Genomic DNA, 56,699 nt, shown 5'->3' with positions numbered 1-56,699 from the left:
GCTCGCCACCTGGGGCATCAGCCTGATGCTGATCCAACTGGTGCGCCTGGTGTTCGGCGCGCAGAACGTCGAGGTCTCCAACCCTGCGTGGTTGTCCGGCGGGATCCAGGTGCTGCCCAACCTGGTGCTGCCGTACAACCGCATCGTGATCATCGCCTTCGCACTGTTTGTGGTGGTGCTGACGTGGCTGCTGCTGAACAAGACCCGCCTGGGCCTCAACGTGCGCGCCGTCACCCAGAACCGCAACATGGCCGCCTGCTGCGGCGTGCCCACCGGGCGTGTGGACATGCTCGCCTTTGGCCTGGGCTCCGGCATCGCCGGGCTTGGCGGGGTGGCGCTGAGCCAGATCGGCAACGTCGGTCCGGACCTGGGCCAGAGCTATATCATCGACTCGTTCCTGGTGGTGGTGCTCGGCGGTGTGGGCCAGTTGGCCGGTAGCGTCATGGCGGCGTTTGGCTTGGGTATCGCCAACAAGATCCTGGAACCACAGATCGGTGCCGTGCTCGGCAAGATCCTGATCCTCGCGCTGATCATTCTGTTTATCCAGAAACGCCCGCAGGGACTCTTCGCACTGAAAGGACGGGTGATCGACTGATGAACCAGCCATTGATGCTTACGGCCACGCAAAAGGCCGGCACCCAGGTGACGATTGCAGTCGGCGCGGTGGTGCTGTTGCTGCTGCTGGCCCTGCCGTTGTGTTCGCTGCTGTCGCCGGAAAACCCGCTGCATGTATCGGCCTACACCCTGACACTGGTGGGCAAGATCCTCTGCTACGCCATTGTCGCCCTGGCCCTGGACCTGGTGTGGGGCTACGCGGGGATGTTGTCCCTGGGTCACGGCCTGTTCTTTGCCCTCGGTGGCTATGCCATGGGCATGTACCTGATGCGCCAGGCTTCCGGCGATGAGCTGCCGGCGTTCATGACGTTTTTGTCGTGGACCGAATTGCCCTGGTATTGGGTCGGCACCGAGCACTTCCTCTGGGCCCTGTGCCTGGTGGTGTTGGCGCCGGGCGTGCTGGCGCTGGTGTTCGGTTTTTTTGCCTTTCGCTCGCGGATCAAGGGCGTGTATTTCTCGATCATGACCCAGGCGCTGACCTTTGCCGGGATGCTGTTGTTCTTTCGCAACGAGACCGGGTTCGGCGGCAATAACGGCTTCACCAACTTCCGCAGCATCCTCGGTTTCGGCATCACCGAACCGGGCACGCGGGCGGTGCTGTTCGTGGCCACGGTGGTGCTGCTGGTGGCGAGCCTGTACATCGGCTGGCGCCTGGCCCGGAGCAAGTTCGGCCGGGTGCTGACCGCCCTGCGCGATGCCGAGAACCGCCTGATGTTCTGCGGCTACGACCCGCGCGGCTTCAAGCTGTTCGTGTGGGTGCTGAGCGCGGTGCTGTGCGGCCTGGCAGGCGCCTTGTACGTGCCGCAGGTGGGCATCATCAACCCGAGTGAAATGTCGCCGACCAACTCCATCGAAGCCGCCGTGTGGGTGGCCCTGGGCGGGCGTGGCACGCTGATCGGGCCGTTGCTTGGCGCCGGCGTGGTCAACGGCATGAAGAGCTGGTTCACCGTGGCCTTCCCGGAGTACTGGCTGTTCTTCCTCGGGGCGCTGTTCATCATCGTCACCCTGTACCTGCCCAAGGGCGTTATCGGGCTGTTGAAGAAATGAGGAACGTCATGCTCGAACCTATTTTCGATGCGGGCAGCGGCCGCGATGCCATCGGCATCGGCCAGGCCGCAGGCACCGGCCTGAACACCCGCCACGGCACCATCCTGACCCTGGAAGATATCAGCGTCAGCTTCGATGGGTTCAAGGCGCTCAACGACTTGAACCTGTACATCGGCGTCGGTGAATTGCGCTGCATCATCGGCCCCAACGGCGCGGGCAAGACCACCCTGATGGACGTGATCACCGGCAAGACCCGGCCCAGCCACGGCAAGGCCTGGTTTGGCGAAACCCTCGACTTGACCAGCATGAGCGAAGTGCAGATCGCCCAGGCCGGCATCGGCCGCAAGTTCCAGAAACCCACGGTGTTCGAAGCCCTGAGCGTGTTCGAAAACCTGGAGCTGGCGCAGAAGACCGACAAGTCGGTGTGGGCCAGCCTGCGTGCGCGCCTGAGCGGCGAGCAAAAGGATGGAATCGACGAAGTGCTCGACACCATCCGCCTCACCGCCTCCGTGCATCGGCCCGCCGGCTTGCTCTCCCACGGCCAGAAGCAGTTCCTGGAAATCGGCATGCTGCTGATGCAAGACCCGCAACTGCTGCTGCTGGACGAACCGGTGGCGGGCATGACCGACGCCGAGACCGAATTCACCGCCGAACTGTTCAAGCGCCTGGCGGGCAAGCATTCGTTGATGGTGGTGGAACACGACATGGGCTTTGTCGGCTCGATTGCCGACCACGTGACCGTGTTGCACCAGGGCAGCGTGCTGGCCGAAGGGTCGCTGGAACAGGTGCAGGAAAATGAGCGGGTGATCGAGGTGTACCTCGGTCGCTAAGGAGAACTGAACATGCTGCAAGTCGACAAGCTGCACCAATACTACGGCGGTAGCCACATCCTGCGCGGTCTGTCCTTTGACGTGAAGATCGGCGAAGTCACCTGCCTGCTCGGCCGTAACGGCGTGGGCAAGACCACCCTGCTCAAATGTCTGATGGGTTTGCTGCCGGCCAAGGAAGGCGCGGTGAACTGGGAGGGCAAGGCCATCACCGGCTTCAAGCCGCACCAGCGGGTGCACGCAGGGATCGCCTATGTGCCCCAGGGCCGGGAGATTTTCGGGCGGCTGACGGTGGAGGAAAACCTGTTGATGGGGCTGTCGCGTTTCCCCGGTGCCGAAGCCAAGGAAGTGCCGGCGTTTATCTATGAACTGTTCCCGGTTTTGCTGCAAATGAAGCACCGGCGCGGCGGCGACCTGTCCGGCGGTCAGCAGCAACAGTTGGCCATCGGCCGCGCCCTGGCCAGCCGCCCGCGCCTGTTGATCCTCGATGAGCCCACCGAAGGCATCCAGCCCTCGGTGATCAAGGAGATCGGCGCCGTGATCAAGAAGCTCGCGGCGCGCGGCGATATGGCGATCCTGTTGGTGGAGCAGTTCTACGACTTTGCCGCCGAGCTGGCCGACCAGTACCTGGTGATGTCGCGCGGTGAAATCGTGCAGCAGGGCCGTGGTGAAAATATGGAGAGTGAGGGTGTGCGCGGTTTGGTTACCATCTAACCTGTAGCGTCCTGACGATAAGCACAAGAAACCATGAACCTGCCCGTTTCCCCTGCCCTGTTCACCCCCAGCTGGCACGCCGAGCTGGACCTCGGCTACGCGCGTTTCGGCGACACCACGCGCCCGGTGATGCGCCGTCACCTTGGCCCGCTGCGGGTGCAAAAGCACCTGTATGCCGAAGGCCCCGAGGTGTGCCAGCACATCATCGTGCACCCGCCTGGCGGGATTGCCGGCGGTGACCGCCTGGACATCCGCGCCCATGTCGCCGAGGGTGCGTGGGCGCAATTGACCAGCCCCGGCGCGGCGAAGTGGTATCGCGCCAGCGGCCCGGCGTATCAGCAACTTGATCTCACCGTGGAGGCCGGCGCGACCCTGGAATGGCTGCCCCAGGAAACCATTGTGTTCAGCGCCGCCCAGGCCGAACTCAGCACCCGCATCGACCTGCACGGCGATGCCCGGCTGTTCTACTGGGACGTGATCGCCCTGGGGCGTCCGGCCAGTGGCGAGCGCTTCGACCTGGGCCACTTTCAATCGCACCTGGATATCCGCCGCGACGGCCAGTTGCTCTGGCACGAGCGCCAGCGCATTGTGGGCGCCGATGGCCTGCTCGACTCGCCCATCGGCCTGGACGGCCAACCGGTATTCGCCACCCTGCTGGTGACCGGCGATATCGAGCCCGAATTACTCGAACACTGCCGCGCCCTGCCCCACGCCGTGCGCGGCGACCTGACCCAACTGCCCGGCTTGCTGGTCGCCCGCTGCCTGGCCAGTGAAGCGCTGCTGGCGCGGGGGTGGTTGATTGATTTATGGAAACTGTTACGCCCGGCGGTGCTAGGACGGGAAGCAGTCTCACCACGAATATGGAGCACATGAAGATCAAAATGTGGGAGGGGGCTTGCTCCCGATGGCGGTGGGTCAGTGAAAGATGTATTGCCTGACACCCCCCATCGGGGGCAAGCCTCCTCCCACACTTGATCTCTGTTGTATTTAAGAATGCATTCTTTGAAGGACCTTGAACCATGGACCTGACCCCACGGGAAAAAGACAAACTGCTGATCTTCACCGCCGGCTTAGTCGCCGAACGGCGCCTGGCGCGCGGTGTGAAGCTCAACTACCCGGAAACCATCGCCTATATCTCCGCAGCCTTGATGGAAGGCGCCCGCGATGGCCGCACCGTGGCCGACCTGATGCACTACGGCACCACCCTGCTCAGCCGTGAACAGGTGATGGAAGGCATCCCGGAAATGATCCCGGACATCCAGGTGGAAGCCACCTTCCCCGATGGCACCAAGCTGGTGACCGTCCACCAACCCATCGCGTGAGGCACGGCCATGATTCGTGATGCAACCGAGCAAGACCTGCCGGCGATCCGCGACATCTACAACGACGCGGTACTCAACACCACGGCGATCTGGAACGAACAACTGGTGGATCTCGGCAACCGCCAGGCCTGGCTCAGTGCACGCCAGGCCCAGGGCTATCCGATTCTGGTGGCGACCGAAAATGAACAAGTGATCGGCTATGCCTCGTTTGGCGATTGGCGCGCGTTCGAAGGCTACCGCTACAGCGTCGAACACTCGGTGTATGTACGCAACGACCAGCGCGGCAAGGGCCTTGGCCCACGGCTGATGCAGGCCCTGATCGAACGCGCCAGAACCTGTGGCAAACACGTGATGGTCGCGGCCATCGAAAGCGGCAACCTGGCCTCGATCCGCCTGCATGAGCGCCTGGGTTTCGTCACCACCGGGCAAATGCCTCAGGTGGGCATCAAGTTCGGCCGCTGGCTGGACCTGACCTTTATGCAACTGACATTGAATCCGGGCGCGCAACCGCCCAAGGAGTGAGTTCGATGAACGCCGCGCAACTGCGTCGAGTCAATGCTGAAAGTTTTGCCCACTACCGTCGGGGCCTGATCGAGCTGTTGCTGGATGCGGTCAAGCACGGTGCGTCGGTGGGTTTCATGGCCGACTTCGATGAAGCCCAGGCCCGTGCCTATCTGGACGGGGTACAGGCGAGCATTGAAGACGCCAGCCTGTTGCTGTGGGTGGTGGTGCGCGATGAGCAGGTGATCGCCAGCGTGCAGTTGGCGCTGTGCCAGAAAGCCAACGGCCTGAACCGCGCCGAAGTGCAAAAGCTGCTGGTGCACAGCAACGCGCGGCGCCACGGCCTGGGCCAACAATTGATGAACACCCTGGAACTCGCCGCGCGCCAGCACAAGCGCGGCCTGCTGTACCTGGACACCGAAGCCGGCTCGCCTGCCGAAGCCTTCTACCAGTCGCTGCGCTACACCAAGATCGGTGAACTGCCCGACTACTGCCAAAGCCCGGACGGGCGCTATAGCCCGACCGCCATCTACTTCAAGACCCTGGGGCAACCTGCATGATTCCTGGCGAATATCAGATCCAGCCTGGCGAGATCGAACTCAACGTCGGCCGACGCACCGTCACCCTCAGTGTGGCCAACAGCGGCGACCGGCCGATCCAGGTGGGTTCGCACTACCATTTTTTCGAGACCAATGATGCGCTGACATTTGACCGCCCATTGAGCCGCGGCATGCGCCTGAATATTCCGGCGGGCACGGCGGTGCGGTTCGAGCCGGGGCAGAGCCGTGAGGTCGAGCTGGTGGATTTGAGCGGCGGGCGGCGGGTGTTCGGGTTTGCCGGGCGGATCATGGGCGACCTTTAGGGCCTCATCGGGGGCAAGCCCCCTCCCACAGGGGAACGCATTCCAAAGGTGGTAGGGGGCTTGCCCCCGATAGCGATTTCACATTCAACACAAATATTTCAGGGCACACACATGAAAATCAGCCGCCAAGCCTACGCCGACATGTACGGCCCCACCGTCGGTGACAAGGTCCGCCTGGCCGACACCGAGCTGTTCGTCGAAGTCGAGCAGGACTTCACCGTCTACGGCGAAGAAGTGAAATTCGGCGGCGGCAAAGTGATCCGCGACGGCCAGGGCCAGAGCCAATTGCTCGCCCATGAAGTCGTCGACACCCTGATCACCAACGCGCTGATCATCGACCACTGGGGCATCGTCAAGGCCGACGTCGGCTTGAAGAACGGCCGCATCCACGCGATCGGCAAGGCCGGTAACCCGGATATCCAGCCCGGCGTGACCATGGCCATCGGCGCCAGCACCGAAGTGATCGCCGGCGAAGGCATGATCCTCACCGCCGGCGGCATCGACTCCCATGTGCATTTCATCTGTCCGCAGCAGATCGAAGAGGCGCTGACCAGCGGTGTCACCACCATGATCGGCGGCGGTACCGGGCCGGCCACCGGCACCAACGCCACCACCTGCACCTCCGGGCCCTGGCACCTGGCGCGCATGCTGCAGGCCAGCGACTCGTTCCCGATGAACATCGGGTTTACCGGCAAGGGCAACGCCAGCTTGCCCGAGCCGTTGATCGAACAGGTCAAGGCCGGCGCCATCGGCTTGAAGCTGCACGAAGACTGGGGCACCACGCCCGCCAGCATCGACAACTGCCTGAGCGTCGCCGACCAGTACGACGTACAGGTGGCGATCCACAGCGACACCCTCAACGAATCCGGCTTTGTCGAAACCACCCTGGCCGCGCTCAAGGGCCGCACCATCCACACCTACCACACCGAAGGTGCCGGCGGCGGCCACGCGCCGGACATCATCAAGGCCTGCGGCTTTCCCAACGTGCTGCCCAGTTCCACCAACCCGACGCGGCCGTTCACGCGCAACACCATCGACGAGCACCTGGACATGCTGATGGTCTGCCATCACCTGGACCCGAGCATTGCCGAAGACGTGGCCTTCGCCGAAAGCCGCATCCGCCGCGAGACCATCGCCGCCGAAGACATCCTGCACGACCTCGGCGCGTTCTCGATGATCAGCTCCGACAGCCAGGCCATGGGCCGCGTCGGTGAAGTGATCACGCGCACCTGGCAGACCGCCGACAAGATGAAGAAACAGCGCGGCGCCCTGCCCGGTGACGGCCCGGGCAACGACAACTTCCGCGCCAAGCGCTACATCGCCAAGTACACCATCAACCCGGCGATTACCCATGGCATCAGCCATATCGTCGGCTCCATCGAAGTGGGCAAGTGGGCTGACCTGGTGCTGTGGCGCCCGGCGTTCTTCGGCATCAAGCCGACCCTGATCCTCAAGGGCGGTGCGATTGCGTCCAGCCTGATGGGCGATGCCAATGCGTCGATCCCCACCCCGCAGCCGGTGCACTACCGCCCGATGTTCGCCAGTTTCGGCAGCTCATTGCATGCCACCAGCCTGACGTTTATCAGCCAGGCGGCGCTGGACGCAGGCTTGCCGCAAGCCCTGGGTTTGAAGAAGCAGATTGGGGTGGTGAAGGGCTGTCGCGATGTGCAGAAAACCGACCTGATCCACAACGATTACCTGCCGGACATCGAGGTGGACCCACAGACCTATCAGGTCAAGGCCGACGGGGTGCTGCTGTGGTGTGAACCGGCGGATGTGTTGCCGATGGCGCAGCGGTATTTCCTGTTCTGACTTGAAACCTGTGGTGAGGGAGCTTGTGCCCTCACCACAAATCCCCTTAGAACTGCTCGCGCGGATTGAACGCGGCTTTTTTGGCCAGCTCCTGCCACAACGCTTTCACGTCGTCATCGCCTGCCGGTGGCATCACCGCCTTGAGCTGCACGTACAGGAAGCCGCGCTGCCCGGCCTTGTTCAGCAAACCATGGCCCTTGGCGCGCATGCGCTGGCCGTTCTGGCTGCCGGCCGGCACCTTGAGGTTGATCTTGCCGGTCAGGGTCGGCACGGCCACTTCCGCGCCCAACGCCAACTCCCACGGCGCCAGCGGCAGGTTGATGATCAGGTTTTCGCCATCCACTTCGAACTTGGGGTGCGGCGCAAACTTGACGATCAGGTACAGGTCACCGTTGGCCCCGCCGCCAACACCCGGTGCGCCCTGGCCTTTGAGGCGAATACGCTCACCGTCGGCGACACCGGCGGGGATCTTCACGTTCAGGCTCTTGGTGGTGTTGCTGACATGCCGGCCCGAGGCGTCGTATTGCGGCACCTGGAAGCTGATCTGCTTGGACTCGGTGGACAGTGTCTCTTCGAGGAACACCGACAGCTGCATCTCCACGTCCTGGCCTTTACGCCCGGTTGGACGACGCTGGCCGCCACCGAACGCGTCGCCACGCCCGCCAAAGATCGAGCTGAAGAAGTCGGAAAAATCCTCGGTGCCCTGGCCACCGCCAAACCCGCCACGGCTCTGCCAGCCTGGCGGGCCCTGGAACGGCTGGCCATGTTGGCCGTATTTGCGCAGTTCGTCGTATTCGGCGCGCTTGTCGGCGCTTTTAAGCGCTTCATAGGCTTCGGACGCGTCCTTGAACTTGGCTTCGGCGTCTTTTTCCTTGCTCACGTCCGGGTGATATTTGCGCGCGAGCTTGCGATAGGCAGCCTTGATTTCCTTGTCATCGGCGCTCGGCTCGACACCCAGAATCTTGTAGTAGTCTTTGAAATCCATCGGCGGTTCACCATCCTTAATCGAGATCGCACAGCCCGGGGCACAACGTGCGCTGGTTTGCACCTGTTGAGTCTTGTGGCCTGGGGGTGCGTCAAAGTGTTATCGGCGCTTGCCGTATGCACCAGATGTGGGGGCGAATGCCGAACTTTCAAGCACGATTTAACGGATGGTCGGCCTACGCATCCGCCCTCGACTGGCATACACTGCGCGGCCGTTTTTCAACCGGAACCCGATAGACATGAAAAACCCATCCCCAGCCCGTGCCTGCGGTATCGACTTCGGCACGTCCAACTCCACCGTCGGCTGGATCCGCCCCGGCATGGAAACGCTTATCGCGCTGGAGGACGACAAGATCACCCTGCCGTCGGTGGTGTTCTTCAACTTCGAGGAGCGCCGCCCGGTCTACGGTCGCCTGGCCCTGCACGAATACCTGGAGAACTACGAAGGCCGGCTGATGCGCTCGCTCAAGAGCCTGCTGGGTTCCAAGTTGATCAAGCACGACACCAGCGTCTTGGGCACGGCGATGCCGTTCACCGACCTGCTGGGGCTGTTTATCGGCCAACTCAAGAGCCGCGCCGAAGCCACCGCCGGCCGCGAGTTCGAAGAAGTGGTGCTGGGCCGCCCGGTGTTTTTCGTCGATGACGACCCGATGGCCGACCAGGAGGCCGAAAACACCCTGGTCGACGTAGCGCGCCAGATCGGTTTCAAGGACATTTCGTTCCAGTACGAACCGATTGCCGCCGCGTTCGACTACGAGTCCACCATCGAGAAGGAAGAACTGGTACTGATCGTCGACATCGGCGGTGGTACGTCCGACTTCTCGCTGGTGCGCCTGTCCCCGGAGCGCCGCCACAACGACAACCGCCAGGACGACATCCTCGCCACCGGCGGCGTGCACATCGGCGGTACCGACTTCGACAAGCAACTGTCCCTGGCCGGCATCATGCCGCTGTTCGGCTACGGCAGCCGCATGAAAAGCGGCGCCTACATGCCCACCAGCCACCACATGAACCTGGCGACCTGGCACACCATCAACTCGGTGTACTCGCAGAAATCCCAGCTGGCCCTGGGCAGCATGCGCTATGACATCGAAGACACCGGCGGCATCGACCGCCTGTTCAAGCTGATCGAACAGCGCGCCGGGCACTGGCTGGCCATGGAAGTGGAAGAGACCAAGATCCAGCTCACCCACGAAGACAACCGCCACGTGCTGCTGGACCGCGTTGAGCCGGGGTTGAGCGTGGACCTGAGCCGCGCACTGTTCGAGTCGGCCATCGATGGCTTGCTGGAGCGCGTGCGCAACAGCGTGACGCAGTTGCTCACCGATGCTTCGGTGGCGGTGGCCCAGGTGGACACGGTGTTCTTTACCGGCGGTTCCAGCGGCATCCCGGCGCTGCGCCACAGCATCTCGGCCATGCTGCCGAATGCGCGGCATGTGGAGGGGAATATCTTCGGCAGTATCGGCAGTGGTTTGGCAATTGAGGCGAGTAAGCGCTACGGCTGCTGAGTTTCACCTGAAATACCGTGGTGACTTCATCGGGGGCAAGCCCCCGATAGGCATAAGTATCTACACATCTTGAGCCGAACCCCCTGCGTAGCAGCTGTCGAGCCTAGGCGAGGCTGCGTCGGCGGTGTGTCAGACGCGCCGCAAACGCAGCCTCGCCTAGGCTCGACAGCTGCTACGCGTTATCCTACTGAAGTTGTGTAGATACTTATGCCCCGATAGGGCCCGCCCAGGCAAAACACGCCTTAAACCATCCCGCCGAGCTTCAGCTCACTCTTCAGATACGCATAGTAAATCGGCCCCGCCACCACCCCCGGCAAACCAAACGCCGCTTCAAACACCAGCATCGCCAGGAGCAATTCCCACGATTTTGCACTGATCTGCCCGCCGACGATGCGCGCGTTGAGGAAGTACTCGACCTTGTGGATCACGATCAGATACCCCAGCGCCGCCACCGCCACCCAGATCGACAGCGACAGCGCGACGATGGTGATCAGGGTGTTGGACATCAGGTTGCCGATCACCGGCAACAGGCCGAGCAGGAAGGTCAGCACGATCAGGGTCTTGGTCAGCGGCAGGTGAATGCCGCACAACGGCAGCACCACAGCCAGGAAGATTGCGGTAAAGACGGTGTTGAGCGCGGCGATCTTGATTTGCGCGAAGACGATGTTGCGAAAGGCTTGGACCAGCAGGTGCAGGCGGTCGAACAGTGCGGCGGCCAGGGGCTTGCGTTTGGTCAGGTCAGGCACCCGCTGCAGGGCGATGATCGCGCCGAGCACCATGCCGATCAGCAGGGTGACGAACATGTGGGCGGCGTCTTTGCCGACCAGTTGCAGTTCGCTCAGGTGCTTGCTCAGCCAGTCGCCGATAGCCACGCGAAACTCGGCCGCGCTGGCGGGCAGGTAGGCATCAAGGAACGGCGGCAGTTGACCACGCGCGCGGTCGACCACGCCCATGAATTTATCCAGGGAGGCGCCGGGGTTTTCCGCTTCGTGAAGCAGGAAGCTGATGGCGCCGGCGAAGATCAGGGCGAGCACGCTGACGATCAGGGTGCCGAGCAAGGCCACCGCCAACCAGCGCGCGCGGCGCCCTTCGATCAACCGTTGCAGTTGGGGGGTGAGCATGTTGACCAGTTCATAGACCAACAGGCCGGCCAGCAGGCTGGGCAGCAACTTCAGCGGCAATACCAGCAGCAACCCGCCGAAAATGATGATGTAGCTGGCCAGCAATAACACGTGACGCTGAGAAAACGTTGGCATACAGCCTCAAAACGAACGGCGTTAAAGGATGTGTAGGAGCGAGGGGGACGCCTAGTTCTTGCTCGCGAAGGTCGCCAACGATAACGCGTTTATTCTGAATAAACGCGGGGTAATTGCGTTCTTCGCGAGCAAGCTCGCTCCTACAGGGGGGCTGTGTACGAGTGTCGCAGCCTTCTATGGCCCGGGGCTATTATTTCTTCAGACAAGTGCTCATAAAGGTCTTGCGCGCATCGCCGGTCAGCGCCTTGGTTTTGGCGTCGGCATTGCAGTCCTTCATCTTCTGCTGCTGCGGCGTGAGCGTCTTCGCATCATTGGCCGCCGGGGCCGACAGGCAGGTCTTCATGAAGGCCTTGCGCTCGTCGCCCTTGAGCGTCTTGGTGGTGGCTTCGGCATTGCAAGTGGTCATCTTGTTTTGCTGGGCGGTGGCGGCGAAGCCCTGGGAACACAGCAGCAGGCCCATCATCAACAACGGAATACGCAGCATCTTCATGGAGTTTTCTCCCTGTTACCGTGCCGGGAGGCACGGCCTACCCAGCAGTGTAGCCAAACCTTGTTACATCTTCATCGGCTGCGAATATTCGTCCGCCGGTACTGCTCCGGGGTGCAGCCGGCCTGGCGTTGGAACATCGCGATAAACGCCGAGGCGCTGCTGTAGCCGAGGTCAAACGCCACATTTTGCACACTGCGCTCGCTGTCGAGGGCTTCGATGGCGGCGAGGTAGCGCAAGCGCTGGCGCCATTCGCCGAAGCTCATGCCCAGCTCGCGCACAAACTGCCGCGCCAGGGTGCGCTCGCTCACATGCACCTGCTCGGCCCAGTGCGCCAGGGGACGGTTGTCAGCGGGGTCGGCCTGCATGCCTTCCAACACGCCGAGCAGCCCGGGGTGGCGGGCGTAGGGCAAAAAACCCTCGTGGATCGGCGCCTGCCTGAGCTGATCGACCAGCACCTGGGCCAGGCGAATATCGGCGTCGGAGTGCGGGATGTTGACGTCACGCTGGGCGAAGTCGCTGAGGATGGCCTTGAGGATGTCGCTGATCGCCAGGGTGCAGGGCTGCTGGGGCAATTGCTCGCAGAGCGGCGGCGAAAGGCCCACCGAACGGTAGACAATCGCCTCGGCGTTGTAGGAACTGTGTTCGGTATTGGGTGGGATCCACACCGCGTATTGCGGTGGCGACATAAAGCGGTTGCCGGCCACTTCCATGCGCATTACGCCACTGGCGGAGTAGTCCAGCGAACCCCAGACATGCTGGTGCGGGGTGCACTCAGTGTCGGGGGCAAAGTCGGAGTAACGGAAGTACACGGGGCTTGGCAGGCTGCCAAAATCCGCAAGGCGTACGGTGTGTCGGGCCATATTGTCTGGATACAGAGGTCGTTTGTCTGGATCGCAGTATAGGCTTCGATCCAGACAAGGGATAATCCTGGCTCATCAACACATCTGGTTTCTTTCGATGCAATACGCGTATCCCCTGCTGGCCATTTTTATCTGGGCCGGCAATACCGTGGTCAACAAACTGGCCGTGGGTTCGATCTTCCCCGCTGAAATCGGCTTTTACCGCTGGTTACTGGCTGCATTGCTGTTTACACCGTTCATGCTCAAGCCGGTCATCACCCACTGGCCGCTGATTCGCCCGAACCTGGGCAAGATCGGCATCCTCGGCGTGCTGGGCATGGCGGTGTACCAGAGCCTGGCGTACTACGCCGCCTCGCTGACCAGCGCCACCAATATGGGCATCATCCTGTCGTTGATGCCGTTGATGGCCTTGACGGCGGCCATCATCAGCCTGGGCCAGCGCCTGACCTTTGGCGCGCTGACGGGTGCGGTGCTGTCGTTCGCAGGGGTAGTGGTGGTGGTGTCGGCCGGCAGCCTCGGCGCGCTGCTGCAGCACGGCGTGAACCTGGGCGATGCGATGATGCTGGTCGCGACCCTGGCGTACGCGGTCTACAGCACCCTGTTGAAAAAATGGCAACTGCGCCTGCCGCCGCTGGTGCTCCTGTATTTGCAGGTGCTGGTGGCGGTGGTGGTGCTGTTTCCGCTGTTTCTGTTCTCGGCAAAAGCCGGCCTGGGCTGGACGAATATTCCGCTGGTGCTCTATGCGTGCTTGCTGGCTTCGATGCTCGCGCCACTGGCGTGGATGCATTCGGTGAAGACCCTGGGACCCAGCCGCACCACGTTGTTTTTCAACCTGCTGCCGTTGATTACCGCATTGATTGCGGCCGTGGTGCTCAGGGAAGAATTGGCGTTGTATCACCTGGTGGGCGGTTTGCTGACGTTGGGCGGGGTGATTTTGTCGGAGCGCTGGACCACACCGGTCCGCCGCCAGGCTTAAACCCCGGCCGCCTTCAGGCGCTGGGCATGCTCGACGAACAGGCGGATAGGCTCGGCGCCCTTGCCGACCAGGCCCATGGATTGGTTGACGATATCGAAGTGGTCCAGGGCGTAGTCATCGCCGATCACCCGCCCCAGGTGCGAGCTGCAGCGCCCGACCATACCGTCGCACTGGCCCTTCTCGCGCACGAAGCTGCGGGCAAACAATCGGCAACTGCGATTCGTCCCGTCCAGCAGGTTGCGTCCGCGATCGGTCTTGCCCGGTTGCAAGGTGCCGGACCATGAGTAGTAGCGCACGCCATTGACCACCTCCGCCCCGTGCCCGCCCCAGGTGTGCGGCAACCCTTGGGGATACTTGCGGTTGAACAGCGCCACACCTGCGCTGGTCAGGGAATGGTGGGACGCCTGCAAGTCCGCCTTGAAGCGCGGGCCGCGATAACCGGTTTCCAGCAGGCTCATCAGCGTTGCAACCAGATGAAACATTGCGCTCATCAGCCGCCCCTTCACGCTGTCGGCCGGATAATGGGCGTGGATATGGTCCGCCAGTTCCGAACCGTGGTTGGGCCCGGCCACCGACGTCACCGACGCCACCCACTCCGGGCGCGTGGCCGCCGCATAACGGGCGGTCAGCGCGCCCTGGCTATGGCCGATCAGGTTGACCTTGTCGACGCCGGTCTCAAGGCGAATCCGCTCGATCTGCGCCAGCAGCTGCTCGCCACGCACCTCGCTGGAGTCCAGCGGCGCCACCTGGATGGGAAACACCTGCGCCCCACCCGCCCGCAATGCCGGGACAATGCCGTACCAGTAAGGGAAAAACCCCAGGCGCACGAACCCGAGCATGCCGGGCACCAGCACCAAGGGATAACGCGTGGCTAACGACTGCGACATGAAGCGAACGTCCTTGATCAAGAAAGGATGATGGCAGGCTAGCCCAATTCCGGCGACGCGCTGATGACACGCCTGGCAAATCCAATAAAACTTTTTGCAGCGCCCGTGACTCACAACTGGGAGCGATCACGCCGACAGAGCGTGGCGTAAAACCGGATTAGCCCCAGGAGATTGAGATGACTGAAGCAAACTTGACTGACGTTGCGACCCTGCGCAGCCGCGCCCGCCAGAACGTCGAAAACGGTGCCGTGACCGAGGGCTATGACGCCGACCGCGAAGAGATCATCCGCCTGCTCAACGGCTCCCTGGCCACTGAACTGGTGTGTGTGCTGCGCTACAAGCGCCACTACTTCATGGCCAGCGGCGTCAAAGCTGCCGTCGCAGCGCAGGAATTCCTCGAACACGCCACCCAGGAAGCCGAGCACGCCGACAAACTCGCCGAACGCATCGTGCAACTGGGCGGCGAGCCGGAGTTCAACCCGGACCTGCTGTCGAAGAACTCCCATGCCCAATACGTGGCCGGTAACAGCTTGAAGGAAATGGTCTACGAAGACCTGGTGGCCGAGCGGATCGCGGTGGACAGCTACCGCGAAATCATCCAGTACATCGGTGATAAGGATCCAACCACGCGCCGTCTGTTTGAAGAGATCCTGGCTCAGGAAGAAGAGCATGCGGACGATATGGCCGACATCCTCGAAAGTCTCTAAGCAGCGCAATTCAAAAAAATGTGGGAGGGGGCTTGCTCCCGATGCGTCGTTTCAGCCACTGCATCTGGTGACTGACACTCCGTCATCGGGGGCAAGCCCCCTCCCACATTGGGTTTGTGTTCTGTCCGTCAGCCTTTCACCGTCTTCGGCGCCTTGCCTTCCCTCATCTGCTGCAACAACGGTGCACACTGGTTCGGCGCATCGGCGCTCGGTGCCACCAGCGCCAACAGACCCGCTGCCGGGCCGGCGATCACACCCAGTGCCACCATGCCCGCGCCCCGCAGGGCCAGGGGAATGGCTTTTACACCCGCATTGGGCTTGATGAACGGGCCATTGACGTACAACGGCGAACGCAGGGAAAACAGGCGGAAGCCCTTCGATTCCGGTGTGACGGTCAAGTCCAACTGCTCGGTGGCCATGTTGGCGGTGCCATCGATATAGATGATCGCGTTCTCGGTATCGAACACAAACAAGCGCGTGGTTGCCAGGCCGGTCTTGATCCCGAAATCCGCCGCCGCGCAGTTGATCTTCACTTCCTTGTCGCCGAACAGGCGCCCCACCACATAGTTGCCGACGTTGAGCCCGGCAATTTCCATCAGGCCACGGCTGATGGCGCCGTCGTTGATCAGCATCTTCAGGTCACCGTTGGAGCTGCCCAGCAGCGCCGCAACGGAGTTACCGCGCCCGGAAAGATCGGCATCGCCGTTGAGTTCACCGAAGCTGGTTTTCATCGGTTCGAAGGTCGGGAACAACTGCTTAAGCTTGAAGTTGCGTGCAGTCAGTTTGGCGCGGCCTTCCATCGGTGTGGTGCGGCCATTCAAGCGGATCTGCGCATCCAGCTTGCCGCCGGCGACGCCGAATCGCAGCGGTTCCAGGCTCAGTTCGCCGTCGTTGAGCACCAGGTGGGTGTACAGGTCGTTGAAGGGCAATTCGGCACTGTGCACGATGCGTTTGCCGGTGAATTCCACATCGGCATCCATGTCGCGCCAGCGCTCGGTGCGGAACTCTTCCACCGGCAACACTTTGGTCGCCGGCTGTTTGCTCTCACCGCCACGCGCTTTTTGCTTGGCGTTGGAGTCGGCACCGATCAGGGGGGCGAGGTCGCTCATCAGCAATTGGTTGGACACCAACGCACCGCTGAGCTTGGGACGTGGCTGGCTGGCGACATAGGCGAGGTTGCCGTGAATATCGCTGTTGCCGATCTTGCCGTTGAAGTTTTCGTAGCTGAATGACGCGCCGCTGGCCTCGTGCAACTTGGCGATCAAGTGGCCGTCAGTGGAGTAGGCCGGCGAATCCGGCAAGGTGACGCCGGTCAGCGGGTAGAGGTTACCCAGGCTGCTGCCGGACAGTTTCAGGCGAAGGTCCAGGGCGCCGAGGTTCAACGGGTCGGTCAAGGTGCCCGCCAATGCGATGCTGGTATCGGCAATCTTGACCTGGGCTTGCAGCGGAAACGGCTTGGCCGCGTCCTGCAAGGCCAGCAGGCCGCCGATCTTGCCGCTGCCGTCGAGCCTCTGGCCGTGGTACTGGCCCTTGACCTTGAGGGCGAACGCATAGTCCTGGGGCGCGGAGCCTTTTTCCAGGGCCTTCCTGGCATCGGCGTCGCCGACGATTTCGCCGAACGGGATCGGCTTGCCCAGGGGGTCGATGATCACGTCCAACTGAGTCTTGAGGGTCTGGTCGTCGAGGGTCACGTGGCCCTTGTCGAACCCAATGGCGCCGATGTCCACCACCCAGTTGGAAGGTTCGGCGTCGGGGTCCTTGGGGTCGAACGTGAACGTCCAGTTGGCGCGGCCATCGGCCAGGCGCTGCAACTCGGCACTCGGTTCGGTGAGGTCGATACGGGGGATCACCACGCGCTGCACCAGCAACGCCAGCGGCGAAATACGCAGCTCGACCTTTTTCAGCGTGACCATCTGCGGTTTTTTTGACCAGTCGGGATTGCCCAGGGTCAGGTCCTCGGCAATCACATGGGGCCACGGCACCCAGGCGCGCCAGCCGCCTTCGTCCGGCTCACGTGCCCACACCACCGCCAGGTTGCCGTTGATGGCAAACGGGCGATGCAGTTCTTCGGAGACTTTGGCATTGAGAGGCGGTTTGATGCGGTTCCAGTCAAAGAACACCAGGACCAGTACCACCACAGCGATTAACACAACGAAGCTGGCGCAGCTCCACATGACGATTTTACGAGTGCGCGTCATTGCACAGGACTCCTGAATACGACCGGCTGAACCAACACCTGTAGGACAGCTTATAAAACTACGACTGGCAAACCGCTCGTGGGTTTAACCCAATCTCCGATTTACCCTTGAAAACCTGCTTTCCTGACCGTTTCGACAGATTCGATCATCCACGGCGCACCATTGTTACCCGCGTTCGTGTCGAAAATACCCACCTCGGTGCAAAACCGCGTGCTTGAGAGGCCCGATCTAGAGCCTCCCTGACGAACAATCAATTCTGTTGATTATTACCATTGTGTTTATGAACTTTTATATCGACTTATCGAGAGTAGCATTAGCTCCGTACTCACTTTATCGCCCTCCCAAGGAGCAACCCATCATGAAACGCCAAGTACTCGCTACCGTCCTGTTATCCATCCTGGCTTCCAGCGCCTTTGCCCTGCCAGCCGCCGAACAGGTTACCCCACAAGCCAAGGCTGACGCCGTTCACTTCAACCAGACCCTGGCCCGCAGCGGTTCGCAAGAAGACGAGAACCGTGACTACGCCAAAGGTGCTGTCGCTGAAAACGGTTCGGAACACGCCAACAAGCGTGCCTACACTGAAGGTGTTGCCGAAGGTGGCCGTGATCGCCTGGAACAGAAAGGCCTGGTTGAAGGTGGTGCGGAACAAGCCAACGAACGTGCCTACACCGAAGGTGTTGCCGAAGGTGGTGCTGATCGCCTGCAAGAACTGCATCAAGCTCAGAGCTGACCTTGTGGTGGCCCAGAAAAAAGCCCGATCTGCCGACCGGGCTTTTGACTTTTTGTAGCGCCTGTCACGCAACACTCCCCACCTATTCCCCGCCAAGTTCGACGTCAATGAAGCTGTTTTGCTAGAGTGCGTCGCTGTACTTGCCGACAAAGCCCGCCCGCCCATGCTGCCCCGTGCCGAACAGAAGCAACAGACCCGCCTCGCCCTGATGGACGCTGCCCGCCATCTGATGGAGTGTGGCCGTGGGTTTGGCAGCCTGAGCCTGCGTGAAGTGGCCAAGACCGCAGGCATTGTCCCCACCGGCTTCTATCGCCACTTTGCCGATATGGACCAGCTTGGACTTGTATTGGTGAGTGAGGTGGGCCAGACCTTTCGCGCCACCATTCGCCTGGTGCGCCACAACGAATTCGTGATGGGCGGCATTATCGATGCCTCAGTGCGGATTTTTCTCGATGTGGTCTCGGCCAACCGCTCGCAATTCCTGTTCCTGGCCCGCGAGCAATACGGCGGTTGCCTGGCGGTGCGCCAAGCCATCGGTGCCCTGCGTGAAGACATCACCCGCGACCTGGCGGCCGACCTGACCCTGATGCCCAAGTTGCAGCACCTGGACGCCGATGGCCTGCATGTAATGGCCGACCTGATCGTCAAGAGCGTGTTCGCCACCCTTCCCGACATCATTGACCCACCGGCCCAGGCCTTGCCTGCCCACCTCACGCCCCAGGCGAAAATCACCCAGCAGCTGCGCTTTATCTTTATCGGCCTCAAGCATTGGCAAGGCCTGGGCAGTACGGAGTAAGCCGGCTAGCCCGCCGAGTGAAAGCGCTTGGCGGTACTGTAGTTCTTGTTCCAGTAGCGATTGTTCAGCGAGTCGATTCGCACCGTCTTGCCGGCGCGCGGCGAATGAATGAATTTGCCCTCGCCTATATAAAGGCCGACATGGCTGACCTGACTGCGCCCATTACCTTTGAAGAACACCGCATCCCCAGGTTTGAGCGCGTTACGCTTGATCGTCATGGCGTTTGAACGGTGCATCGCCGCCGTGGTGCGGGGTATACGGATATTGGCTTCGGTCCTGAACAGGTAGACCAGCAAGCTGCTGCAGTCGAAGCCCTGCTCCACCGTGTTCCCGCCCCATTTATACGAGGTACCCAGCAATTGATGGGCGCGGTCGATCACATTGTCGATGGCTGGGCGTTTTTGCAGCGACTGCAGGGGCGTCGCGATCTCGAGAGGGGCTACCCCGCGCGGCTTGATATTGGCCGAGGACGAGGGAGTGACCAGGTAAAGACTGAAAATGAATAAACACACAATTGATTTGAACATACTGGAACTCGCCGTGGATGTTTAGCACGGCGCAAATCCTAACGGTCTGGCGCGTAAGCAGATGAACGCCGAATCCTTACATCCAGTAGGACAAATCCGAAAATTCCATATACGAAAAAAACGGAAGGAACTTGATGTGATAAACACCACTCGCCAACAAAAAACGCCCCATTTAAGTGCTCAATATCCGACAGAGCACCAACATTAAGCACTCGCAGTACTCAGCCCCGCCCTATTCAGTGGCATCTCCTCGCGCACCGACAGAGAATTCCTACATCAATACCTGATTGGCAAGCCCCTTGCTCTAGCACTTCCATCGCTCATAGCTGGAAGCTTCCTGATGCTGGTGATCCACCGCCGAATCGCCCCCCAAGCCCTCTGGGCCGCTGAGCTGCTGCTGAATTTCGAAGCACGCAGCAAGAGCCGCCTGCGCTGTTTCAGTGCCGACGGTGAAGACGTCGGCCTGTTTCTGGAGCGCGGCCAGCCGCCGTTGCACGATGGCGAATTCCTGCAAGCCGAAGACGGACGTGTCGTACGCGTGTGCGCCCGCCCTGAACACCTGTTGCATGTCACCTGCAGCAACGCCTTTGAACTGACCCGCGCCGCCTACCACCTCGGCAACCGCCATGTGGCCTTGCAAGTGGGGGATGGCTGGTTGCGCCTGCTCGACGACTACGTGCTCAAGGCCATGCTTGAGCAACTGGGCGCCCACACCGAAACCATCGAGGCGCCGTTCCAACCGGAACACGGCGCCTATGGCGGCGGCCACCACCACTCCCGGCATGGCGATGAAGATTTCAACTACCCGCCCAAGCTGCATCAGTTCGGCGTACGTCTATGAACCCAGCCTGGGCGCTGTTGCGTCTGGCCAGTCCGCAATTGCCGATTGGCGGCTACAGCTATTCCCAAGGCCTGGAAATGGCCGTGGAGAACGGCCACGTCAACGATGCCGCCAGCGCTCGGCGCTGGATCAGCGACCAATTGCTGCTCAACCTCGCGCGCTTCGAAGCCCCGCTGTTGCTCGCCCATTGCCGCGCCGCTGCAGAGCAGGACTGGCCAGCGTTGGCGCAGCTGTGCGAAGCGCATCAAGCCAGCCGCGAAACCCGGGAGCTGTATCAGGAAAGTCGGCAGATGGGTTATTCCCTGCAGCAGTTGCTCAATGGCCTGCCGGAACTGGACAGCGACGCCCGCAGCTTCCTGGAGCAACGCCGCGAACCGCACTTGGCCCTGGGCTGGGCACTGGCCGCGCGCGCCTGGGCGATCAGCGCCGACGACGCCCTCGCCGCCTGGCTCTGGAGCTGGCTGGAAAACCAATTGGCCGTGCTGATGAAAACCCTGCCTCTGGGCCAGCAAGCCGCGCAGCGCCTGACCAGCGAGCTGCTGCCCCTACTGCAACAGGCCCAGCACGACGCCGTCCGCATCGACCCCCACCATTTCGGCAGCGCCGCCTTCGGCCTGTCCCTGGCGAGCATGGCCCACGAGCGCCAGTACAGCCGCCTGTTCCGTTCCTAAGGTTTTTTTGGAGAATCAGACATGAACACACAACCCCTGCGTGTCGGTATCGGTGGCCCGGTCGGCTCCGGCAAGACCGCCCTGACCCTGGCCCTGTGCCTCGCGCTGCGCGATCGCTACAACCTGGCGGTGGTCACCAACGACATCTACACCCGCGAAGACGCCGACTTCCTGGTGCGCAACCAGGCCCTGGCGCCGGAGCGCATCATCGGCGTGGAAACCGGCGGCTGCCCGCACACGGCGATTCGCGAGGACGCCTCGATCAATCTGGAAGCGGTGGACCAACTCAACCGCCGCTTTCCCGGCCTGGACCTGATCCTGGTGGAGTCCGGCGGCGATAATTTGTCGGCCACCTTCAGCCCGGAGCTGTCGGACCTGACCATCTATGTGATCGATGTGTCCGCCGGCGACAAGCTGCCGCGCAAGGGCGGGCCTGGTATTTGCAAATCCGACCTGCTGGTGATCAACAAGATCGACCTGGCGCCGCTGGTGGGCGCGTCGCTGGAGCTGATGAACAGCGACACCCAGCGCATGCGCAACGGCAAACCCTTTGTGTTCAGCAACCAGAAAACCGGGGTAGGCCTGGAAGAAATCGTCGCCTTCATCGAACGCCAAGGCCTGCTGACCGCCGCCTGATCAACCCATAAGGAACCTGTTTATGAACCTCAATAAATTCCTCGCAGCCGCCGCCCTGTTGCTCGCGCCCGCCCTGGCCTTCGCTCACCCTGGCCACGGCGACAACGGCCTGGTGGCCGGTATCAGCCACCCGCTGGGCGGCCTCGACCACCTGCTGGCCATGGTCGCGGTCGGCCTGTGGGCCGCGCAACAAAAGGGTGCCGCGCGCTGGGCCCTGCCGTGCACCTTTGTCGGCACCATGCTGATGGGCGGCGTGCTGGGTTTCGAAGGGCTGCAATTGCCCGCACTGGAAAGCGGGATCGCCGCCTCGGTGCTGGCCCTGGGCCTGGCGGTGGCACTGGCGGTGCGTCCGCCGTTGTTCATGGCCATGGGTGCGACGGCGTTGTTTGCGTTGTTCCATGGTGTGGCCCATGGCTTGGAGCTGCCGGACATGTCGAGCCCTTGGGCGTATGCCGCCGGCTTTGTCGGCGCGACCGCTGCACTGCACGCGGCCGGGTATGCGCTGGTGCGCTGGTTGCCGGCCGCAGCGGCACCGTTGGTGCGGATTGCCGGAGCGGCTTCGGCGGCGACTGGGGTGTGGCTGCTCGCCAGCTAAACGTCGCAAGCTGCAAGCTGCAAGTAAAAGCCGAACCGCTCTTACTTGCAGCTTGCAGCTCACAACTTAAAGCTGCCCCTCTGCTACCATGCGCGCCTACACCCCTGCCGTGACGACGCCAGCCGATGCCCATCGCTCCAAGCTCCGCCCCCCAGCCTTCGTTGAATGCCGTGCTCACGCACTTCCACACCCTGATCGTGCCGCTCTGGCAGGGCCCGGGCTGGAATGCCGAATTGGCGCTGCCCTATGAGGCGCTGGACGCCGATCACCGCCCACTGCCCCCGCAACGCTACCGCGCCATGGCCTGCGCGCGGCAGTTGTACCTGTTCGCCAGCCTGATCGGCGAGCCAGGGGCGGCCTTCGCTGAAGAGCGCGCGGCGGTGCTGTTCCGCTCCCTGCAACGGCATTTCCACGATGCCGAACACGGCGGCTGGTTCTACAGCGTCGACCCCGCCGGCCAGCCGCTGGACAAGCGAAAAGACCTCTACACCCACGCCTTCATCATCTTTGCCTGCGCCCATTACTGGGCCAAGGTGCGTGAACCGCTGGTGGAATCGGTGCTGAACGCCGCCCTCGAAGTCGTGGCCCAGCGCTTCGCCACCGAAGAGGGCCTGTACGAGGCGGTGCTGGAGCGCAACTGGTCGTCCCTCCAGTCCGGCCCGCTGCAAAACCCGTTGATGCACCTGGCCGAAGGTTTCCTCGCCACACTTGCGGTGCGCGAGGATGCCCCTGTGCAAGCGGCCCTGCTGGCCTTGGCGACGGCCATGCAGCAGCGGTTCATCGACCGCCGGCACGGCGTGATGATGGAAAAGCCGCTGGGCGCTGTGGATAACTGGTTTGAGCCGGGGCACCAGTTCGAGTGGTTCTTTTTGCTCGAATCGTCGCCCGTGCTGCGCGGCACCCCGCTGCATGCGTCACTGACGCGGGCGTTTGCCTACGCTGAGCACAAGGGTGTGGACGGCGCGACCGGAGCGGTTAGCGGCATGTTGGCGCTCGACGGCAGCGTGCGCGACGGCACCCAGCGTATCTGGGCCCAGGCCGAGTACCTGCGGGCACTGACCTTGCGCCCTGGCAGTGAGGCGGTGCTGCAGCGCCAACTGCTGGCGCTGCAACAGCATTTCCTGCATGAGAAAGGCTGGCATGAATGCCTGGATGCCAACGGCGCGGTGAGCCGACGGGATATGCCATCGACCACACCGTATCATTTGGCAACCTGCTACCAGGGGCTGATCCAGCATCTCGGGTGACCTGCTGGGCCTCATCGGGAGCAAGTCGAATCGTCGCACCGCCCCTCCCACATTGGACCGTGTTCACACATTCAGATTTGTGAATACGGTCAAATGTGGGAGGGGCGGTGTGACGATTCGCCAAGCCCCCGATGGCAGCAACGTGGTCTAGAGCCTTACTTGGCCCCCCGCTCAATCGCAAACCCAGCCCAGGTCTGGCTCACCGGCATCAGTTCCAGGCGGTTGATGTTGACGTGCGCCGGCGTGTTCAGCACCCAGAAGATGGTGTCGGCAATGTCCTGCGGCTGGATCGGCTCGGCACCGGCGTAGGTGGCGTCGTAGCGCGCCTGGTCACCGCCGAAGCGCACCAGGGAGAACTCGCTTTCGCACAGGCCCGGCTCGATGTTGGTCACACGCACGCCGGTGCCCTGCAGGTCACAGCGCAGGTTCAAGGAGAACTGCTTCACGAACGCCTTGGAACCGCCATACACATGGCTGCCCGGGTACGGGTAGCTGCCGGCGATGGAGCCCAGGTTGATGATCCCGGCGCCACGACCATGGGCGATCAGGCGCGGCAGCAGCAGGCTGGTGGTGGTCAGCAGGCCTTTGATGTTGGTATCGACCATGGTTTCCCAGTCGTCGAGGTCGCACTTGGGCGCCGGGTCAGTGCCCACGGCCAGGCCGGCGTTGTTGATCAGCCCGCGCAGGGTGGCGAACGATGGCGGCAGGTTGGCGATCGCGTCTTCCATGCCTTTGCGATCCCGTACATCCACCACCAGGCCGTGCACTTCGGTCTGCTTGGAAAGCTCCTCGACCAGCGCATTCAAACGCTCGGCACGACGACCGGTAAGCACCAGTTTCCAGCCGGCCTCGGCAAACCGACGGGCGCAGGCTTCGCCAAAACCTGAGGTGGCGCCAGTAATAAACAGCGTGTTGGACATGGTGTTCTCCTTGCGGGCATCGGGAAAAAAATCAGCCAGCAGAATGCCCTTACGCCGCGGTTGCGGCAACCGCCATGCACAGAACTTCATGCACGACTGGTCATTTTTTAATCATTCAGACCAAAGCCTTATGAACCGTGGCTTGCAGCCATATGCGCGCAGGTTATCCACAGCTGCGCCCACAGTCTCTGGGGGCAAGTGCAAAACGCTTCAGGCCGCTGTGTACAAGGCTTCCAGGCGATTTTAGAAAGTTTTTTGCTTGACCTGGACGAAGGCGTATGTAGGCCCAGGGGCAGCGGGACAAATCGAGCGATGGCTCCAGGCCAGTCATTCCGGCCTCTGCGGCCGTCTTTCCAGAGTTTAGTCACAGACTTATCCACAGGCGGGCGGGACATATTTCAGTCATATACCTGTGTCTTTAAACAGGTTGACAAACCCCTCGATCAGCCGCGAAAAAGCCACTGATCAAAAAACAACCACACCGCTGAAAGCCACGTTTTTAAAGGCGTCCAGCCAGCTACTCCCACCTTACCCACAGCCGGTTCCACAGTGGATGGGGACAAGTCAAAAGTGTGACAAAACAGGGATTTGCGGCGGCTATATGTCGCGCTTTGGAGGGGGGCTGGATTTGTTTTCCACAATTTGGGATCGGTCTTGCAGGCGACACAAAACAAATGTGAGAGGGGGCTTGCCCCCGATGGCGGTGTGTCAGTTTCAGGTGTGCTGACTGATACAACGCCATCGGGGCAAGCCCCCTCCCACAGGGGTACTGCGTCGTTATTTAGATCAGTGGCCACCGAGGTAAGCGTTGCGCACTTCCTCGTTCACCAGCAGCTCCTTGCCGGTGCCTGTGAGGCGAATCTCACCGTTGACCATCACGTACGCCCGATCCGACAAACGCAGTGCATGGTTGGCGTTCTGCTCCACCAGGAAGATGGTCATCCCGGTGGAGGCCAGCTCGCGCAGGGTGGAAAAGATCTGCTTCACCACAATCGGCGCCAGGCCCAGGCTCGGTTCGTCCAGCAGCAACAGCTTGGGTCGGCTCATCAGCGCGCGGGCGATGGCGAGCATTTGCTGCTCGCCACCGGACATGGTCATGGCGCGCTGGTTACGTCGCTCCTTGAGCCGTGGGAACAGCTCGAACATGCGTTGCATATCTTCCTGGGCGAACTTGTCGCCAATGGGGATGGTGCCCATCAGCAGGTTTTCCTCGACGGTCATGTCGGGGAACACCCGCCGCCCTTCCGGCGACTGTGCAATGCCGTTGGAGGCAATGTAGTGGGACGACTTGTGGGTAATGTCGACGCCGTTGTAGAGGATCTGCCCCGACTCGGCCCGTGGCTGGCCGAAGATCGACATCAGCAGCGTGGATTTACCCGCGCCATTGGAGCCGATCAAGCTGACGGTTTCGCCTTCGTTGATGTGCAGCGAGACTTTTTTCAGGGCCTGGATCGGGCCATAGAACACGTCCAGGTCCTTCATTTCGAGGATAGGTGCACTCATACCAGCTCCTCTTCGTCGGCGCCCAGGTAGGCGGCAATCACTTTCGGGTCGTTGCGGATCGCTTCCGGCCCGCCTTCGGCAATCACGTTGCCGTGGTCCAGCACCACAATGTGGTCGGAAATACTCATCACCATGCCCATGTCGTGTTCGATCAGCACCACCGTCAGGTCGTGTTCGTCGCGCAACAGGCGAATCATCGCGCTGAGGGCTTCGGTTTCCTGGGGGTTGAGGCCCGCTGCCGGTTCGTCCAGGCAGATGATCTGCGGCCGGGTGCACATGGCGCGGGCGATTTCCAGGCGGCGCTGCTGGCCGTAGGAAAGCTCACCGGCCAGGCGGTTGGCGCAGTCCACCAGGTCCACCACTTCGAGCCAGTAGAACGCATGGTCGAGGGCATCGCTTTCGGCCTTGCGGTAGCCCTTGGTGTTGAGGATGCCCGCCAGCATGTTGCGGTTGACCCACATGTGCTGGGCCACCAGCAGGTTTTCCAGCACCGACATTTCCTTGAACAGGCGAATGTTCTGGAAGGTCCGGGCCAGGCCGGCGCGGTTGACCAGGTGGGTGCCGCCGAACATCTTGTAGTACACCCGGCTCAAGAAGCTTTTTGGCGACACGAAGTCGACCGCCTTGAAGCGCTCGCCGAGCAGCTGGATCACATTGGTCTGCTTGCCGCGGATGTTCAGTTCGATCTTGCCGCCGCTGGCTTTGTAGAAGCCGGTGAGGCAGTTGAACACGGTGGTCTTGCCGGCTCCGTTGGGGCCGATCAGGGCGAAGATCGAGTTGCGTTCGACCTTGAGGCTCACATCGCTCAAGGCCTTGATGCCACCGAAGTGCATCATCAGGTGTTCCACGGAGAGGACGACTTCCTTGCTCATGGCGCTACCCCCTTGCGCGGTGTCACACCGGTGCGGCTGATCCGGATCAGGCCGCGCGGTCGCCAGATCATCATCACCACCATCAGCACGCCAAACAGCAGCACGCGGTATTCGCTGAAGCTGCGCAGCAGTTCAGGCGCGACGGTCAACACGAACGCGGCAATCACCACGCCGACCGTCGAGCCCATGCCGCCCAGTACCACGATGGCCAGGATCAGCGCCGACTCGAAGAAGGTGAACGACGACGGGTTGACGAAGCCTTGGTAGCTGGCGAAGAACACCCCGGCCAAACCGGCAGTGGACGCGCCAATGGTGAAGGCCGAGAGCTTGACCAGCACGTGGTTCAGGCCCATGGAGCGGCAGGCGATCTCATCTTCGCGCAAGGCTTCCCAGGCGCGGCCGACCGGCATGCGGGTCAGGCGGTGCTTGATGTACAGCACGGCCAGCACCACCAGGAACAGCACGATGTAGATGAACATGAACTTGATATTGGGGTTGTAGTCGATGCCGAAGAACTCGTGGAACGGAACCCCGCCCTCCTTGGCCTTGCGCCCGAACTCCAGGCCCAGGAAGGTCGGCGAAGGCACCGGCATACCGTTGGGGCCGCCGGTGAACGAGAGCCAGTTGTTGAGCACCAGGCGAATGATTTCACCGAAGCCCAGGGTCACGATGGCCAGGTAGTCACCGTGCATTCGCAGCACCGGAAAGCCGAGTATGCATCCCGCCAGCGCCGCTGCGATGGCTGCCAGCGGCAACACGCTCCAGAAGCCCAGGCCGAGGTATTGATAACCCAGCGCCAGGCCGTAGGCGCCGATGGCGTAGAACGCCACGTAACCCAGGTCGAGCAGCCCGGCCAGGCCGACCACGATGTTCAGGCCCAGGCCCAGCAACACGTAGATCAGCCCGAGGATCACCACGGTCAGCAGGTACTTGTTGGCGAAGATCGGGAACACGATGGCGATCACGATCAGCGCCGGGATGATCCAGCGCAGCCGCGACTTGTAGTCCGGTGGCAGTACATGCACGCCGGAGCCGCTGCTTTCGAAGCCCTGCAGAATCTTCAGGCCCTTGGGGGTTTGCAGGAACAGGCTGAGGGCAAAGCGCCCGGCCATCACGATGGCGACCAGGGTAGCCACACGGGCCGGTTCCAGGTTGAAGCTGTAGCCGTCGAGGACCACGCCGACGATCGGACCGAACACGATCAACGAAATCAGCCCGGCAAGGACCGTATCGACCACACTTTTCTTGATATCGATGGGTTTGGCAGCAGACATGTTTACACCTTAGCCACGAGTGGGCGACCAAGCAGGCCCTGGGGACGGAAAATCAGAATCACCACCAGCAGGGAGAAACTGAACACGTCTTTGTAGTCGGAGTTGATCAACCCCGAGAACAACGACTCGGAAATACCCAGGATGATCCCGCCCAGCATCGCCCCAGGCAGGGAACCGATGCCGCCGAGTACCGCTGCGGTAAACGCCTTGATGCCGATGATGAAGCCGGCGTAGAAGTCGAACGTGCCGTAGTTGAGGGTGATCAGCACGCCGGCCAGGGCCGCCATGGCGGCACCGATGACAAACACGTAGGAGATCACGCGGTCGGTGTTGATCCCCAGGATCGAGGCCATCTTGCGGTCTTGCTGGGTGGCGCGGCACATGCGGCCGAGCTTGGTGTACTTGATGATGTAGGTGAGCAACGCCATGCCGGCAAACGCCGCCACGAGGATGAAGACCTTGGTGTACGTGAGTTGGACGAACCCACTGCCGATGTCGACGCGCCAGGCGCCGGCCAGCAGGGTTGGAATGCCTTGTTGTTTCGCGCCCTGGGCGATCTGCGCGTAGTTCTGCAGGATCAGGGAGATGCCGATGGCGCTGATCAGCGGAGCCAGGCGGGTGGAGTTGCGCAGCGGTTTGTAGGCGACCCGTTCGATGACCCAACCGTACACGCCGGTGACGACCACGGTGAAGATCAGGGTGCCGAGAATGAGCAGCGGGAAGGATTCGATGCCGAAGTAAGCCAGCAGTGCCAGACTGATCGCCGCGAGGTAAGCGGAAATCATATAAACCTCGCCGTGGGCGAAGTTGATCATGCCAATGATGCCATAGACCATTGTGTAGCCGATGGCGATCAGGCCATAGACCGACCCGAGGGTCAGGCCGTTGACCAGTTGCTGCAGGAAAATACCATCCATAACGCAATCTCACGCGGTGAGCACCTGCACACCAGTCGGTGTGCGGCGCTTCTGGAGGAAAAGACAGATCTCAATAACAACGCTGTCCCAATGTGGGAGGGGGCTTGCCCCCGATGCGGTGGGTCAGCTGAACAACTGTTGACTGACCCACCGCTTCGGGGACAAGCCCCCTCCCACATGGATTACTTCTGCTTTTCCAGCTGGTGGTATTTGCCGTCTTTATCCCACTGGTAAACCACATAGTCGGAGACTTTCAGGTCGCCCTTCGCGTCCCAGGTCTTCTCGCCCATCACGGTTTTGACCGGGTGCGCTTTCAGCCATTTGGCCGCGTCTTCGCCCTTGTTGGACTTGGCGCCGTTGAAGCCGGCGGCCAGGGCCTGCAGCGAGGCGTAGGCGTACAGGGTGTAGCCCTCAGGCTCGTAGCCGGCCTTGCGGAACTCTTCCACCACGGCCTTGCTGTCTGGCAGCAGGCGCGGGTCGGCGCCAAAGGTCATGTACACGCCATCGACGTATTGCGCGCCGCCAGCGGTGGCCACCAGTTCATCGGTCACTACGCCGTCATCGGACATGAACTTGACGTCCTTCAGGCCCGCTTCACGAATCTGGCGAACCAATGGACCGGCTTCCGGGTGCAGGCCACCGAAGTACACGACGTCGGCGCCCAGGGAGCGGATTTTGGTGACCAGCGCACTGAAGTCCTTCTCGCCACGGGTCAGGCCTTCTTCCAGCACCGGCTTGACGCCGCGCTTGGTCAACTGGGCAGCGGTGGCGTCGGCCAGGCCTTTGCCGTAGGTGTCCTTGTCGTTGATGACGGCGACTTTCTTGCCCTTGAGCACGTCGACGATGTAGTCGCCGGCGACGATGCCTTGCTGGTCGTCACGCCCGCACATACGGAACATGGCGCCCAGGCCGCGCTCGGTCACTTGTGGGTTGGTAGAGCCTGGGGTGATCGCGATGATGCCCGCTTCGTCGTAGACCTCGGAGGCCGGAATGGTGTTCGACGAGCAGAAGTGCCCGACTACGCCAATCACTTTGTCCTGGTCAGCCAGGCGGTTGGCCACGGCAACGGCCTGTTTCGGCTCACAGGCATCGTCGCCTGCCACCAGCACGACTTTCTCGCCATTGATGCCACCGGCCTTGTTGATCACCTCGGCTGCCGCCTGGGCACCCTTCATGTACTGCTCACCGAACGAGGCGTTGGCGCCGGTCATCGGCCCCGCAACGCCAATCTTCACATCAGCTTGAACAAACGTAGAAACACCCAGCGCCGCTGCAACGGCGAGGGCCAGAAAACCTTTCTTGTAAAACGTCTGGGACATGAGTGGTGCTCCGATATTTTTGATTTTTGGCACGACAACTTGCGTTCAAACTTTTCACTGAAAGCCCAGAGCAAGCCTCGTGCCATTACGTTTTTATTCTTCAAAAAGACACGGTGTCATTGTTATTGCAGGCGTTTCGGCTCCGCTCGCCAGGACGTGCAACCCTCTAGCATCGATAGGTGCAACCCATGGGCCGAAAAAGTACAACCCTGACGGGTCGCACCTGCAACCAAAGCAATAAACGACAGTTCCTACAGCTGTAACAGCCTGCGTAACGGAACTGCACATTTACAGTGCGCAACTGCTACGACCTGCACCAATACAGATTAGTAGCCGGCTAAGAAAATGCAGGCTTCTGAGCGGTATTTCGCTGATCAGATCACGATCCTCAGGCATTGCCCGGCGTGATACAGCGAGAATCCGGCTTCATACAGGCAACTGCGCAGCCCAACCCCGGCCAGCGGTTGCATGGGTGCAAACGGGATCGGCAAGGCTTGGGGATTCTGGTGACATAGATAGTCGGCGAACGCCTTGCCGACCACGCTGCCGGTGGTCACGCCGCGCCCGTTATAGCCGGTTACCGCCACCAGGCCGGGAGCTGGCTCGAACAGGCGCATCAGGTGATCGGGGGTGAAGGCGATGCAGCCGGTCCAGGTGAATTCCCATTGCACCGATTTGAGGTACGGGAAGTAATGTTGCTGCACCCGATCAGCCCACGCCTTGAGGAACCAGGCCGGTTTCTGGTTACCGTTGCCCAGGCTGCCGAGCAACAGGCGGCCATCGGCATCGCGGCGGATGCTGCTCAGTACCTGGCGCGTGTCCCATGAGCCTTGGCCGCCGGGCAGAATCTGCTCGGCGGCGGCGTCGGTCAGCGGCGCGGAGGCGACCTGGTAGTAGTAGCCGGGGAAAAAATTGCGTCGCAGCTCGGTCCACTCACCTTCGGTGTAGGCGTTGGAGGCGATGACCACTTGTGCAGCCTGCACCGAACCGCTGGCGGTCTGAACGGACCAACTCGCACCTTGGCGCTCCAACCGGGCGACCGGGGAATGATCGAACAACTGCCCGCCAAGCCCCACGGCGGCATTCGCCAGGCCACTGGTGTAGGCCATCGGGTTCAAGGTACCGGCACGCCGATCCAGCAAGGCGGCGGCGATTTTCTTGGTGCCGGTGGCGTGCTCGCAGGCCTGGCCGGTGAGCAATTCCACCGGCGCGCCACGGCGCTTCCATTGTTCTTCACGACTGCGCAAATCCGCCTCGCCACGGGCGTTATGCGCCATGTGCAAGGTGCCCTCGCGGCGCAATTGGCAATCGATGTTGTATTTGTCGATCAGGCTGAACACCAGCGATGGTGCCGCGCCGAGCATGCGGTTGAGCTGGCTGCCCACCGCTTCGCCGAAACCGGCTTCGATCTCGTCCGGAGGGATCCACAGGCCGGCATTCACCAACCCGACGTTGCGCCCCGAACCACCGTGGCCGGTGCGATGAGCCTCCAGCACGGCGACGCTTTTACCCTGCTCCAGCAAGTGAATGGTGGCCGACAAACCGGTGATGCCGGCGCCGATCACGCACACATCCACCTTGACCTCGCCCTTGAGCGCGGCACGATCCGGCCGGCCAGGGGTGAGGTGTTCCCACAAACATGTTTCGCGAAGTGCCATTGCCAGACTCCGGTGAGACCCAACAAGCGTTTTTCTTGTTCAACACCATCACTGTAGGAGCGAGCTTGCTCGCGAAAAACGCGAGAGCGGCGCGGGCATTCAGGATGCCCGCGTGATCGTTGACGATCTTCGCGAGCAAGCTCGCTCCTACAGAATCAGTCGAAGGTGATGCCCTGGGCCAGCGGCAACTCCAGCGAATAGTTCACGGTGTTGGTCTGGCGGCGCATGTACCCGCGCCATGCATCCGAACCTGACTCGCGACCGCCACCGGTCTCTTTCTCACCGCCAAACGCGCCGCCAATCTCCGCGCCGCTCGGGCCGATGTTGACGTTGGCGATCCCGCAGTCGCTGCCCACTGCCGACATGAATTGCTCGGCCTCGCGCACGTCAGTGGTGAAGATGCACGACGACAGGCCTTGGGGCACGGCGTTGTTGAGGCGCAGGGCTTCGGCGAAGTCCTTGTAGCCGACGACATACAAAATCGGCGCGAAGGTTTCGGTGCACACCACATCGCTCTGCTCAGGCATTTCGACAATGGCCGGCGACACGTAGTAGGCGTTGGGGAACTTGTCTTCCAACTGGCGCTTGCCGCCGAACACCTTGCCGCCTTCACTCAAGGCCTGCTCCAGGGCGTCCTGCATAGCGTCGAAGCCATGCTTGTCGATCAGCGGGCCAATCAGGTTGCCCTCCAGCGGGTGGCCGATGCGCACTTTCGAATAGGCGGCCTTGAGGCGGGTGACGATTTCTTCCTTGACCGACTCGTGGGCGATCAGGCGGCGCAGGGTGGTGCAGCGCTGGCCGGCGGTGCCGACGGCGCTGAACAGGATGGCGCGCACGGCCATGTCCAGGTCGGCGCTCGGGCCGAGGATCATGGCGTTGTTGCCGCCCAGCTCGAGGATGCTGCGGGCAAACCGCGCGGCAACTTTCGGCGCCACTTCGCGGCCCATGCGGGTGCTGCCGGTGGCGCTGATCAGGGCCACGCGTGGGTCATCCACCAGCGCAGCGCCGGCATCGCGGCCGCCGATGATGACCTGGCTCAGGTATTGCGGCGCGTCCTTGAAATTCTTCAGCACACGCTCGAACAGCGCCTGGCACGCCAGGGCGGTGAGCGGGGTCTTTTCCGACGGTTTCCAGATCACTGCGTTACCGCACACCAGCGCCAGTGTGGTGTTCCACGCCCACACGGCTACCGGGAAGTTGAAGGCGCTGATCACCCCGACCACGCCCAGCGGGTGCCAGGTTTCACGCATATGGTGGCCTGGGCGCTCGGAGGCGATGGTCAAGCCGTACAACTGGCGGGACAGGCCCACGGCGAAGTCGCAGATGTCGATCATTTCCTGCACTTCACCCAGGCCTTCCTGGGTGATCTTGCCGGCTTCCCAGGACACCAGCTCGCCCAGATCGGCCTTGTATTCGCGCAGTACATCGCCGAACTGGCGCACCAACTCGCCGCGGCGGGGTGCCGGCACGTTGCGCCAGGCCTCGAATGCATGCTCGGCGCGACTGACCTGTTGCTCCACCTCGGCGGCACCTTCCCAGTGCACACTGCCGATACGGCTGCCATCAATGGGCGAATGCACGGGTTGTTTACCCGCCTGGTACAGCGCCGGGTTTACCCCGAGACGATCAAGCAATGCGGCAACCATGGGTCACTCCTTTAATCTTCGAACAAAAAATCGCACCGCGGCACGCACGGCGATCCAGGCCTTATTTGTAGCTGGCCCAAGACTTGCCAACAAACGACGATTAGGCGAGATATCATTCCGTTTATTCATGCAAAGAATAAAAAGAGGCATGCCGTGCTGAACAAAAGACATTTGCCCTCGATCACCGCCCTGCAGTGTTTCGAGGCCGCCACCCGCCACCTGAGCTTCACCCGCGCCGCCGAGGAGCTGAACCTCACGCAAAGCGCAGTGAGCAAACAGGTCGCGCAGTTGGAAGAATTGCTCCAGCACCTGCTGTTTCGCCGCGTGCGTCGCCGCTTGCAGATGACTCCGGCAGGCGACCTGTACCTGGTGGAAGTGCGCAAGATCCTCACGCAGGTGGAGATGTCCACCCACTACCTGCGCTCCTATGGCGGCGAGACCGAAGTGTTGCGCGTGTCCACCCCCTACACCTTCGGGGCGCGCTGGCTGGTGCCGCGCCTCAAGGGCTGGCGCCTGCGCCACCCGCAGATCCACCTGGATCTGTGCAACGAACAGGAGCCGGACGAACTGCTGCAAGGCAAGGCCGACATGGCCTTCTACTTCGGCCAGGGCTCGCGACCCGGCACCGAGAGCCTGAAACTGTTCAGCGAAGAGCTGGTACCGGTGTGCGCCCCGGAAAGCCTGCCGGCGCAGCCCTTCACCGACCCCACGCAACTGAGCGACCTGGTGCTGCTGCAAAACGCCTCGCGCCCCCAGGGCTGGCATGACTGGTTTGCCGATCAGGGGTATCACACCGAGCACAGCTACCACGGGCCGCGTTTCGACACCTTTTATATGTGCATTCGTGCGGCGCAGGTCGGTTGCGGCGTGGCGTTGTTGCCGCGCTTTCTGGTGGAAGAAGAACTGGCCGACGGCAAGCTGGTGATCCCCTGGCAGCATGCAATGCCCAGCCAGGACGCTTATTACCTGGCCTTCCCGGAACACGCGGCGGAGGTGCCCAAGGTGCGGGAGTTTGTGAAGTGGATGATGGAGCAGGTTGTTTAATGCCTGGAATATCGCCATCGGCGGCAAGTGGCCTTGGCAAAAAAAATCACTGGCAAACCTACCCGCGTCTATGCGCCACTAGCCCCCTTCCTTAATTGTGCGTAAAGGTCGGCGCCCATCGCCCGACCTGTCTGGAGATTCCCGTTATGAGCGAGAGTGTGTTTGCCGATCGCATCGTGCAGAACTTGCTCGACACCGACTTCTACAAGCTGACCATGATGCAGGCGGTGCTGCACAACTACCCCAACGTGGAAGTTGAATGGGAGTTTCGTTGCCGCAACAGCGAAGACCTGCGCCCGTACCTGGCGGAGATCCGCTACCAGATCGAGCGCCTCGCCGAGCTGAGCTTGAGCCCCGACCAATTGGGGTTCCTGGAACGCATCAGCTTTATGAAGCCGGATTTTTTGCGTTTTCTCGGCCTGTTTCGCTTCAACCTGCGCTATGTGCAGACCGGCATCGAGAACGGCGAGTTGTTTATCCGCCTGCGCGGGCCGTGGCTGCATGTGATTCTGTTTGAAGTGCCGATGCTGGCGATCGTCAGCGAAGTGCGTAACCGCTACCGCTACCAGACGGTGATCCTCGAACAGGCCCGCGAGCAGCTGTACCGCAAGTTCGACTGGCTGACGGCCAACGCCAGCAGCGACGAGCTGGCCGAGTTGCAAGTGGCCGACTTCGGCACGCGCCGACGCTTCTCATACCGCGTGCAGGAAGAGGTGGTCAGCGTGCTCAAGCATGACTTCCCCGGGCGTTTTGTCGGCACCAGCAACGTACACCTGGCCCGCGAGTTCGATATGAAGCCGTTGGGCACCATGGCCCATGAATGGATCATGGCCCACCAGCAACTCGGCCCGCGCCTGATCGACAGCCAGATCGCCGCCCTCGACTGTTGGGTCCGCGAATACCGGGGCCTGCTGGGTATCGCCCTGACCGATTGCATCACCACCGACGCCTTCCTTGGCGACTTCGACTTGTACTTCGCCAAGCTGTTCGATGGCCTGCGCCATGACTCCGGCGACCCGGTGCAGTGGGCCGAAAAAGCCATTGCCCACTACCACAAGCTGGGCATCGAGCCGATGAGCAAGACCCTGGTGTTCTCCGACAGCCTGTCGTTGCCCAAGGCCCTGGAGATATTCCGCGCGTTGCGTGGTCGCATTAATGTGAGCTTCGGCATCGGCACCAACCTGACCTGCGATATTCCAGGGGTGGAACCGATGAGCATCGTGCTTAAAATGACCGCCTGCAATGGCCAGCCCGTCGCGAAGATCTCCGATGAAGCGGGCAAGACCCACTGCACCGACCCGAATTTTGTCGCCTATTTGCGTCATGTTTTCAAAGTACCTGCCATCTCTAGCAAGGAGTGAATCATGCAAGCCGTACAGCGTGAGATTGCTGAACAGCTCAAGGTCCAAGCGCCGTTCAAGGACCAGGCCGCCCTCGAGGCCGAAGTTGCCCGGCGCGTAGCGTTTATCCAGGACTGCCTGCGCAATTCCGGGCTCAAGACACTGGTGCTGGGCATCAGCGGCGGCGTCGACTCCCTGACTGCCGGCCTCTTGGCCCAACGCGCGATGCAGGAACTGCGCTCCCGCACCGGTGACGAGGCCTACCGCTTTATCGCCGTGCGCCTGCCCTACGAAACCCAGTTCGATGAAATCGATGCCCAGGCCTCGGTGGACTTTATCGACCCGGACGAGCGCCACACCGTGAACATCGGCCCGGCGGTGAAAGCCCTGGCCAATGAAGTGGCGGCGTTTGAAGGCAAGGCGGCGGTGTCCCGCGACTTCGTGCTCGGCAACACCAAGGCGCGCATGCGCATGGTGGCGCAGTACACCATCGCCGGCGCGGCCAGCGGCCTGGTGATCGGTACCGATCATGCGGCGGAAGCGGTGATGGGCTTTTTCACCAAGTTCGGCGATGGCGCCTGCGACCTGGCGCCGTTGAGCGGCCTGGTGAAAAACCAGGTACGCGCGATTGCACGGTTCTTTGGTGCGCCGGAGTCGTTGGTGGAGAAGGTGCCGACGGCCGACCTTGAAGACCTGTCGCCAGGTAAGCCGGATGAAGCGTCACATGGCGTGACCTATGCCGAGATCGATGCGTTCCTGCACGGTGAGCCGGTGCGTGAAGAAGCGTTCCGGATTATTTGCGAGACGTACCGCAAGACCGAGCACAAGCGGGTGATGCCGTTTGCGCCTTGAGGTGAGCCAGATAGTGGTGTGTTGATTGGCAGGCAGTCATCGGGGGCAAGCCCCCGATGAACGATAACGCGGTCTTACTTCAGGACCACAGTGCCTTTCATCATCGAGATGTGGCCCGGGAACGAGCAGAAGAACGCGTAATCCGTACCGGCCGCCAGTTTCGAGACATCGAAGGTCACCGAATCCTTCTCGCCGGCACCAATGATCTTGGTGTGGGCGATGATGCGATCGTCACCCTCTTTCAGGTAGTTCTTGTCGATGCCAGCAGCCATGCCATCAGTGGCAACCGGCTGCATGTTGGCGGCGCTGGTCAGCACCCAGTTATGACCCATGACGTTTTTCGGCAGGCTGCCGGAGTGAGTCAGCTCGACAGTGAACGTCTTGCAGCTCTTGTCGATCGTGATTTCCTTGGTGTTGAAGGACATCTGGTCAGTGGAGTCGACGGTGACCTTGCACTCTGCAGCAAGCAACTGGCCGCTGGCCAGAGTCAGCAGGGAAACAGCAACGAGTTTGGCAAACATGTGAATCTCCAAGGCAGGGTTTAAACAACGCGTAATGCGACAAGGGTGCCTGAGGCAGGCAAAAATTCTTATGACCTGAATCAACAGATTGTATACAACTTTAGGCTATCAGACTTATCGACACAATCAACCAGCCAAAGTGCCGCAGGCTGTCTATGATCGGCCCATCACCCACTGGAGCCCGAGCCATGCACCTCAACCAACTGTTCAATGGCCTCCTGGCCGCCTACGCCTGCGGTAAGTGAAGGCCAAGCGCCCCTTGAAGCTGCTACCATGTCGTCCCAAGGCAGCTGCGCGCCGCCACCCTCACCTTCGACCCTAGAGGATCGCCCATGGCCAAACCTAATTACTCCTTCGCCAAACGTCAGAGAGACTTGGCCAAGGAACAGAAGAAAGAGGAAAAACTGCAACGCAAGAAAGCCGCTGTCGATGAAGAAGCGGGCGCACTGAACCCGGACGCGGAAGGTGAAGTGGCAGCAGACGAGACTGAAACCCCGAAAGACCCGGCTGAATAATTATTTACTGTAGGAGCGAGCTTGCTCGCGAAGAACGTCAACGATAACGCGGGAAGCCAAGATCAACGCGGCGCCCTCAGGTTCTTCGCGAGCAAGCTCGCTCCTACACCAGCGGCATCACCGTCACCCGCACCTCCGGGTCATGGGTCCCTCCCCCCAGAATCACCCCACGCAACGGCGACACATCGGAGAAATCCCGGCCCCAGGCCAGGGTGATGTGCTCCAGCGCCGGCTGCACATTGTTCGTCGGATCGAAATCCACCCAGCCCGATACCGGGCAATACACCGAGACCCACGCGTGGGAGGCATCGGCGCCGATCAGCCGTGGCTGGCCGGGCGGTGGCTGGGTGAGCAGGTAGCCGCTGATATAACGCGCCGCCAGGCCGCGCGAGCGCAGGCAGGCGAGCATCAGGTGGGCGAAGTCCTGGCACACGCCGCGTCGGCGCTCCAGCACCTCCACCAGCGGCGTGGCGACCTGGGTAGCTTCGGCATCGAAGGTGAATTCGCTGAAGATCTTTTCCATCAAGGCCTGCACCCCCAATAGCAAGGGCGCACCAGGAGGGAAGCAGCTCTCGGAGAACTCGACGAAGGTCTTCTTCAGGTGTACGTAGGGCGATTCGAAGCGATAACGGCAGGCTTCGATCAACTCGGGCGACAGTGGCTGGCTGCTGTAGGTCAGGCTGTCGCGGGTCTGGTCCCAGGCGGGCGAGTGCTGGAAATCCAGCACCGGCCGCGCCAGCACTTCCACAGTCAGCCCAGCGTTCACCAGTAATTCATCATGGGGCCGCTCGAACGCCAGGCGGGTGATCGGGTTGCCGAACACGTCCAGCTCATCCCGGCGTGACGACGGCTGCGGGCTGATATCCAGTTGCTGGTCGCTGCAACGCTGCCAGGCGCACGGCCTCGGCCATAAATGCGCGAGCTGCTGGGCCAGGGACACCGGGCTGTCGTAGTGGTAATGGGTATCGTGGAAAATCTGGTAGCGCGCACTCATCACACCGACACCGTTTGCTGACTGACATCATCCACATGGGCAAAGTGGCGCAAAGCCAGACGATCCGACACTTGCCCACTCTCATCGGCGACCGCCTGCAGCAGGTCGGCCAGGCCTTCCAGTGCGGCACGCACGCTGGATTCGCCAAACAACGGGTTCTCCAGGCACGCCAGGTCGAAACGCGCCAGGCGCTCCACCAACGGCGCCAACCCGGTCTCCCGTGGCACACCGAAATCATCATTAAGACGGCGCAGGGTACGGCTCACCAGTTTCAGCTGGAACAGCACCGCGTGGGGGTTCTGTTCATCCAGCAACAACAAATCCAGGACCGGAATCAGCTGCGGCACCGCCAGGTAGCGCGAGCGGTAGGTGATGCTGCTGTTGCCGAGCTCCAGCAACCACTCCAGGCCCGCTTGATCGAACACCGCCACGCCGCGCAGGAATGCCGCCAGGCTGCTGCTGAGAAATTGCAGGCGCTCGATGCGCCGGCCCATCATCAGGAAGCGCCAGCCTTCGTCGCGGGTCATGTCGTCGAGGGCAAACCCGGACAGCGCCGCCAGGGACATTACCAGGCGGTTGAGAAAGTCCAGCAACTCACCAAAATCCGGGCTTTCGCTCTCCAGCTCCAGAGCTTCGCGCTGCAACTCCACCAGGGCCTGCCAGTTCTCACGGGACAACTTGCCGCGCACCTGGGACGCCGCCCACTGCAAGCGTTGCAGGTTGGCGCGCAGGCTCGACGGCCAATCATCGCCGAGCAAGGCCGCCTGCAAACGCTCGGGCAGCTCGCCCTCCTCCGGCAGCAGGCGCAGGTTTTCACCCAACTCGACCGCCGCCTGCAAGGCCAAGGGGTCGTCGCCGTCGACATAGCGCGCCAGCACGATGCGCAGCCAGCGTGCGCTGTCGTCGCAGCGCTCGCAGTAACGGCCGAACCAGAACAGGTTTTCCACCACGCGGGACGGCAGATAAGGGTCGCGGCGCACCAGGTCGTGTGCACCAATCGCGCGCTGGGCGCGCCAATGCTCGCCACTGCTGGCGCGTTCGCCCAGCACCCAGGTGTCCTTGCTGGCGCCGCCGCGTTGCATCGACACCACTTCGGCATCGGCGTCCGCCGCCACACGGGTCAGGCCGCCGGGCAGTACGCGGTAGCCCTCCGCGCTGGCCACGGCATACACGCGCATGCCGATGGCGCGGTGTTGCAGGTGATCCTCCACGGTGTGCCACACCGGTGCCTGGGACAGTTGTGCCAGCTCCTGGGCGACGTAGGCGTAAGGCCGCGCGCGCATGCGTTCGGCCAAGGCCTGGCGTTGCTCGTCATTCAAGTCGCGACCGAATACCGGGGCAAAACTTTGCGACGGAAACGCCGGTTTGATCAGCAGTTCCGGCAGTTTCTCCAAGGCCTCGGCGAGCACCGGCGCCTCACCGCACCACCAGGTGGCGATGGAGGGCAAGAGCAATTCTTCGCCGAACAGGAACTGGTTGATCCTGGGCAGAAAGCCGAGCAAACCGGGGGACTCCAGCACGCCGCTGCCCAGGGCATTGGCCACCAGTACATTGCCCTGGCGCGCGGCGTCGAGCAGGCCGGGTACGCCGAGGGCGGAGTCGGTGCGCAGCTCCAGCGGGTCGCAGAAGTCATCGTCGAGGCGACGCATGATCGCGTGCACCCGGCGCAGGCCACTGAGGGTTTTCAGGAACACCGTGCTGTCGCGCACCGTGAGGTCGCCGCCTTCCACCAGCGGGTAGCCGAGCTGACGCGCGAGGTACAGGTGTTCAAAATAGCTTTCGTTGAAACGCCCAGGGGTGAGCAACACGATCAGCGGTGGCTGGTCATCGCTCGGCGCCTGGCGGGCCAGGGTTTCCTGGAGCGTGCGGAAGAAACCGGTGAGGTGCTGCACCTGCAGATCACGGTACAGGTCCGGAAAGGCGCGGGACACGATGGTGCGGTTTTCCAACGCATAACCGGCGCCCGAAGGCGCTTGCGTACGGTCGGCGGTGACCCACCAGCGGCCATCCGGGGTACGCGCCAGGTCCACGGCATACAGGTGCAGAAACGCACCGTCAGGCGGTTGGATGCCCTGGCACGGCCAGAGGAAATTGTTATGCCCGAACACCAGTTCGGCCGGCAGCAGGCCTTCCTTGATCAAGCGTTGCGGCCCGTAGAGGTCCGCCAGTACGGCGTTGAGCAGACGCGCACGCTGGGCGATACCGGCTGACAGCTGCTGCCATTCATCGGCCGCCAGCACATGGGGCAGCAGGTCCAGTTCCCAAGGGCGATCGGCGCCCTTGGGGTCGGCGTAGACGTTATAGGTGACGCCGTTTTCCTGGATCTGCCTTGTCAGCAGCGCCTGGCGCTGGGCCAGTTGCGCGGGTGTGCTGCGTTGAAGGTGATCGAGCAAGCGCTGCCAATGGGCGCGTACTGCGCCACTGTCGTCCAGCAGTTCGTGATAAGTACCCGCGGTCAGCGGGTATTGGTCGAGCAAGTCGGGCATGGAACGCTCGGCAGAGGCAAAGGGGCTCAGTTTAATTCAAATTCACTGCAATCTAATGTGGGAGGGCGCTTGCTCCCTCCCACATTGTGATCGCTTTTAGTCATTTTTATTGGGGTGACGCCGCAGATCCAGGGTCATCGGCAATTCGTCATTGATCACAACACTCGGCACGGTGAGCTTTCCTGGTGTATGGCCGAGACGGAAAAACCGCGCCATGCGCCGGCTCTCCGCCTCATTGGCGTTTACCGGCAGGCTGTCGTAGTTACGCCCGCCCGGATGCGCAACATGGTACTGGCAGCCGCCCAGGGAGCGCTGCATCCAGGTGTCCAGCAGGTCGAACACCAGCGGCGCATGCACCGGGATGGTCGGTTGCAGGCAATTGGCCGGTTGCCAGGCGCGGTAACGCACGCCGGCGACGAACTCGCCAATGCGCCCGGTCGGTTGCAGCGGCACCGGGATGCCATTGCAGGTCAGCAGGTAGCGTTGCGGCGGCAGCCCACTCACCTTCACCTGCAAGCGCTCCAGGGACGAATCCACATAGCGCACCGTGCCGCCCACCGCGCCCTCTTCGCCCAGTACATGCCAAGGCTCCAGGGCCTGGCGCAGTTCCAGTTCGATCCCGCTGACGGCGTAATCGCCCACCTTGGGGAAGCGGAACTCCAGGTGCGCGGCGAACCATTCGGCGCGTAACGGGTAACCGGCGGCGTTCAACTCGACGATCACGTCGGCAAAATCCTGCTCGATAAAGTGCGGCAACAGGAAGCGGTCATGCAATTCGGTGCCCCAACGCGCCAGTTTCGGCGGCGCATAGGGTTCACGCCAGAAGCGCGCCACCAAGGCCCGCAGCAGCAATTGCTGGGTCAGGCTCATGCGTGCGTGGGGCGGCATTTCAAAGGCCCGCAACTCGAGAAGGCCCAGGCGGCCCGTGGCACCGTCGGGCGAGTAGAGTTTGTCGATACAGAATTCGGCGCGGTGGGTATTGCCCGTTACGTCGATCAACAGGTTGCGCAGCAGGCGATCCACCAACCAGGGCGGGCATTCTTCACCCGGCTGCGGCATTTGCGCAAAGGCGATTTCCAGCTCATACAGCGCGTCGTTGCGGGCTTCGTCGACCCGCGGTGCCTGGGAGGTCGGGCCGATAAACAGGCCGGAAAACAGGTACGACAGCGAGGGGTGGTTATGCCAATAGCTGATCAGGCTGCGCAGCAGATCGGGCCGGCGCAGGAACGGCGAATCCTTGGGCGTCGCGCCCCCCAGCACAAAGTGGTTACCGCCGCCGGTGCCGGTATGGCGGCCGTCGATCATGAACTTCTCGGTGGTCAGCCGGGTCTGCCGCGCCTCCTCGTAGAGGAATTCGGTGCGTTCCACCAACTCGTCCCAGGTCGCGGACGGCTGCACGTTGACCTCGATCACACCCGGATCCGGCGTGACGCGGAAGTTGCTCAGGCGCATATCGAACGGTGGTTCGTAGCCTTCCAGCAGCACCGGGCAGTGCAATTCCTCGGCGGTGGCTTCGATGGCGGCCACCAGTTCCAGGTAATCCTCGACGCGTTCCAGGGGCGGCATAAACAAGTACAGGCGCCCTTCCCGCGCTTCGGCGCACAGGGCGGTGCGGGTCAGCCAGTCGGCGGACTCGTCGACCTCGGGCACTCGCTCGTCGCTCGGCGCGGGTTCGCCATGGCTTTGCAGTTGCGCACTGGTCGGCAGTTCCGGTTGATCCTGGTTAGGGTCGGTCGGGTGCACGAACGGATACTCCGCCGCCGTCACCCACGGCTGCGAGGCCAACGGCAGGCGATAGCCCAGCGGCGAATCCCCCGGCACCAGACGGCAATGGTTATCGCGCAGGTACCAGCGCCCGCTCTGCCAGCGGTCATTGGCCGCCGTACGAGCCAGCGGCAGTACCTGACCGATGACTTTATCCAGGCCCTGGCTGAACACCTTGCGCAAGCGTTCGCGCTCCAGTTCGTCGCTCAAGCGCGGGTCCTGGGCCGTGACGTTTTGCGGCAACGCTCCTTCGCGCCACAGGTAGTAGAAGTTGTCTTCGAAGGCCGGGAATACAAAGCGCGCCGGCAACTTCAGGCGCTCGGCGACGCTGGCCAGGAAGCGCCCGGCCATTACGCCATCGGCGCCGTAGTCCTGTTGTTCATCGGCGATCAGCGCGCTGTTGTGCCAGATGGGCACGCCGTCACGGCGCCAGTAGCAGTTAAGCGACCAGCGCGGCAATTGCTCGCCGGGGTACCACTTGCCCTGGCCGAAGTGCACCAGGCCCTTGGGCGCGTAATGCTTGCGCATGCGCTGGAACAGTTCGGCGGACAAGCGCCGCTTATCCGGCCCGAGGGCTGCGGTGTTCCACTCGGCGCCGTCGGGGTCGTCGATGGAGACGAAGGTCGGCTCGCCGCCCATGGTCAGGCGTACATCATCCTTGAGCAGGTCGCCATCGATCTGCCGGCCCAGGGCCTGGATCGCCAGCCATTGCTCTTCGGTGTAGGGCTTGGTGACCCGTGGCGCTTCCCAGATGCGCTCCACCGACATCTCGTGGGTAAATTCGCACTCGCAGGGTTCCACCAGCCCACTGATCGGCGCGGCGGACGATGGATCGGGACTACAGGCCAACGGGATGTGCCCTTCACCGGCGAACAACCCGGAGGTGGCATCCAGGCCGATCCAGCCGGCACCGGGCAAATACACTTCGCACCAGGCGTGCAGGTCGGTGAAGTCGACTTCGGTGCCGGAGGGGCCGTCGAGGGCTTTGACGTCGGCGGTCAGCTGGATCAGATAACCGGACACAAACCGCGCCGCCAACCCGAGGTTGCGCAGCAATTGCACCAGCAGCCAGGCCGAATCGCGGCAGGAGCCGGAAGCGTTTTCCAGGGTGAATTCCGGGGTTTGCACCCCCGGTTCCATGCGGATCAGGTAGCCGATGTCGGCGGCCAGGCGCTGGTTGAGGCCCACCAGGAAGTCCACGGCCGGCAACGGCGTGCGGTCGATACCCGCCAGGTAGGCGGCAAACCTCGGCGTCAGCGGCAGGGTTTCCAAGTACGGCGCCAGCTCGCGCTGTTCATCGGCGGCGTAGCTGAAGGGGATTTTTTCGGCGTAGGGCTCAAGGAAAAAATCGAACGGGTTGAACACCGCCATCTCGGCGACCAGGTCAACCTCGATGCACAATTCATCGGTCTTTTCCGGGAACACCAGACGCGCCAGGTAATTGCCCTGGGGGTCCTGCTGCCAATTGATGAAGTGCTGCTCGGGCAGCACTTTGAGTGCGTAGGACAAAATCCGCGTGCGGCTATGGGCCGCCGGGCGCAGACGCACGATCTGTGGGCCAAGTTCGACCGCGCGGTCGTAGCGGTAATGCGTAACATGGTGCAACGCGACATGAATCGACACGGCGGCCTCCTGCGAGCCAGGGCATGGACACAAAGCGCGCAAGACTTATGCCAGAGCGGCGGTCATTGCGCTTTATCGTAAGACCCGGTGCAGTACAGCACCAAAACGGCGCCGACGGTGGTGTCGTGGTGCAGGCGCCGCACATATTTGTGGCGTTAATGTGAGGATGGGTGGCGAATCTACCCAATCAACGGGTTTTGCGCTTTGCGATTACGGCTTGGCGCAGGTGGCGTATCTCGGACAGTTTTTTGCGCATTTCGCGGTGGCGTTTGCTATTGAGCAGCAGTAAACCCAACAGCGGGAAATAGCGCGCGAGAAAACCGTTTATCGAAGGCGGCTCCTTCACATGCGACTACTCGATCTGACGGTTGATTTGACCGCCTGCCGAATACGACGGATTCCCACGAGTTTCGTGCGCATCTCTCGTTGAACCTTGCTGTTAAGTGTCAATAATCCGAGCAATGGGAATAACAGCGCCAACCCATAAAGGACTTTGTGGGGCTGGAATTGAACCATCGGAACTACAAACAGTAGACAGGCGACATAGATACCGACCATTACCCACACCCAGGAGGGTCGGCCCCGCAAAATCATAAAGTTGCTATGGACCGTCAACAGAATGAGCAGCGCCCCGGCAGACATGATCTTGAGCCCCACTTGAGCCATCGGCGCATCACGAAAATAGGTGATGAACGCCAGCGCCACAGCCAACGCCAAAGAAAAACACGCAGCAAATACGCCGCCCATAAACGTCAGAAAGTATTGTCTGAAAAATTCGCGTAGCGTCATCAATTCGCTCATTCGCTTACCTCCTCGTACAGTCCAATCGCGATGGTGTTGACGTTTCCGGAGTAGGCACTCCCGCCAAACCCAACGCTTGCGCCCAGGACGTCTTTGATCTGGGTAGTGGTGCTGTGCTTGAGCTGCGTAGGGGTGAAACGCTTAGTGAGTTCGCCCGACGCCTGCCTCAATTTGATCATCTTCGCGGTCAAGCTGGGATGGTTGATGCTCAGCAGCTCTTTCGTCAGCTTGGCTCTTTCCTGGCGATTCAAACCGCGAAGCACATCACGCAGGCTCTTGCCCGTCGATGCTTTGGCGGCCCTGACCAGCTTGACCGTCGTCAGGGCCGAAGCGCCCACGCCTACCAGTGATACGGCGTCCAGCACGATGGACGCATTCTGGTACCAGCCTTCACTGTCGAGCGAATCCTTGACCTCAGGTTTGGCGACTTCCAGCGCTGTTCGGGCAATGCCGTTGAAACACTGAAGCGTACTTGCGCCGGCAGCCGCATACCCCACTACAACGATGACGGAACTGGCGCCAGCGCTGAAAGGCACCAGAATTGTTCCACTGGCGATCGCAGCCCAACTGATGACCGCCCCCAAGCAGGAGATTCCGGTATTCACGGCTTCGCCAATCAGTCGCGATTCTCGAGGATTGCTCACGACATGTTGAGCAAACTGTGTTGGCGCAATGTACTTCTGCGCTTCACGCAAAATGATGCGCTTGGGCTTGATGCTGCAGATGGGCTTGAATTCGCGCAGGGTAATGACATTGAAGTCAGCGTCGATATACACCACCCCCGCGCCGACGATGCTGGGGTCGGCGTCGATGGCCGCGAACAGCCGTGGCAGGTTGATCTGGCTTTCGATGCGCTGGCGCGCCATGAACTGGGAGCGGTTGGAGTCCATGCCGATGCCGGCCAGGGGGTTGCCCATGGGGTGTTCTTCCTTGAAGGGGTGGAGACTGGACTGACGCTATCGGGGGCAAGCCCCCGATGGCAATTTAATGGGCGCCACCTTAACAAACAGACTCCCCACCGCCTAGAAAGCAAAACGCCAGCACAAGGCTGGCGTTTGCATTTTCAAGCGACGATCAACGCGGCACGACCGGCTTGCGGGCCGGCTTGCCGCCCTTGCCCTTGGCCGCATCGCTGCGTTCCTTGGCCGCCTGCTTGTTACGCGCCTGGGCCGCCGCCTTGGCTTGCTCACGCTTGTCCCACGGGTTGCTGCCGTCGCTGCCACGGGGCGGCAGGCCGGTGTGCTGGGTAAGGATCCTGGTGGTGGTTTCCTTGGCGACCTTGTGGCTGCCGGCCGGCGTCGAGTTCTTGCGACGAGCGCTCTGGTAGCTGTCGGTGCTCGGCTGGTGCAGCGGGATCAGTTGGTCCTTGCCCGGCCCGATCAGGTCGGCACGGCCCATGCGGGTCAACGCTTCACGCAGCATCGGCCAGCCCTTCGGGTCGTGATAGCGCAGGAACGCCTTGTGCAGGCGGCGCTGCTCCTCGCTCTTGACGATGGTCACCGCGTCGCTCTTGTAGGTGACCTTGCGCAGCGGGTTCTTGCCCGAGTGGTACATTGCGGTGGCGGTGGCCATCGGCGACGGGTAGAACGCCTGCACCTGGTCGGCGCGGAAGCCGTTGCCCTTGAGCCACAGGGCCAGGTTCATCATGTCTTCATCGGTGGTGCCCGGGTGAGCCGCGATGAAGTAAGGGATCAGGTACTGCTCCTTGCCCGCTTCCTTGGTGTACTTCTCGAACATGCGCTTGAACTTGTCATAGCTGCCAATGCCCGGCTTCATCATCTGGTTGAGCGGACCTTCCTCGGTGTGTTCCGGGGCGATCTTGAGGTAGCCACCGACGTGGTGGGTGACCAGCTCCTTGACGTATTCCGGCGACTCGACCGCGAGGTCGTAGCGCAGGCCGGAAGCGATCAGGATCTTCTTCACACCCGGCAATGCACGGGCGCTTCGATACAGCTGGATCAACGACGAGTGGTCGGTGTTCAGGTTCGGGCAGATACCGGGGAACACGCACGACGGCTTGCGGCACGCGGATTCGATTTCCGGGCTCTTGCAGGCAATGCGGTACATGTTCGCAGTCGGGCCGCCGAGGTCGGAGATCACACCGGTGAAGCCCGGCACCTTGTCGCGGATCTCTTCGATTTCGCGAATGATCGACTCTTCGGAACGGTTCTGGATGATCCGCCCTTCGTGCTCGGTGATCGAGCAGAAGGTGCAGCCGCCGAAGCAGCCACGCATGATGTTCACCGAGAAACGGATCATGTCGTAGGCCGGGATCTTCTCCTTGCCGTACGCCGGGTGCGGAACACGGGCGTAAGGCATGCCGAACACGTAGTCCATTTCTTCGGTGGTCATCGGAATGGGCGGCGGGTTGAACCACACGTCCACTTCGCCGTGCTTCTGCACCAGGGCGCGGGCGTTGCCTGGGTTGGTTTCCAGGTGCAGCACGCGGTTGGCGTGGGCATAGAGCACGGCGTCGCCACGGACTTTTTCCACCGAGGGCAGGCGGATCACGGTCTTGTCGCGGGTCATGCGCGGGCTGGCCAGGATCTGCACGACCTTGGCTTCTTCCGGATCATCGACCGGCCCCTTTTCCTGCTCGATGGCGCAGGCCTGGGTGTCCTGGGTGTTGACGTACGGGTTGATGATCTTGTCGACCTTGCCCGGGCGATCGATACGCGTGGAATCCACTTCGTACCAGCCGGCTGGGGTATCGCGACGGATGAACGCGGTGCCGCGCACATCGGTAATGTCTTCGATCTTGTGGCCCCACGACAGGCGCTGGGCGACTTCGACGATAGCCCGCTCGGCGTTGCCGTACAGCAGGATATCGGCGGTGGCGTCGATCAGGATCGAGTTGCGCACGCGGTCCTGCCAGTAGTCGTAGTGGGCGATGCGGCGCAGGGATGCTTCGATGCCGCCGAGTACGATCGGCACGTTCTTGTAGGCTTCCTTGCAACGCTGGCTGTACACCAGGCTGGCGCGGTCCGGGCGTTTGCCGGCCATGCCGCCTGGGGTGTAGGCGTCGTCGGAACGGATTTTCTTGTCGGCGGTGTAGCGGTTGATCATCGAGTCCATGTTGCCGGCCGCGACGCCGAAGAACAGGTTCGGCTCGCCCAGTTTCATGAAGTCGTCTTTGGACTGCCAGTTCGGCTGCGCAATGATCCCGACGCGGAAGCCCTGGGACTCCAGCAGCCGGCCGATGATGGCCATGCCGAACGACGGGTGGTCCACGTAGGCATCACCGGTGACGATGATGATGTCGCACGAATCCCAGCCAAGCTGATCCATCTCCTCCCTGCTCATCGGCAGGAATGGCGCAGGGCCGAAACATTCGGCCCAGTACTTGGGATAGTCAAATAACGGCTTGGCTGTTTGCATGACGGTGACCGGTGTTGAGATGAAAAATCGCGGGCGCGGAATATAGCACAAATTTTGACCAATTCCGACGGTAATGGTCGGAATTGAGCAGACGGGTTATTCGTCGTCGTCGAAGTTGTAGCTGCCCGGCGCCAGGTTCTCGAAGCGCGTGTATTTACCGATGAACGCCAGGCGGATAAAGCCGATCGGGCCGTTACGCTGCTTGCCGATAATGATCTCGGCAATGCCTTTGTGCTCGGTCTCGGGGTGATACACCTCGTCGCGGTACACGAACATGATCACGTCGGCATCCTGCTCGATCGCTCCGGATTCCCGCAAGTCGGAGTTCACCGGGCGCTTGTTGGGGCGTTGTTCCAGGGAACGGTTGAGCTGGGACAGTGCCACCACCGGGCAGTTGAATTCCTTGGCCAGGGCCTTGAGTGACCGGGAGATTTCGGAAATTTCGTTGGTCCGGTTATCGCCGCTGGAACCCGGGATCTGCATCAACTGCAGGTAGTCGATCATGATCAGGGCGATGTCGCCGTGCTCACGCACCAGGCGGCGGGTACGTGCACGCATCTCGGACGGGCTGATACCGGCGGTGTCATCGATAAACAGCTTGCGGTCGTTGAGCAGGTTGACCGCCGAGGTCAGGCGCGGCCAGTCGTCGTCTTCCAGGCGACCGGCACGCACCTTGGTCTGGTCGATACGGCCGAGGGACGACAGCATACGCATGATCAGCGATTCGCCTGGCATCTCGAGAGAGTACACCAGTACGGTCTTGTCGCTGCGCAACACGGCGTTTTCCACCAGGTTCATCGCAAAGGTGGTCTTACCCATGGATGGACGACCGGCGACGATGATCAGGTCGGACGGCTGCAGGCCGCTGGTCTTCTCGTCGAGGTCGGTGTAGCCGGTGGAAATACCGGTGATGGCGTTGTCGGTGTTGAACAAGGTGTCGATGCGGTCGATGGCCTTGGTCAACAGGTCATTGACGCTGACCGGGCCGCCGGTTTTCGGGCGCGCTTCGGCGATCTGGAAGATCTGGCGCTCGGCTTCGTCAAGGATTTCGGCGGCGGTGCGACCTTCGGGGTTGAAGGCGCTGTCGGCGATTTCGGTGCTGATGCCGATCAACTGGCGCAGGGTGGCGCGCTCGCGAACGATCTGGGCATAGGCCTTGATGTTGGCGACGGACGGCGTGTTTTTTGCCAGTTCACCCAGATAGCCCAGGCCACCGACCTGGGAGGTCTGGCCTTCCTTGTCCAACTGCTCGGCCAGGGTCACCACGTCGATTGGGGAGTTCTGGTCGGCCAGCTTGGCGATGGCACGGAAGATCAGGCGGTGGTCATGACGATAGAAATCGCCGTCCGAGACTTGATCCAGCACGCGTTCCCAGGCGTTATTGTCCAGCATCAGGCCACCGAGCACGGCCTGTTCGGCCTCGATGGAATGCGGCGGCACCTTCAGGGCAGCGGTTTGCAGATCGTATTGCTCAGGAGCTGAAATATCGTTCATGGCCACTTGGAATTAGGGGATTGTAGAAAAACAAAAGGCACGACCTGTAAACAGGATCGTGCCCGATGTTAACTGCCCGGCACACGAGGTGCCAGTCAGTTAGGTGCGACTTAAGCTGCTACCACGACAACGCGTACGGTGGCTTCAACTTCGGCGTGCAGGTGCACGGCTACGTCGAATTCGCCTACGTTGCGGATGGTGCCGTTCGGCAGACGAACTTCGCTCTTCTGCACTTCAACGCCGGAGGCGGTCAGTGCATCAGCGATGTCGTGGGTGCCGATCGAACCGAACAGCTTGCCTTCGTCACCGGCGGTGGCAGTGATAGTCACTTCCAGCTCAGCCAGTTGGGCAGCGCGAGTTTCAGCCGAAGCTTTCTTGTCTGCTGCTGCTTTTTCCAGCTCAGCGCGACGCTCTTCAAACGCAGCCAGATTGGCAGCGGTTGCAGCGGTGGCTTTGCCGTATGGCAGCAGGTAGTTACGACCGTAGCCGGCCTTAACGTTCACTTTGTCGCCCAGGTTGCCCAGGTTGGCGACTTTTTCCAGAAGGATCAGTTGCATGTGAAAATCCTCTAACTTTTAACCTTCACCGTTCGCGTTATCGGCGTCTTTCGGCGCAGAACGTCCGCGAAAATCAATCAGGCTGTCGACAATGGCCAAGACCACGAGTAACGGACCGATCAAGTGCATGAGCGGCAGGACGGTGACGTAGATCCCCACCAGCCAGAAACTGGCCAGTCTTTTCTGCGCGACAAGCCCGTGAATCAGGGACAAGCCAGCGAAGAACAGCGGCACACCGCACAACGGCAACAGGATCAAGGTGTGCCACCCGATAAACGGGGCAACGCACATGACGGCCAGCAGTGACAGCGCAACGCGCTTGGGGATCCGGATTGCGCGAAACTCGCTTCCGAAACCGCCGGGGTTATACAACAACGCCTGCCAATAGCGCCCAAGAATCAGGCACAACACACTAAAGACCTGCACCGAAACCGCTGTCGAAATGATCAACATCGGAACTGCCAGTGAAGCGAGTGCTGCTTTCTGGTCTGCCGAGAACTTCTCGTAAGACTCACCCATCACCAGCGGCAAGACGTGTTGAAACGTCTGCGCCAACGACTCGATGAAGGAACCGAAAACGGTCCCCAGGCTCACCGCACACAACAACCCAACGGCCGTGCTGACCAGCAGCACGCGATTCCAGGAATGCCCGGCGCGCAAAACCAACGCCAGACTGCAACTCCCCAACAGCACCAGAAGCGCTGTCGGGTCTTGCAGGAAATGCCAGCTCACCAACACTGACAACAACCCCAGACCCAGGACGCTCAAGGCGTCCGAACCGCGCCGCAGGAGCACAAGGCAACCCGCGGCGGCACCCAACCAGAACAACAACGGCAACACTGCACATCCAGCCACTACCAGAGTGGCCTGCACACGACCGCGCATGATGAACTCAGCTAAGGCGCGCATGCATTCAATCCCTTACTACTTGTCGACTGCCCGGTCTCAGCGGCCGTGGCTGTCGGTGTAGGCCAGCAGGGCCAGGAAGCGGGCGCGCTTGATAGCGGTAGCCAGCTGACGCTGATAACGTGCTTTGGTACCGGTGATACGGCTTGGAACGATTTTGCCGGTCTCGGATACGTAGGCTTTCAGAGTGTTGAGATCTTTGTAGTCGATCTCCTTCACTTCTTCAGCGGTGAAGCGGCAAAACTTACGACGACGGAAGAAACGTGCCATTTGATAGGCTCCTTAATAAGGTCCGTGGATTACTCGTCAGCGTTATCGCTGCTGTCGCTGTCATCACTATCAGCGCTATCAGCGCCTTCGTGCTCAGGACGGTCGCGACGCTCACGGCGCTCACTGCGGTTTTCTTCAGCCTTGAGCATCTCGGATTGGCCGGTAACGGCTTCTTCGCGACGGATGACCAGGTTACGGATCACTGCATCGTTGTAGCGGAAGTTGTCTTCCAGCTCGGCCAGGGCCTTGCCGGTGCACTCAACGTTCAGCATCACGTAGTGAGCCTTGTGAACATTGTTGATTGCGTAGGCCAGTTGACGACGACCCCAATCTTCCAGACGGTGGATTTTGCCGCCGTCTTCTTCGATCAGCTTGGTGTAACGCTCAACCATGCCGCCGACTTGCTCGCTTTGATCCGGGTGGACCAAAAAGATGATTTCGTAATGACGCATGAATGCTCCTTACGGGTTGTAGCCTGCCGCTCAAAAACGGTCAGACAAGGAGTGAATGACACTTATGGATCTTGCCGCAGGGAGGCACATCGGTGCCTGCCAGGAAGGCAAGGGGCGCAATTGTAGAGAAGGGGAAGAACGGGCGCAAGGTGATTGGTGATTATTTGAACAATCTCCCAGACACCACAAAAGCACATGTGGGAGGGGCAAGCCCCCTCCCACATGTTGGTTCTACGCCAGGCTTGGAATTACTTCTTCGCCTTGGCCTTGGCACCACGCTGACGCTGGGCCTCAAACAGGCACACGCCGGTCGCAACCGACACGTTCAGGCTGCTGACGCTACCGGCCATCGGCAGGTGCACCAGGTAATCGCAATGTTCACGGGTCAGGCGACGCATGCCCTTGCCTTCGGCTCCCATGATCAGGATGGTCGGGCCGGTGAGGTCCTGGTCATAAATGCTGACCTCGGCCTCTCCCGCCGTGCCCACGACCCACAGGCCGCGCTGCTGGAGTTTCTCCAGGGTGCGCGCCAGGTTGGTCACGGCCACCAGCGGAATCACTTCCGCCGCGCCACAGGCGACTTTACGCACCACCGGCGTCAAGGTAGCCGACTTGTCCTTAGGCACAATCACCGCCAGCGCACCCGCAGCATCGGCCGAGCGCAGGCACGCGCCGAGGTTGTGCGGGTCGGTCACGCCGTCCAGCACCAGCAGCAGCGGTGCACCTTCGGTACGGTCGAGCAGCTCATCGAGCATCGCTTCGCCCCAGACCTGGCTCGGACTGACGTCCGCCACCACACCCTGGTGGACGCCTTCGACCCACACGTCCATTTCACGCCGTTCGGCCTGGCCGATGGCGACTTTGTTTTGGGTGGCCAACTCGACCAACGCCTGTACGCGCGGCTCGCTGCGACCTTCGGCCAGCCAGACTTGCTTGACGCGCTTAGGATGGTGACGCAGCAGTGCTTCTACGGCGTGGACGCCGTAGATTTTTTCCAGACTCATGACTTGGCCTTAGGTTTGCGCGACCCGCCGCTTTTCGCGGGGGCCGAACCCGCTTTTGGCGGGCCTTTACGGTGTTTACTTGGCTTGCTCGACGGCTTTTCCGCCCCCTGGGACTTTCCCCCAGACGCCGCTTTACCACCGCTTTTGGCTTCGTTGAGCAACTGCTGCTTCAACTCACGGCTCTTGCGCAGTTCGGCGTTTTTCGCCGCCGCGTCGCTTGGGCGGTAGGCCTCGGGTGCTTTGTCCTTGGCTGCTGGACGGCGCCCGGCCTTGGCCGGAGCAGGCTCTGCAACTGCCGCTTTGGCGGGAGCGCCTTTGCCTTTGCTTGCAGGCGCGGTCGTCTCGCTGCCACGCTTTTTACGGCCCGGCGCTTCGGCGGGCTTGTCAGGCATGCCAAAGTCGATCTTGCGCTCGTCGAGATCGACGCGCATGACCTGCACTTCCACGGTATCGCCCAAACGGAAACTGCGACCGGTACGCTCACCCGCCAGGCGGTGGTGCACAGGGTCGAAGTGGTAGTAGTCACCCGGCAAGGCGGTGACGTGCACCAGGCCTTCGACGTAGATGTCGGTCAGCTCGACGAACAGGCCAAAGCCGGTCACGGCGGTGATCACACCTGGGAACGACTCGCCCACGCGGTCCTTCATGAACTCGCACTTGAGCCAGTTCACCACATCGCGGGTGGCTTCGTCGGCGCGGCGCTCGCTCATGGAGCACTGCTCGCCCAACTGTTCCAGGGCCGCTTCGTCGTACGGATAGATCCGCGCCTTCGGAATGGTCATGGCACCGGCGCGCTTGACGTGCGGGGTGTTCTGCTTGGAATGGATCACGCTGCGGATTGCGCGGTGCGTGAGCAAGTCCGGATAACGGCGAATCGGCGAGGTGAAGTGGGTATACGCCTCGTAATTCAGGCCGAAGTGGCCCTGGTTATCGGCGCTGTACACCGCCTGGCTCAGGGAGCGCAGCATCACGGTCTGGATCACGTGGTAATCCGGACGGTCCTTGATGCTGGCCAGCAGTGCCTGGTAGTCCTTCGGCGTCGGGCCGTCCTTGCCTTTGTGCAGGGACAGGCCCAGCTCGCCGAGGAACGCGCGCAGTTTTTCCAGGCGCTCCGGTGGCGGGCCATCGTGTACACGGTAGAGCGCAGGGATTTCATGCTTTTTCAGGAATTCAGCGGTGGCCACGTTGGCCGCCAGCATGCATTCCTCGATCAGCTTGTGCGCATCGTTACGGGTGGTCGGGGTGATCGCGGCGATCTTGCGCTCGGAACCGAAGACAATCCGGGTTTCCTGGGTTTCAAAATCGATCGCGCCACGCACATGACGGGCACCCAGCAACACTTTGTACAACGCGTACAGCTGCTTGAGGTGCGGCACCACATGCCCGTACTCACCACGCAACGCCTTGGCTTCGCTGGTTTTCGGCTGTTCCAGGATGGTGCTGACCTTGTTGTAGGTCAGGCGCGCCTGGGAGTGGATCACCGCTTCATAGAACTGGTAATCGGTCATTTCGCCGGTTTTCGAGATAGTCATCTCGCAAACCATGGCCAAACGGTCGACTTTCGGGTTCAGGGAGCACAGGCCGTTGGACAGCTGCTCAGGCAGCATCGGGATCACGCGCTCAGGGAAATACACGGAGTTGCCGCGTACCTGGGCCTCGTTATCCAGGGCCGAACCGATCTTCACATAGCTGGAAACGTCGGCAATCGCGACGAACAACTTCCAGCCGCCGGAGAACAGACGCAGCTTGCCGGGCTTGGCTTCGCAGTAGACCGCATCGTCGAAGTCGCGGGCATCTTCACCGTCAATGGTGACGAACGGCAGATGGCGCAGGTCGATGCGTTTTTCCTTGTCCTTTTCTTCGACTTCCGGCTTGAGCTTGGCGGCTTCCTTGAGCACAGCCTCAGGCCAGACGTGAGGAATATCGTAGGTACGCAGCGCGACGTCGATTTCCATGCCCGGCGCCATGTAGTTGCCGACCACTTCTACAATATCGCCCTGGGGCTGGAAGCGCGCAGTCGGCCAGTGGGTGATTTTCACCTCGACGAACTGGCCGACCTTGGCAGCGCCATTGCGGCCCGGGGTGATCAGCACTTCCTGCTGGACCTTCGGGTTATCCGGCACAACAAAGCCGATACCGCCTTCTTCGAAGTAGCGGCCGACGATGGACTCGTGGGCACGGGACACCACTTCGACGATCACGCCTTCACGGCGACCACGACGGTCCAGTCCGGAAACCCGCGCCAGGGCACGGTCGCCATCGAACACCAGGCGCATTTGCGCCGGGCTCATGAACAGGTCATCACTGCCGTCATCCGGGATCAGGAAGCCGAAACCGTCACGGTGGCCGGCAATGCGGCCGAGGATCAGGTCGAGCTTATCCACGGGTGCATAGGTGCCACGGCGGGTGTAGATCAGTTGAGCATCGCGCTCCATGGCACGCAGGCGGCGGCGCAGGGCTTCGAGCTGGTCTTCGGTGGTCAGACCGAACTCTTCGACCAACTGCTCACGGCTAGCAGGCGAACCCCGATCGGCGAGGTGCGCCAGGATCAGTTCGCGGCTAGGAATAGGGTTTTCATATTTTTCCGCTTCACGAGCGGCCTCGGGATCGAGGGACTGCCAATCGGCCATTAGAGATTTTTCACCTTGTCTATATGCGGGTTAGTTTGGCATACGCGTATTGAAACGGGAAATTTCAGGCATCAACAAGCGTTTAAAAGCCTTTTACAGCCCTCGCCGCGCACCTTGCACGACCATTGGCGAAATTTTCCAGGTTTTTTTCATAGCAGGGGTTTACAGCTAAAAAACCGCTCCGTATAGTGCGCGCCATCGACGACGGCAACGTTGTTGATGTTGCCCAGGTGGTGAAATTGGTAGACACGCCAGCTTCAGGTGCTGGTGATCGCAAGGTCGTGGAAGTTCGAGTCTTCTCCTGGGCACCAAATTCAGATCAAACCCGCGAAAGCGGGTTTTTTCGTTTC

At 61.6% G+C, this 56,699-nt stretch carries 53 protein-coding genes and 1 tRNA gene (1 of these 54 running past the window's edge); 25 read left to right on the top strand and 29 right to left on the bottom strand.

Going from position 1 to position 56,699, the window contains the following annotated elements; genetic code table 11:
- From urtB to ureC, 10 genes are all read left to right on the top strand, one after another.
- A protein-coding gene (gene urtB / locus Q8X51_RS22385; RefSeq protein ID WP_074848620.1) for an urea ABC transporter permease subunit UrtB crosses the window boundary here: on the top strand, positions 1-595 show its final stretch. 908 nt of this gene lie to the left of the window's left edge; 595 of the gene's 1,503 nt are visible here — the last part of the coding sequence; the start codon falls outside the window, past its left edge; its stop codon occupies positions 593-595.
- Positions 595-1,662, top strand: coding sequence for an urea ABC transporter permease subunit UrtC (urtC, locus tag Q8X51_RS22380; protein ID WP_065947150.1), 1,068 nt, complete (start codon positions 595-597; stop codon positions 1,660-1,662). The genes urtB and urtC overlap by 1 nt, the downstream gene beginning before the upstream one ends.
- On the top strand, positions 1,659-2,492 hold the full coding sequence (urtD, locus tag Q8X51_RS22375; protein ID WP_174562753.1) for an urea ABC transporter ATP-binding protein UrtD: 834 nt from the start codon (positions 1,659-1,661) through the stop codon (positions 2,490-2,492). Before urtC ends, urtD begins: the two co-directional genes overlap by 4 nt.
- Positions 2,493-2,504: 12 nt before the next feature.
- Entirely contained in the window at positions 2,505-3,203 is a 699-nt protein-coding gene (gene urtE, locus Q8X51_RS22370; RefSeq protein WP_016972546.1) for an urea ABC transporter ATP-binding subunit UrtE, read from the top strand.
- 33 nt (positions 3,204-3,236) lie between these two features.
- Positions 3,237-4,076 carry an urease accessory protein UreD gene (locus tag Q8X51_RS22365; RefSeq protein ID WP_027607727.1) on the top strand — a complete coding sequence of 280 codons (840 nt, stop codon included), beginning with the start codon at positions 3,237-3,239 and terminating at the stop codon, positions 4,074-4,076.
- A 146-nt stretch (positions 4,077-4,222) separates the two neighbouring features.
- Positions 4,223-4,525: an urease subunit gamma gene (ureA, locus tag Q8X51_RS22360; protein WP_003171437.1), complete on the top strand. Its 303-nt coding sequence runs from the start codon at positions 4,223-4,225 to the stop codon at positions 4,523-4,525.
- A gap of 9 nt (positions 4,526-4,534) precedes the next feature.
- Positions 4,535-5,047 carry a GNAT family N-acetyltransferase gene (locus Q8X51_RS22355; RefSeq protein ID WP_065925589.1) on the top strand — a complete coding sequence of 171 codons (513 nt, stop codon included), beginning with the start codon at positions 4,535-4,537 and terminating at the stop codon, positions 5,045-5,047.
- A gap of 5 nt (positions 5,048-5,052) precedes the next feature.
- Positions 5,053-5,586 carry a GNAT family N-acetyltransferase gene (locus Q8X51_RS22350; protein WP_027607725.1) on the top strand — a complete coding sequence of 178 codons (534 nt, stop codon included), beginning with the start codon at positions 5,053-5,055 and terminating at the stop codon, positions 5,584-5,586.
- Positions 5,583-5,888, top strand: coding sequence for an urease subunit beta (locus tag Q8X51_RS22345; RefSeq protein ID WP_027607724.1), 306 nt, complete (start codon positions 5,583-5,585; stop codon positions 5,886-5,888). The genes Q8X51_RS22350 and Q8X51_RS22345 overlap by 4 nt, the downstream gene beginning before the upstream one ends.
- A 111-nt stretch (positions 5,889-5,999) precedes the next feature.
- Entirely contained in the window at positions 6,000-7,700 is a 1,701-nt protein-coding gene (gene ureC / locus Q8X51_RS22340) for an urease subunit alpha (protein WP_065925590.1), read from the top strand.
- A gap of 46 nt (positions 7,701-7,746) precedes the next feature.
- Here the strand turns inward: ureC and Q8X51_RS22335 are convergent, their stop codons facing one another.
- Positions 7,747-8,685 (bottom strand): DnaJ C-terminal domain-containing protein, encoded by a 939-nt coding sequence (locus Q8X51_RS22335; RefSeq protein WP_027607722.1) that lies wholly within the window; start codon positions 8,683-8,685, stop codon positions 7,747-7,749.
- A gap of 238 nt (positions 8,686-8,923) precedes the next feature.
- On the opposite strand from Q8X51_RS22335, the gene Q8X51_RS22330 reads away from it, so the two are divergent.
- Positions 8,924-10,192: an Hsp70 family protein gene (locus tag Q8X51_RS22330; RefSeq protein WP_407693596.1), complete on the top strand. Its 1,269-nt coding sequence runs from the start codon at positions 8,924-8,926 to the stop codon at positions 10,190-10,192.
- A gap of 242 nt (positions 10,193-10,434) precedes the next feature.
- On the opposite strand, the gene Q8X51_RS22325 is transcribed toward Q8X51_RS22330, so the two are convergent.
- The 3 genes from Q8X51_RS22325 to Q8X51_RS22315 form a co-directional block, all read right to left on the bottom strand.
- A complete protein-coding gene (locus tag Q8X51_RS22325) occupies positions 10,435-11,448 on the bottom strand; it encodes an AI-2E family transporter (protein ID WP_065925593.1) in 1,014 nt (337 codons plus the stop codon).
- A 190-nt stretch (positions 11,449-11,638) separates the two neighbouring features.
- Entirely contained in the window at positions 11,639-11,938 is a 300-nt protein-coding gene (locus Q8X51_RS22320) for a PsiF family protein (protein WP_024073127.1), read from the bottom strand.
- A 71-nt stretch (positions 11,939-12,009) separates the two neighbouring features.
- The gene (locus tag Q8X51_RS22315; protein WP_065925595.1) at positions 12,010-12,798 is read right to left on the bottom strand and encodes an AraC family transcriptional regulator; all 789 of its coding nucleotides are present in this window, start codon (positions 12,796-12,798) and stop codon (positions 12,010-12,012) included.
- A gap of 97 nt (positions 12,799-12,895) precedes the next feature.
- Between Q8X51_RS22315 and Q8X51_RS22310 the strand changes: the two genes are divergently transcribed.
- Positions 12,896-13,774 (top strand): DMT family transporter, encoded by an 879-nt coding sequence (locus Q8X51_RS22310; RefSeq protein WP_065947143.1) that lies wholly within the window; start codon positions 12,896-12,898, stop codon positions 13,772-13,774.
- On the opposite strand, the gene Q8X51_RS22305 is transcribed toward Q8X51_RS22310, so the two are convergent.
- Complete coding sequence (locus Q8X51_RS22305) at positions 13,771-14,661, bottom strand: esterase/lipase family protein (RefSeq protein ID WP_407693595.1); 891 nt, start codon at positions 14,659-14,661, stop codon at positions 13,771-13,773. The genes Q8X51_RS22310 and Q8X51_RS22305 overlap by 4 nt on opposite strands.
- A 176-nt stretch (positions 14,662-14,837) precedes the next feature.
- Between Q8X51_RS22305 and Q8X51_RS22300 the strand changes: the two genes are divergently transcribed.
- On the top strand, positions 14,838-15,368 hold the full coding sequence (locus Q8X51_RS22300) for a ferritin-like domain-containing protein (RefSeq protein WP_027607715.1): 531 nt from the start codon (positions 14,838-14,840) through the stop codon (positions 15,366-15,368).
- Positions 15,369-15,496: 128 nt separating this feature from the next.
- Here Q8X51_RS22300 and Q8X51_RS22295 read toward each other — a convergent pair whose 3' ends face one another.
- Positions 15,497-17,566, bottom strand: coding sequence for an AsmA family protein (locus tag Q8X51_RS22295; RefSeq protein WP_407693594.1), 2,070 nt, complete (start codon positions 17,564-17,566; stop codon positions 15,497-15,499).
- Between the two features lie 358 nt (positions 17,567-17,924).
- On the opposite strand from Q8X51_RS22295, the gene Q8X51_RS22290 reads away from it, so the two are divergent.
- Positions 17,925-18,296: a hypothetical protein gene (locus tag Q8X51_RS22290; RefSeq protein ID WP_065925601.1), complete on the top strand. Its 372-nt coding sequence runs from the start codon at positions 17,925-17,927 to the stop codon at positions 18,294-18,296.
- 163 nt (positions 18,297-18,459) lie between these two features.
- Positions 18,460-19,092: a TetR family transcriptional regulator gene (locus Q8X51_RS22285; protein WP_017526383.1), complete on the top strand. Its 633-nt coding sequence runs from the start codon at positions 18,460-18,462 to the stop codon at positions 19,090-19,092.
- A gap of 5 nt (positions 19,093-19,097) precedes the next feature.
- Here Q8X51_RS22285 and Q8X51_RS22280 read toward each other — a convergent pair whose 3' ends face one another.
- Positions 19,098-19,619: a C40 family peptidase gene (locus tag Q8X51_RS22280; RefSeq protein WP_065925603.1), complete on the bottom strand. Its 522-nt coding sequence runs from the start codon at positions 19,617-19,619 to the stop codon at positions 19,098-19,100.
- A 340-nt stretch (positions 19,620-19,959) separates the two neighbouring features.
- Here Q8X51_RS22280 and ureE point away from each other — a divergent pair, with 340 nt between their 5' ends.
- From ureE to Q8X51_RS22255, 5 genes are all read left to right on the top strand, one after another.
- Positions 19,960-20,460: an urease accessory protein UreE gene (gene ureE / locus Q8X51_RS22275; RefSeq protein WP_065947138.1), complete on the top strand. Its 501-nt coding sequence runs from the start codon at positions 19,960-19,962 to the stop codon at positions 20,458-20,460.
- Complete coding sequence (locus tag Q8X51_RS22270) at positions 20,457-21,131, top strand: urease accessory protein UreF (protein ID WP_065947137.1); 675 nt, start codon at positions 20,457-20,459, stop codon at positions 21,129-21,131. Before ureE ends, Q8X51_RS22270 begins: the two co-directional genes overlap by 4 nt.
- Positions 21,132-21,152: 21 nt before the next feature.
- Positions 21,153-21,767, top strand: coding sequence for an urease accessory protein UreG (gene ureG / locus Q8X51_RS22265; protein ID WP_012721947.1), 615 nt, complete (start codon positions 21,153-21,155; stop codon positions 21,765-21,767).
- 22 nt (positions 21,768-21,789) lie between these two features.
- Positions 21,790-22,362: a HupE/UreJ family protein gene (locus Q8X51_RS22260; RefSeq protein ID WP_065947136.1), complete on the top strand. Its 573-nt coding sequence runs from the start codon at positions 21,790-21,792 to the stop codon at positions 22,360-22,362.
- 125 nt (positions 22,363-22,487) lie between these two features.
- On the top strand, positions 22,488-23,609 hold the full coding sequence (locus tag Q8X51_RS22255) for an AGE family epimerase/isomerase (RefSeq protein WP_407693593.1): 1,122 nt from the start codon (positions 22,488-22,490) through the stop codon (positions 23,607-23,609).
- A gap of 155 nt (positions 23,610-23,764) precedes the next feature.
- Here the strand turns inward: Q8X51_RS22255 and Q8X51_RS22250 are convergent, their stop codons facing one another.
- From Q8X51_RS22250 to amaB, 8 genes are all read right to left on the bottom strand, one after another.
- Entirely contained in the window at positions 23,765-24,529 is a 765-nt protein-coding gene (locus Q8X51_RS22250) for an SDR family oxidoreductase (RefSeq protein WP_053134501.1), read from the bottom strand.
- Between the two features lie 786 nt (positions 24,530-25,315).
- Positions 25,316-26,032, bottom strand: a complete 717-nt coding sequence (locus Q8X51_RS22245) for an ABC transporter ATP-binding protein (RefSeq protein ID WP_024073112.1) — start codon at positions 26,030-26,032, stop codon at positions 25,316-25,318.
- Positions 26,029-26,904 (bottom strand): ABC transporter ATP-binding protein, encoded by an 876-nt coding sequence (locus Q8X51_RS22240; RefSeq protein ID WP_027607703.1) that lies wholly within the window; start codon positions 26,902-26,904, stop codon positions 26,029-26,031. Before Q8X51_RS22240 ends, Q8X51_RS22245 begins: the two co-directional genes overlap by 4 nt.
- Positions 26,901-28,178, bottom strand: coding sequence for a high-affinity branched-chain amino acid ABC transporter permease LivM (gene livM / locus Q8X51_RS22235; protein ID WP_027607702.1), 1,278 nt, complete (start codon positions 28,176-28,178; stop codon positions 26,901-26,903). The genes Q8X51_RS22240 and livM overlap by 4 nt, the downstream gene beginning before the upstream one ends.
- A 2-nt stretch (positions 28,179-28,180) precedes the next feature.
- Positions 28,181-29,095 (bottom strand): ABC transporter permease subunit, encoded by a 915-nt coding sequence (locus tag Q8X51_RS22230; RefSeq protein WP_003236186.1) that lies wholly within the window; start codon positions 29,093-29,095, stop codon positions 28,181-28,183.
- A 182-nt stretch (positions 29,096-29,277) separates the two neighbouring features.
- The gene (locus Q8X51_RS22225) at positions 29,278-30,414 is read right to left on the bottom strand and encodes a branched-chain amino acid ABC transporter substrate-binding protein (RefSeq protein WP_027607701.1); all 1,137 of its coding nucleotides are present in this window, start codon (positions 30,412-30,414) and stop codon (positions 29,278-29,280) included.
- Positions 30,415-30,788: 374 nt separating this feature from the next.
- Positions 30,789-32,072, bottom strand: coding sequence for an L-pipecolate oxidase (gene amaA / locus Q8X51_RS22220; RefSeq protein ID WP_407693592.1), 1,284 nt, complete (start codon positions 32,070-32,072; stop codon positions 30,789-30,791).
- A 155-nt stretch (positions 32,073-32,227) separates the two neighbouring features.
- Positions 32,228-33,718: an L-piperidine-6-carboxylate dehydrogenase gene (amaB, locus tag Q8X51_RS22215; protein WP_065925610.1), complete on the bottom strand. Its 1,491-nt coding sequence runs from the start codon at positions 33,716-33,718 to the stop codon at positions 32,228-32,230.
- Between the two features lie 153 nt (positions 33,719-33,871).
- On the opposite strand from amaB, the gene Q8X51_RS22210 reads away from it, so the two are divergent.
- The 3 genes from Q8X51_RS22210 (at position 33,872) to nadE (ending at position 36,954) form a co-directional block, all read left to right on the top strand.
- Entirely contained in the window at positions 33,872-34,762 is an 891-nt protein-coding gene (locus Q8X51_RS22210) for a LysR family transcriptional regulator (protein WP_065925611.1), read from the top strand.
- Between the two features lie 146 nt (positions 34,763-34,908).
- Positions 34,909-36,123, top strand: coding sequence for a nicotinate phosphoribosyltransferase (gene pncB / locus Q8X51_RS22205; protein ID WP_065947132.1), 1,215 nt, complete (start codon positions 34,909-34,911; stop codon positions 36,121-36,123).
- A 3-nt stretch (positions 36,124-36,126) separates the two neighbouring features.
- Positions 36,127-36,954, top strand: a complete 828-nt coding sequence (nadE, locus tag Q8X51_RS22200) for an ammonia-dependent NAD(+) synthetase (protein WP_027607697.1) — start codon at positions 36,127-36,129, stop codon at positions 36,952-36,954.
- A 74-nt stretch (positions 36,955-37,028) separates the two neighbouring features.
- Here the strand turns inward: nadE and azu are convergent, their stop codons facing one another.
- The gene (gene azu / locus Q8X51_RS22195) at positions 37,029-37,475 is read right to left on the bottom strand and encodes an azurin (RefSeq protein WP_027607696.1); all 447 of its coding nucleotides are present in this window, start codon (positions 37,473-37,475) and stop codon (positions 37,029-37,031) included.
- Between the two features lie 332 nt (positions 37,476-37,807).
- On the opposite strand from azu, the gene Q8X51_RS22190 reads away from it, so the two are divergent.
- Positions 37,808-37,990 (top strand): hypothetical protein, encoded by a 183-nt coding sequence (locus tag Q8X51_RS22190; RefSeq protein WP_032890516.1) that lies wholly within the window; start codon positions 37,808-37,810, stop codon positions 37,988-37,990.
- Positions 37,991-38,093: 103 nt separating this feature from the next.
- Here Q8X51_RS22190 and Q8X51_RS22185 read toward each other — a convergent pair whose 3' ends face one another.
- The 13 genes from Q8X51_RS22185 to rnr all read right to left on the bottom strand — a co-directional run bounded on the left by Q8X51_RS22185 (position 38,094) and on the right by rnr (position 56,349).
- Positions 38,094-38,984, bottom strand: a complete 891-nt coding sequence (locus Q8X51_RS22185; RefSeq protein ID WP_407693591.1) for a transglutaminase family protein — start codon at positions 38,982-38,984, stop codon at positions 38,094-38,096.
- On the bottom strand, positions 38,984-41,470 hold the full coding sequence (locus tag Q8X51_RS22180) for a circularly permuted type 2 ATP-grasp protein (protein ID WP_065925614.1): 2,487 nt from the start codon (positions 41,468-41,470) through the stop codon (positions 38,984-38,986). The genes Q8X51_RS22185 and Q8X51_RS22180 overlap by 1 nt, the downstream gene beginning before the upstream one ends.
- A 96-nt stretch (positions 41,471-41,566) precedes the next feature.
- The gene (locus Q8X51_RS22175) at positions 41,567-44,857 is read right to left on the bottom strand and encodes a transglutaminase family protein (protein WP_407693590.1); all 3,291 of its coding nucleotides are present in this window, start codon (positions 44,855-44,857) and stop codon (positions 41,567-41,569) included.
- 342 nt (positions 44,858-45,199) lie between these two features.
- Positions 45,200-45,658, bottom strand: a complete 459-nt coding sequence (locus tag Q8X51_RS22170; protein WP_407693589.1) for a hypothetical protein — start codon at positions 45,656-45,658, stop codon at positions 45,200-45,202.
- Positions 45,655-46,575 (bottom strand): NAD synthetase, encoded by a 921-nt coding sequence (locus tag Q8X51_RS22165; protein WP_065925617.1) that lies wholly within the window; start codon positions 46,573-46,575, stop codon positions 45,655-45,657. The genes Q8X51_RS22170 and Q8X51_RS22165 overlap by 4 nt, the downstream gene beginning before the upstream one ends.
- A gap of 157 nt (positions 46,576-46,732) precedes the next feature.
- Complete coding sequence (locus tag Q8X51_RS22160) at positions 46,733-49,036, bottom strand: YgiQ family radical SAM protein (protein WP_027607690.1); 2,304 nt, start codon at positions 49,034-49,036, stop codon at positions 46,733-46,735.
- A 96-nt stretch (positions 49,037-49,132) separates the two neighbouring features.
- Positions 49,133-50,530 (bottom strand): replicative DNA helicase, encoded by a 1,398-nt coding sequence (gene dnaB / locus Q8X51_RS22155; RefSeq protein ID WP_017526410.1) that lies wholly within the window; start codon positions 50,528-50,530, stop codon positions 49,133-49,135.
- A gap of 110 nt (positions 50,531-50,640) precedes the next feature.
- Positions 50,641-51,087: a 50S ribosomal protein L9 gene (rplI, locus tag Q8X51_RS22150; protein ID WP_003171376.1), complete on the bottom strand. Its 447-nt coding sequence runs from the start codon at positions 51,085-51,087 to the stop codon at positions 50,641-50,643.
- Between the two features lie 18 nt (positions 51,088-51,105).
- Positions 51,106-51,996, bottom strand: a complete 891-nt coding sequence (locus Q8X51_RS22145) for a hypothetical protein (RefSeq protein WP_065925619.1) — start codon at positions 51,994-51,996, stop codon at positions 51,106-51,108.
- 36 nt (positions 51,997-52,032) lie between these two features.
- Positions 52,033-52,263: a 30S ribosomal protein S18 gene (gene rpsR, locus Q8X51_RS22140; RefSeq protein WP_003171373.1), complete on the bottom strand. Its 231-nt coding sequence runs from the start codon at positions 52,261-52,263 to the stop codon at positions 52,033-52,035.
- A gap of 29 nt (positions 52,264-52,292) precedes the next feature.
- Entirely contained in the window at positions 52,293-52,715 is a 423-nt protein-coding gene (rpsF, locus tag Q8X51_RS22135) for a 30S ribosomal protein S6 (protein WP_003171371.1), read from the bottom strand.
- A 248-nt stretch (positions 52,716-52,963) separates the two neighbouring features.
- Complete coding sequence (rlmB, locus tag Q8X51_RS22130) at positions 52,964-53,719, bottom strand: 23S rRNA (guanosine(2251)-2'-O)-methyltransferase RlmB (protein ID WP_010213600.1); 756 nt, start codon at positions 53,717-53,719, stop codon at positions 52,964-52,966.
- Entirely contained in the window at positions 53,716-56,349 is a 2,634-nt protein-coding gene (gene rnr, locus Q8X51_RS22125; protein WP_065947127.1) for a ribonuclease R, read from the bottom strand. The genes rlmB and rnr overlap by 4 nt, the downstream gene beginning before the upstream one ends.
- 224 nt (positions 56,350-56,573) lie before the next feature.
- Between rnr and Q8X51_RS22120 the strand changes: the two genes are divergently transcribed.
- Positions 56,574-56,660, top strand: a tRNA-Leu gene (locus Q8X51_RS22120).
- The last annotated feature ends 39 nt before the right edge of the window (positions 56,661-56,699 follow it).

The sequence above is a fragment of the Pseudomonas sp. Yb2C2 genome (assembly GCF_052112325.1).
GTDB classification, from domain to species: Bacteria; Pseudomonadota; Gammaproteobacteria; order Pseudomonadales; family Pseudomonadaceae; genus Aquipseudomonas; species Aquipseudomonas marginalis.
This window is presented reverse-complemented; position numbering and strand designations above follow the sequence as displayed.

Excerpts from the sequence above, each read along its gene's own strand:
- urtC (WP_065947150.1), top strand. The coding sequence starts at position 595 with ATGAACCAGCCATTGATGCTTACGGCCACGCAAAAGGCCGGCACCCAG.
- urtD (WP_174562753.1), top strand. The coding sequence starts at position 1,659 with ATGAGGAACGTCATGCTCGAACCTATTTTCGATGCGGGCAGCGGCCGC.
- urtE (WP_016972546.1), top strand. The coding sequence starts at position 2,505 with ATGCTGCAAGTCGACAAGCTGCACCAATACTACGGCGGTAGCCACATC.
- Q8X51_RS22365 (WP_027607727.1), top strand. The coding sequence starts at position 3,237 with ATGAACCTGCCCGTTTCCCCTGCCCTGTTCACCCCCAGCTGGCACGCC.
- ureA (WP_003171437.1), top strand. The coding sequence starts at position 4,223 with ATGGACCTGACCCCACGGGAAAAAGACAAACTGCTGATCTTCACCGCC.
- Q8X51_RS22355 (WP_065925589.1), top strand. The coding sequence starts at position 4,535 with ATGATTCGTGATGCAACCGAGCAAGACCTGCCGGCGATCCGCGACATC.
- Q8X51_RS22350 (WP_027607725.1), top strand. The coding sequence starts at position 5,053 with ATGAACGCCGCGCAACTGCGTCGAGTCAATGCTGAAAGTTTTGCCCAC.
- Q8X51_RS22345 (WP_027607724.1), top strand. The coding sequence starts at position 5,583 with ATGATTCCTGGCGAATATCAGATCCAGCCTGGCGAGATCGAACTCAAC.
- ureC (WP_065925590.1), top strand. The coding sequence starts at position 6,000 with ATGAAAATCAGCCGCCAAGCCTACGCCGACATGTACGGCCCCACCGTC.
- Q8X51_RS22335 (WP_027607722.1), bottom strand. The coding sequence starts at position 8,685 with ATGGATTTCAAAGACTACTACAAGATTCTGGGTGTCGAGCCGAGCGCC.
- Q8X51_RS22330 (WP_407693596.1), top strand. The coding sequence starts at position 8,924 with ATGAAAAACCCATCCCCAGCCCGTGCCTGCGGTATCGACTTCGGCACG.
- Q8X51_RS22325 (WP_065925593.1), bottom strand. The coding sequence starts at position 11,448 with ATGCCAACGTTTTCTCAGCGTCACGTGTTATTGCTGGCCAGCTACATC.
- Q8X51_RS22320 (WP_024073127.1), bottom strand. The coding sequence starts at position 11,938 with ATGAAGATGCTGCGTATTCCGTTGTTGATGATGGGCCTGCTGCTGTGT.
- Q8X51_RS22315 (WP_065925595.1), bottom strand. The coding sequence starts at position 12,798 with ATGGCCCGACACACCGTACGCCTTGCGGATTTTGGCAGCCTGCCAAGC.
- Q8X51_RS22310 (WP_065947143.1), top strand. The coding sequence starts at position 12,896 with ATGCAATACGCGTATCCCCTGCTGGCCATTTTTATCTGGGCCGGCAAT.
- Q8X51_RS22305 (WP_407693595.1), bottom strand. The coding sequence starts at position 14,661 with ATGTCGCAGTCGTTAGCCACGCGTTATCCCTTGGTGCTGGTGCCCGGC.
- Q8X51_RS22300 (WP_027607715.1), top strand. The coding sequence starts at position 14,838 with ATGACTGAAGCAAACTTGACTGACGTTGCGACCCTGCGCAGCCGCGCC.
- Q8X51_RS22295 (WP_407693594.1), bottom strand. The coding sequence starts at position 17,566 with ATGACGCGCACTCGTAAAATCGTCATGTGGAGCTGCGCCAGCTTCGTT.
- Q8X51_RS22290 (WP_065925601.1), top strand. The coding sequence starts at position 17,925 with ATGAAACGCCAAGTACTCGCTACCGTCCTGTTATCCATCCTGGCTTCC.
- Q8X51_RS22285 (WP_017526383.1), top strand. The coding sequence starts at position 18,460 with ATGCTGCCCCGTGCCGAACAGAAGCAACAGACCCGCCTCGCCCTGATG.
- Q8X51_RS22280 (WP_065925603.1), bottom strand. The coding sequence starts at position 19,619 with ATGTTCAAATCAATTGTGTGTTTATTCATTTTCAGTCTTTACCTGGTC.
- ureE (WP_065947138.1), top strand. The coding sequence starts at position 19,960 with ATGCTGGTGATCCACCGCCGAATCGCCCCCCAAGCCCTCTGGGCCGCT.
- Q8X51_RS22270 (WP_065947137.1), top strand. The coding sequence starts at position 20,457 with ATGAACCCAGCCTGGGCGCTGTTGCGTCTGGCCAGTCCGCAATTGCCG.
- ureG (WP_012721947.1), top strand. The coding sequence starts at position 21,153 with ATGAACACACAACCCCTGCGTGTCGGTATCGGTGGCCCGGTCGGCTCC.
- Q8X51_RS22260 (WP_065947136.1), top strand. The coding sequence starts at position 21,790 with ATGAACCTCAATAAATTCCTCGCAGCCGCCGCCCTGTTGCTCGCGCCC.
- Q8X51_RS22255 (WP_407693593.1), top strand. The coding sequence starts at position 22,488 with ATGCCCATCGCTCCAAGCTCCGCCCCCCAGCCTTCGTTGAATGCCGTG.
- Q8X51_RS22250 (WP_053134501.1), bottom strand. The coding sequence starts at position 24,529 with ATGTCCAACACGCTGTTTATTACTGGCGCCACCTCAGGTTTTGGCGAA.
- Q8X51_RS22245 (WP_024073112.1), bottom strand. The coding sequence starts at position 26,032 with ATGAGTGCACCTATCCTCGAAATGAAGGACCTGGACGTGTTCTATGGC.
- Q8X51_RS22240 (WP_027607703.1), bottom strand. The coding sequence starts at position 26,904 with ATGAGCAAGGAAGTCGTCCTCTCCGTGGAACACCTGATGATGCACTTC.
- livM (WP_027607702.1), bottom strand. The coding sequence starts at position 28,178 with ATGTCTGCTGCCAAACCCATCGATATCAAGAAAAGTGTGGTCGATACG.
- Q8X51_RS22230 (WP_003236186.1), bottom strand. The coding sequence starts at position 29,095 with ATGGATGGTATTTTCCTGCAGCAACTGGTCAACGGCCTGACCCTCGGG.
- Q8X51_RS22225 (WP_027607701.1), bottom strand. The coding sequence starts at position 30,414 with ATGTCCCAGACGTTTTACAAGAAAGGTTTTCTGGCCCTCGCCGTTGCA.
- amaA (WP_407693592.1), bottom strand. The coding sequence starts at position 32,072 with ATGGCACTTCGCGAAACATGTTTGTGGGAACACCTCACCCCTGGCCGG.
- amaB (WP_065925610.1), bottom strand. The coding sequence starts at position 33,718 with ATGGTTGCCGCATTGCTTGATCGTCTCGGGGTAAACCCGGCGCTGTAC.
- pncB (WP_065947132.1), top strand. The coding sequence starts at position 34,909 with ATGAGCGAGAGTGTGTTTGCCGATCGCATCGTGCAGAACTTGCTCGAC.
- nadE (WP_027607697.1), top strand. The coding sequence starts at position 36,127 with ATGCAAGCCGTACAGCGTGAGATTGCTGAACAGCTCAAGGTCCAAGCG.
- azu (WP_027607696.1), bottom strand. The coding sequence starts at position 37,475 with ATGTTTGCCAAACTCGTTGCTGTTTCCCTGCTGACTCTGGCCAGCGGC.
- Q8X51_RS22190 (WP_032890516.1), top strand. The coding sequence starts at position 37,808 with ATGGCCAAACCTAATTACTCCTTCGCCAAACGTCAGAGAGACTTGGCC.
- Q8X51_RS22185 (WP_407693591.1), bottom strand. The coding sequence starts at position 38,984 with ATGAGTGCGCGCTACCAGATTTTCCACGATACCCATTACCACTACGAC.
- Q8X51_RS22180 (WP_065925614.1), bottom strand. The coding sequence starts at position 41,470 with ATGCCCGACTTGCTCGACCAATACCCGCTGACCGCGGGTACTTATCAC.
- Q8X51_RS22170 (WP_407693589.1), bottom strand. The coding sequence starts at position 45,658 with ATGAGCGAATTGATGACGCTACGCGAATTTTTCAGACAATACTTTCTG.
- Q8X51_RS22165 (WP_065925617.1), bottom strand. The coding sequence starts at position 46,575 with ATGGGCAACCCCCTGGCCGGCATCGGCATGGACTCCAACCGCTCCCAG.
- Q8X51_RS22160 (WP_027607690.1), bottom strand. The coding sequence starts at position 49,036 with ATGCAAACAGCCAAGCCGTTATTTGACTATCCCAAGTACTGGGCCGAA.
- dnaB (WP_017526410.1), bottom strand. The coding sequence starts at position 50,530 with ATGAACGATATTTCAGCTCCTGAGCAATACGATCTGCAAACCGCTGCC.
- rplI (WP_003171376.1), bottom strand. The coding sequence starts at position 51,087 with ATGCAACTGATCCTTCTGGAAAAAGTCGCCAACCTGGGCAACCTGGGC.
- Q8X51_RS22145 (WP_065925619.1), bottom strand. The coding sequence starts at position 51,996 with ATGCGCGCCTTAGCTGAGTTCATCATGCGCGGTCGTGTGCAGGCCACT.
- rpsR (WP_003171373.1), bottom strand. The coding sequence starts at position 52,263 with ATGGCACGTTTCTTCCGTCGTCGTAAGTTTTGCCGCTTCACCGCTGAA.
- rpsF (WP_003171371.1), bottom strand. The coding sequence starts at position 52,715 with ATGCGTCATTACGAAATCATCTTTTTGGTCCACCCGGATCAAAGCGAG.
- rlmB (WP_010213600.1), bottom strand. The coding sequence starts at position 53,719 with ATGAGTCTGGAAAAAATCTACGGCGTCCACGCCGTAGAAGCACTGCTG.
- rnr (WP_065947127.1), bottom strand. The coding sequence starts at position 56,349 with ATGGCCGATTGGCAGTCCCTCGATCCCGAGGCCGCTCGTGAAGCGGAA.